The organism is Pseudomonas sp. XP1 (genome assembly GCF_053557675.1).
The window spans coordinates 1-48,616 of record NZ_JBNRIJ010000018.1 but is presented as its reverse complement, the minus strand read 5'-3'; the positions used below and the strand labels follow the sequence as shown (position 1 = coordinate 48,616).

Sequence of the window (48,616 nt, the reverse complement as noted above, 5' to 3'; positions counted from 1 at the left end):
ACCCCCGCCAAGAAGGCCACGCGGTTTCGGCTCAGATCGCCGTAGCCCCACCATCCACCGTCAGGCAATGCCCTGTGGTAAACGCCGCGCCATCACTGCACAGGTACAGCACGGCACTGGCAATTTCCTCGACCTTGCCAATGCGCCCCACCGGATGCATGGCAGCGGCAAACTCGGCCTTGCGTGGGTCGGCCTCATAGGCGCGGCGGAACATGTCGGTGTCAATCACCGCCGGGCACACCGCATTCACCCGGATACCCTTCTTGGCGTACTCGATGGCCGCCGACTTGGTCAGGCCGATCACCGCGTGCTTGGAGGCGCTGTAGATGCTCATCTTCGGCGCCGCGCCCAAACCGGCCACCGAAGCGGTATTGACGATGGCCCCACCGCCCTGGGCCATCAGCAACGGCAGCTGGTACTTCATGCATAGCCACACCCCCTTCACGTTGACGCCCATGATGGCATCGAACTCCGCCTCGCTGCCCTCGGCCAGGCGGCCCTGCTCTATCTCGATACCTGCGTTGTTGTAGGCATAGTCCAGCCGCCCATAGGCAGCGATCAGGCGCTCGTGCAGTTGGCGCACCTCGGCTTCACGGGTAACGTCACAGGCAATGAACAGCGCCTCCCCGCCCGACGCGTGGATCAGGGCCACAGTGGCCTCGCCACCGACAGGGTCAAGGTCGGCCACCACCACCTTCAGGCCCTCCCGGGCGAAAGCCAGGGCAGTTGCCCGGCCGATGCCGGCGGCGCCGCCGGTGACCAGGGCTACCTGGCCGGAAAAGGTCATGCTCATCGCGTGCTCCAAAGCGTGCTTGGTGGGGTTCAGAGCATAGCCAGCCACCACCCGCACGGGCAGCATCATCACCCCACCGGTTGGGCTACCATGCTTGTCAGTGATGTTACGGACCTGCCTACATCAACAGGGTAGATTTGACGCCTCCCCCTTCAATGCCTACGAGGACCCGCCATGACCAACACCAACCGCCGCTTCCTGCTCGCCAAACGCCCGGTCGGCGCCGTGCGCCGTGACGACTTCAGCTTCGAGACCGTGCCCGCCGAACAACCCGGCGAAGGTCAGGTGCTGGTGCGCAACCTGTACCTGTCGCTGGACCCGGCCATGCGCGGCTGGATGAACGAAGGCAAGTCCTACATCCCGCCCGTGGCCCTGGGCCAGGTGATGCGCGCGCTGGGCGTTGGCGAAGTGGTTGCCTCAAACCACCCCAATTACAAGCCGGGCGACCATGTAAGCGGCGCCCTTGGCGTGCAGGACTATTTCACTGGCGAACCCCAGGGCCTGCACAAGATCGACCCCAGCCTGGCGCCCCTGCCCCGCTATCTGTCGGCACTGGGCATGACCGGCATGACCGCCTACTTCGCGCTGCTGGACGTCGGCCAGCCCAAGGCCGGTGACACCGTGGTCATTTCCGGCGCGGCCGGCGCGGTGGGCAGCATTGTCGGGCAAATTGCCAAGATCAAAGGCTGCCGAGTGGTCGGCATTGCAGGTGGTGCCGAGAAGTGCCAGTACCTGAAGGACGAACTGGGCTTTGACGGGGTGATCGACTACAAGGCCGAAGACGTGCTGGCCGGCCTGAAGCGCGAATGCCCCAAAGGCGTGGATGTGTACTTCGACAACGTCGGCGGCGACATCCTCGACGCCGTGCTGACCCGCATCAACTTCAAGGCACGCATCGTGATTTGCGGCGCCATCAGCCAGTACAACAACAAGGAAGCGGTGAAAGGCCCGGCCAACTACCTGTCGCTGCTGGTAAACCGCGCGCGCATGGAAGGCTTTGTGGTGATGGATTACACCAAGGACTACGGCAAGGCCGCGCTGGAGATTGCCGGGTGGCTGGCCAGTGGGCAGGTGAAGAGCAAGGAGGATGTGGTCGAAGGGCTGGAGACTTTCCCCGAGACCTTGCTGAAGCTGTTCAGTGGGGAGAACTTTGGCAAGTTGGTACTCAAGGTTTGAGATTGAGGTAGCCAACACTGGCGTCATCGCCGAAAGCTCCCACAGGTACAGCGCCCCCCCTTGAGCCCGACGCTGTACCTTGGGAGCCGGCTTGCCGGCGATCACCGTCAAAGGCGGTGCCATGTAACAAGCCAAATAAAAAAGGCCAGCACTCTCGTGCCGGCCTTTTTTCACAACGCGGGGTACCTACCCACGAATCTCCGCCACAACCGCAGCCAACGCCTGCGCCGGGTCGGCAGCCTGGCTGATCGGGCGGCCGATCACCAGGTAGTCCGAACCTGCATCCAGTGCCTGGCGCGGGGTGAGGATACGGCGCTGGTCATCCTGCGCACTGCCTGCCGGGCGAATGCCCGGGGTCACCAGCTGCAGCGACGGGTGCGCCGCCTTCAGCGCCGGGGCCTCCAGCGCCGAGCACACCAAACCGTCCATGCCAGCCTTCTCGGCCAGCGCCGCCAGGCGCAGCACCTGCTCTTGCGGGTCGACATCCAGGCCGATACCGGCCAGGTCTTCACGCTCCATGCTGGTCAGCACGGTCACACCAATCAGCAACGGTTGCGGGCCGCTGCGCTTGGCCAGCTCTTCACGGCAGGCCGCCATCATGCGCAGGCCACCGGAGCAATGCACGTTCACCATCCATACGCCCATCTCGGCCGCAGCCTTCACCGCCATGGCGGTGGTGTTGGGGATGTCGTGGAACTTGAGGTCCAGGAACACTTCGAAGCCCTTGTCGCACAGAGTTTCGACAATGCCCGAAGCGCTGCTGGTGAACAGCTCCTTGCCAACCTTCACCCGGCACAGCGCAGGGTCAAGCTGGTCAGCCAGCTTCAGGGCGGCCTCACGGGTAGGGAAATCCAGGGCGACGATCAGGGGCGTCTGGCAGGCGGACATGGGCAGGGTCTCTTGGCAAGTCGAAAACGGCGCGCATTGTAAACGAAGTGGCGCAGGCTTTGGGGCCCGCGGGTCACGGATTTGGCCCGACAATGGCTGGCTCCTATAATTGAACCAACGGAACGGGCAATTGCTCAACATTTGTACAAGCGCTGCCCATCACCAGCAAAGGAGAACGACAATGCCCTGGTATGCCTGGCTGATACTCATCATAGCCCTCGGCTCGATCGTCGGCGGGCTGATGCTGCTGCGCGACACCGCAAAAAAACTGCCACTGACCGAAGAACAGCTGCGCAAGGTGCATGAGCGCAATGCCGAAGCGGATGCCAAGGATGCGCAGGACCGCTAGCGCGCCTGCCGGCGCTGGAACGGTCTGACCGGCTGATACGGTCCATGTGGGAGCGGCCTTGCGTCGCGAAAGGGCCGCAAAGCGGCCCCCGGGTTTCAGTGGCACTGCACAAATTGCTGGGGCTGCCTTGCAGCCCTTTCGCGACGCAAGGCCGCTCCCACAGGGAACGCGTCAACCAGCCAATTGAAGCGTCTACTTCATGAAGGTCAGGGCCAGGACACAAACCCCAGCCCTTCCCCCGTTACTCCACCATCACCTTGTCCCGGTTACGCTCCAGCAACGCATTACCAATACCCTTGATCTCCAGCAGCTCATCCACCGAAGCAAACGGCCCATTGGCCTCCCGGTAGGCCACTATGGCCTCAGCCTTGGCCTTCCCTATCCCGTTCAGCTCCTTCTGCAAAGTAAGCGCATCAGCCGTGTTCAGGTCCAGCCGCTGCGGCTGCTGGGCCTGCTGCTGGGTTACCACCGGCACCGGCTCGGCCACCGCCGTGGTGCTGGCCGGGGCAGCGCTAAGGGAAAAGGACAGGCTGGCGAACAGCGGCAGCAGCAGGTACGACAGAACGTTGTTACGCATGGTGAACACTCCTGGGTTGGTCATTTTCCAGCAGCCGGTTTCCTTCGGCTGCGCAATCAACCCTAGCGGCTCTGCCATTTTGCAAAAAGGCTCTTGACCCGGTTAATCGTTACCGAATCCAACATTAAAAAAAGCAACTTCGCCCACCCAAAAAGCAATGGCATTACGCCATATTTCAGGATAAGTTCATGAAACAAAGGCGATAGCAAATCGCCGCTAGGTAAATTCCCGTTTAACCTAGGTTTCATTCAGACCAAAAGCTGTTGTTTTTCCCACAAGCCTTGCCGGACAAGGCCCCAGCCCATTCGTCGTATGTCTCGGTTGTATTGACTTTATTGGCATGATGCCTGAATAACATCAAACAATCGTTTTTTTTGATGCAACTTTCAAAAATAGGATCCAATCCCCCGATAGATAGGGGCAAATTCGGACGATCAGCGGAAAAAAACGTGCCACACGGGATGTCATCTTGATGACGAAATGATAAATTTGCGGGCATTGGACAACCGCTACGCTTGAAGGATCCGAGCCACATGAATTTTTCTTCACCACCTTCAAAGCCCCCCGTTCGCGCTTGCGTGTGTGGAGCCCCCTAGGCCACTCCCCCCGGCCGATTTGCGCAATACCTGTGATCTGCACCCCGTAAACACCAGATCCAATCGCCTTTACTCAATACACAGAAGACCGTCGCCGTGTCCCTCAAGACCCTCACCGTATTTGGCACACGCCCAGAGGCCATCAAAATGGCCCCCCTGGCCCTCAACCTTGCCCAAGACGACCGTTTCGAGTCGCGTGTTTGCGTAACTGGCCAGCACCGCCAGATGCTCGACCAGGTACTGGAGCTGTTCGAGATCACGCCCGACTATGACTTGAACATCATGAAGCCCGGCCAGGACCTGACCGATGTGACCACAGCCATCCTGCAGGGTCTCAAGCCTGTGCTGGCCGAGTTCAAGCCCGACGTGGTACTGGTGCACGGCGACACCGCAACAACCCTGGCCACCAGCCTGGCCGCGTACTACCAGCAGATTCCGATTGCCCACGTGGAAGCCGGCCTGCGCACTGGCAACCTGTATTCGCCATGGCCGGAAGAAGGCAACCGCCGCCTGACCGGCGCGCTGGCCGCCCTGCACTTCGCGCCCACCTCCACCTCTCAGGACAACCTGCTGCGTGAAGGTACAGACGCCGCGACCATCTACACCACCGGCAACACCGTAATCGACGCGCTGCTGGAAGTGGTCCGCAAGCTGGAAAGCCCCGAGCTGAAAACCCAGTTCGAAAACCAGTTCAGCTTCCTGAACCCTGAGCGCCGCATGGTGCTGGTCACCGGCCACCGCCGCGAAAACTTTGGTGGCGGTTTCGAGCGCATCTGCCAGGCGCTGGTGCAAACCGCGCGTCAATTCCCTGACGTGGACATCGTCTATCCGGTACACCTCAACCCGAACGTGCGCGAACCGGTCAATCGTCTGCTGGCCGACGTCAACAACATTCACCTGATCGAGCCGCTGGATTACCTGCCGTTCGTTTACCTGATGACCCGCTCCTACCTGATCCTGACCGACTCCGGCGGCATCCAGGAAGAAGCCCCCGCGCTGGGCAAGCCGGTACTGGTCATGCGTGACACCACCGAGCGCCCGGAAGCCGTGGCCGCCGGTACCGTCAAGCTGGTGGGCACCGACGTGGAATCGATCACCGAAAACCTGGCGAAACTTCTGACCGACGATGCGACCTATCGCGAGATGAGCTTTGCCCACAACCCCTACGGCGATGGAAAAGCGTGCGCGCGAATCCTCGACGCACTTTCCAACTTCTCCCGTTCCAAGGAAGTAGCATGAGCTTCAACAAGATTTCCGTCGTAGGCCTGGGCTATATCGGGCTGCCAACCGCCGCCGTTTTCGCCGCTCGCAAGAAGCACGTGATCGGCATCGATGTAAACCAGCACGCAGTCGATACCATCAATCGTGGTGAAATCCACATCGTCGAGCCTGAGCTGGACATGGTGGTACACGCTGCCGTGACCGAGGGCTTCCTGCGCGCCTCCACCGTTCCGGAAGCTGCCGATGCCTTCCTGATCGCCGTGCCAACCCCGTTCATGGATGACCACCAGCCGGACCTGAGCTACATCGAGTCCGCCAGCAAGGCCATCGCGCCCGTGCTGAAAAAGGGTGACCTGGTCATCCTGGAATCCACCTCCCCTGTCGGCGCTACCGAGCAGATGGCCTTCTGGCTGGCCCAGGCCCGCCCGGACCTGACCTTCCCGCAAACCCACGGTGAAGACTCCGATATCCGCGTTGCCCACTGCCCTGAGCGCGTGCTGCCAGGCCACGTGTTGCGCGAGCTGGTGGAAAACGACCGCATCATCGGCGGCATGACCAGGAAGTGCTCTGAAGCGGCCGTACGCCTGTACCGGACCTTCGTTGAAGGCGAGTGCATCGTCACCAACGCCCGCACCGCAGAAATGTGCAAGCTGACCGAAAACAGCTTCCGCGACGTGAACATTGCCTTCGCCAACGAACTGTCGATCATCTGCGACAAGCTGGACATCGACGTGTGGGAGCTGATTCGCCTGGCCAACCACCACCCGCGCGTCAACATTCTGCAGCCAGGCCCAGGCGTGGGCGGCCACTGCATTGCCGTCGACCCATGGTTCATCGTCAGCCAGACCCCAGAGCAGGCGCGCCTGATCCGCACCGCCCGCGTGGTCAACGACAGCAAGCCTGAGTGGGTGATCGACAAGGTCAAGATGGCCCTGGCCAACTTCCTGATCAAGAACCCGGGCAAGTCGGCACAGCAAGTAAAAATCGCCTGCTACGGCCTGGCCTTCAAGGCCGACATCGACGACCTGCGCGAAAGCCCTGCCCTGAGCATTGCCGAGCGCCTGGGCAACGAGCTGGAAGCCACCTTGCAACTGGTCGAGCCGAACATCGAAGCCCTGCCACAGCGCCTGGCGCGCCACGAGCACGTGGACTTCGACTTTGCCCAGGACAGCGCCGACATCCACGTACTGCTAGTGAAGCACCGCGAATTCCGCGGCACCTTCAACGTGCGCGACGCGGCATTCGTGATCGACGCCGCCGGCGTTACCCAGGCTTGATGGAGCAAACCGCATGAACAACCCCACGCTTGAGAAACCTACCGTGAACACAGAGCTGCCTTCACCTCTGGCCGATATTCATGACCGTGTGATGGAAGCCTATTACGGCAAGCTGGGGGAGCAGTTCATGCGGGAAACGCAGTCCCGCATCCATTGGATCTGCGCCCAGGTCAAAGGGCGCCGGATCCTGGATGTCGGCTGCTCGCAGGGCATCGTGCCCCTGCTGCTGGCACGTGAAGGCTGCCAGGTCACCGGTGTGGATACCAGCCCGCAGGCCATCTCAGAGGCCAAGGGCTACCTGTCTGCGGAACCGGCCCACATCCAGCAGAACGTCACGTATATAAATTCAGACTTCCTCGCGCTGGACACGCTCGAGGTTGAGCCGGAAACCATTGTCATCAGCGAAGTGCTCGAACACCTGGTGCGACCGGAGCTGTTCGTCGAAAAGGCCCACGACCTGCTCAAGCAGGGTGGCCGCCTGGTGATTACCGTACCGTTCGGGGTCAATGACTTCATTGACCACAAGCACACGTTCTACCTGATGGAACCGTTCCGGTTGCTGGCCGAGCACTTGCAGATTGTCGAAGTCAAGGTGCTCGGCAAGTGGCTGGGCATCGTAGCGGTGAAAAGCGAAACGCATAAACCAGGTGTAATCGACTCGCTGACAGTTGATCGGGTTCGTGATCTGGAAAAAGCATTCGAAGCCATCGAGCGCACGTTGCGTGGAAATCTCGGGGCCATCAGCAAGCGTCTGGATGAAGCGAACAAGAAGTACCGCAGCGCTACTGAGCAGATCGCCCAGCTCAAACCGGAAGCCCAAAAGGCTGATGCGCTTGCCAAACAGTTGCAAAACCGTGAAGCAGACATTGCCACATTGCAAAAAACCAACCAGGAATGCCTCGACACCAAGGCTCAGATTGCTCATGAGCTTGATGAGGTCAAGCAGCGGCTGGTGGAAGCCAACAAAAAGTATCGTTTAGCTACCGAACAATATGGCCTGCTGGAACAGAAATTCGTGGCGGTTGAGGAGGCTCACACAAAAAGCCTCGCAGACGCGGAACAGCGATACGAGAAGCTCCAGAATCAGCACGCCGAAACACAAAGGCAATTGACGGAGGCTTCCGAGGAACTGCGGGGGGCCGCAGAGAAGCAACTGGCGCAGGAAAAGCAGTTCAAGGCTGCAAACGATCAGTTGGCTCAGGCGCGGGAAGTCATTGATAGCCATATCGCCACCATCACCGACTTGCGCGCTCATCAAGCTGCATTGGAAGCTCAACTGCAGTTGATGAACGACGCGCAAGCGCAGAGCCTGCGTGAGCATAGCGCCCAGGCAAGCTCAATCAATGCCTTGGTTGAACAACGTTCCCAGTTGGAAGAGCAGTTGCAGTTAATGAACGACGCTCAAGCACAAAGCCAGCGTGAGCATAGCGCTCAGGCAAGCTCAATCAATGCCTTGATTGAACAACGTTCCCAGTTGGAAGACCAGTTGCATAAGCTGACACTCGCCAAAACTGAATCTGAAGAAGCGCGAGCGGCTCTGGCAGAGACCGTTGAGTCGCTTGGCCAGGCCAAAGACATGCTTGAAGAGCAGCTGTTGCTTGAAAGCACCAGCCGCCAGGCAGCCGAGGCCAGCCTCGCTGCCACCAACGAACAATGGCAGAGTCTGCGCCAACAACTTGAATCTGAGATCAACTCGTCCAAGGCAGGCCTTGGCGCGGCAAACATGAAGTATCGCGCCCTGACAGGCGAACAAATCCCGCAGTTGAAGGCCAGCATCAATCAATTGCTGGAACGCAGCGCCGCTCAGCAACGTAAGATCGACGAACTCAATGAAAACCTCGGTCGCGCTAACGCCCAGCGCAATCTGGCAGAGCAGCGCCTGGTGAAAACCCGCGCAAGCATGACCTATCAGCTTGGCTACCAGATCAAGAACAGCGCCACCTCACTGGGCGGCCTGGTCAAGCTGCCCGTACGCCTGCTGCGCCTATACCGCAAAGCCAGCCAGCAACGCCAGCAAAACGAGCAGAAGCTGCTGGCCAACGAACCACGCAAGGCACTGCTGCCGCCGGCACCTGTGGTACAGGACGAGAACTACTTGAAACTGCCGGCGGCCCTGCCGACCAGCGAGCACAGCCGCACTACTCTGTTGCGCCAGGCTGATCAGCCTGTCAGTCGCCTGAAAGTGGCGTGCGTGATGGATGAGTTCACTTTCGGCTCCTACCGCTATGAATGCGACCTGATGCCGCTAACGCCAGCCAACTGGAAAGCAGAAATCGAAGGGTTTGGTCCAGAACTGCTGTTCATCGAGTCCGCCTGGCGCGGCAAGGATGACCTGTGGGGCAGCAAAGTTGGCCATAACGGCCAGGAACTGCAGGACATTCTGGCCTGGTGCCGTCAGAACAAGGTACCGACCGTGTTCTGGAACAAGGAAGACCCGGTTCACTTCGAAACCTTCCTGACCACTGCCAAGCAGTTCGACCACGTATTCACCACCGATATCGACTGCATTCACCGCTATAAAGGTGCGCTCGGTCACGACCGCGTCTACCTGTTGCCGTTCGCCTGCCAGCCAGCGCTGCATAACCCGATCGAGTTGTACGAGCGCAAAGACGCCTTCTGCTTCGCTGGCGCCTACTACGCGCGTTACCCGGAGCGTACCCGCGACCTGGGTAATTTCGTCTGCGAGTTGCCGAAGTTCCGTCCGCTGGAAATCTTCGATCGCAACTTCGGCAAGAACGACGTCAACTACCAGTTCCCCGCGGAATACCAACCGTACATCGTCGGTACCCTTCCCTTCGAGAAAATCGACACGGCTTACAAGGGCTATCGCTACGCGATCAACCTGAACTCGATCAAACAATCTCAATCGATGTTTGCCCGTCGCGTCTTCGAATTGCTCGGCTGCAACACCCTCACCGTGAGCAACTTCTCTCGCGGCGTACGCCTGCTGTTCGGCGACCTGGTTGTTACCACCGACAACGGCGAAGAAATGCTCCGCCGCCTGCAACTGCTGGCGGAAGACCCGCTGAACGCAGACAAACTGCGGCTGGCTGCCCTGCGCAAAGTCATGCAGGAGCATACCTACACTCAGCGACTGGATTACGTGATGAGCAAGGTCACCGGTACCGCAAAGGCCCAGCGCCTGCCGGAGATTGTGGTCATCGGCGAAGCGCAAGACCGCGAGCAGTTCGATTTGTTGCGTGCCAACCTGGATCGCCAGACTTATAGCCAAGTACGAATGATCGTCATCAGCGATACCTACCAGAGCAGTATCGTCGGCGATGATCCACGCATACAGGTGCTTAAACCGGCTAATCTGAAGAAGACCTCGCTTGGAGAACTGGTTGGCAATACACCTTGGGTCGCAGCTTTTGAGCCTAGCGACTATTACGGACCGAACTACCTGCTCGACCTGGCACTGGCAACCCGCTACAGCCGTGCCCAGGTAGTCGGTAAAGCGGCACACTTCACCTGCAAGAGCCAGAATGCCGAACTGCTGTCGAACGAACAAGCCTATCGCCCGACCCACAAGCTAAGTGCCCGCCGATCGTTGGTTGCGACCGAAATCGTTGAGGCCCAGCCGATACTCAGCTGGTTGAAGAACCTGCCATCATTGCAGTACACCCATGCCCAAAGCGTGGCCATCGACCCGTTCAACTACTGCGAGAACGGCGCTGTACACCATGAAGGTATCGGCGCCAAGGTCAACGACCTTGAGCTGAACCTCGGCATAGCCATTGACCAATTGCAGGCACGTGCGCAGTCCATTGCGCCACTGAAAGTCAGCCGTGATGCACCTGAAATCAGTGGTCGCGGCTTGGACGAAATGTTTGGTGTCTCTCGCAACAAGTTCCTTGATCTCTCGGTTGACGGCGATAGCTGGCATATACATTCCAAGCTGGCAGACGGCAAGCACGAATACATCTATGCAAAGCACGAAGCCAGCGTAGAAGAACTAGGTTGCGTAGACGGTAAACTCAAACTGTTCCTCGATTGCACCCCAGGCCTCAATTTGCAACTCGTAGTGCTGTTCCTCGATGCAGACAAGCAGCGGATCAGCCATGTCATGCAGTATGCCAATCGTAATCAGACAGCCGAGTTGCCGCCAGAAACGGTCTATATTCGCTTTGGCCTTCGCGCCTATGCAGCAGGAAGCACAGAGTTGAAAGCCCTGGTGCTTGGCCATCGTAACTTGCAACCCTCTGAAATGATGGGCCGCGGTGAGCATTTGCTGCTGACCAACCACTACCCAGCTTACGCAGACCTATATCGCAATAAGTTTGTGCATAGCCGAATTTCGGCGTATCAGCAAAAAGGCGTCGAGGTAGATGTCTTCCGCCTGCGCGACAATGAGACTGTCAGCTATCAGGAATTCCAGAACATCGACGTGGTTACCGGCTGCCGCTCTACCTTGGCAAAAATGCTGGAGAAGAACCACTATAAGTCGATTCTCGTTCATTTCCTAGACGAGACTATGTGGAATGCGTTGCGCCCGTATTTGAACACAACCCCAATCATCGTCTGGGTCCATGGCTCTGAAATCCAGCCGTGGTGGCGTCGCGAGTATAATTTCAGCACCGACGAACAGCTGCACTTGGGCAAGCTTGCCAGCGACAAACGCATGCGCTTCTGGCGCGACATCCTGCAGCCGATGCACAAGAACCTGAAGCTGGTGTTCGTTTCCCGCTACTTTGCAGAAGAAGTCATGGAAGACCTTGGCTTCCGTCTGCCAGAAGATCAGTACGAAATCATCCACAATCCAATCAATACCGAAAACTTCAATTTTGTTCAGAAAGCACCAGAGCAGCGTAAAAAGGTATTATCTATCCGCCCGTACACTTCGCGGACGTACGCTAACGACTTGACCGTCAAGGCCATTGAGCTTCTGGCAGAAAAACCTTGGTTCAAGGACATGTCGTTCCGACTCATGGGCGATGGACCATTGTTCGAAGAGACTCTAGCACCGCTGCGTTCTTACTCGAACGTGCACATCGAGCGTGGCTTCCTCAACCATGGGGAGATTGCCGCACTGCACAAGGAACACGGGGTATTCCTGTGCCCTAGCCGAATGGACACCCAAGGCGTATCGCGGGACGAAGCCATGGCTTCCGGTCTGGTCCCTGTCACAACCTGTGTGGCAGCAATTCCGGAGTTCGTGGATGAGGAAAGTGGCTTTGTCGTTGAACCGGAAAGCGCCGTACAACTGGCCGAAGCCCTTGAACGCATCTATCTGGATCAAACGCTGTTCTCCACCCTGTCGCGCCAAGCTGCAGAGCGCGTGCGAAGCCAAAGCGATTGGAAGAAGATGGCCACCCTTGAACTAAATATATTCCGAGACGTTTGAAGTAGATATGAGCAAGTCTTTGAAACATTACGTTTTCACCAACTTTGGCATCGGAATCAAGGATGAGCTGTGGTTGTCGTATCGGCTGGAGATTTTCACCAATACGGTCTTCCCGTCCCTCGCCAACCAACGCAACAGAGACTTTGAGTGGACGATCTTCATAGACGAAGCTCTCCCAGTCCTACACCTAGCGCGCCTTGAGGCGGCAATTATTTCGTCGGGCTTAAATGCCAAGACGCTTAAGGTCAGTGATTACTCACTGACCAACAGGGAAGTGACTAAAATCTTGGATCAGACGCGTGATGATATTGTGCTCACATCGCGAATAGATGACGATGACTGCATTCATCAGGATGTGATAGATACCATCCAGCAGCATGCGCGGTCGGAAGAACATTCCGAAGGCATGCTATTGATTTCGCTGCACAATGGACTTGAGTTCCTTCCATCCGATGACTGCTACCGTGCCGTGACCTACGACACATTGGCACTTGCTCTGACACTGGTGGACAAGACTAGCGGCAAAAAGACTCGGAGCATCACTCAGTATGCCCACCATATGGTGGTTGAAACCCTGAAAAAGCAGGAGGTCAATGCAAAGCACATTCTGCTTAAGTCAAAGCAGCCGCTTTACACCTATACTAAGCACCCTTTGAGTGACTCCTACTTTTTCGGTGCCCGAGCACGCATTCTTGGTGACACAAACAAAACTACGGGGCTAGAAGAGTCACAGCTGCGTGCTTTCGGCCTGAGCCAACAACGCCTCGATTTCCTTTCGGCGCTTCTGAAGCAATCACCTATTGGCATGCCGCACAAGTATCTTGAAAAACTTGGTAACGTGCGCAACCAAATTAAGGTAGAGCTGAATAAAGGCACAGAGCAACCAAATACCGCCCTTGATGCTCTAATGGCCAGAAAAGCAAGGCTTGAACGTACCGCAGTACGCCCTAATCCTGCTGGCCCACTCAAGGATAAAATCCGCGTTGCAATTCTCGGATCACCAGCCACGCGAGATTTGTTCGACTTCCAGAAGGGCGCGTTAAGCAATTTTGAAGTTTGCTTCTACATGGCACGAACTTCTGTAATCTCGTGGATGTCTCCTCCGTGCACTGACCCCAGGATCACAATTGATTCCAGTTCTTTTGAGGGGTCCTGCTCCCTATTGGACAAAATGAAATCTCATTGGCAGTTGCTTGAGCAGTCAAGACCTGACATCGTAATTATAGATTTCATTGACGAGCGAATCGGTATAATTCAGCACCAAAACTCGCTCATGTCTGCTAGCGGTCCGCTATTGAAAGCACTTGAACGCAAAGGCATCGCCCATGAAATTAAGCGACCTTGGAGCCCTGAGGTCCAGCAGCTTCGGGAGTGGGCCCTTCCCGCATTCATTGATAGAGTTGCGACTATCTGTCCGAATATTTTTGTTCACAAGGCGACTTGGGCGCAGAATTATAGGTCTGACAATACAGTTGAAAGTTTCAAAGGCGGTGAATTTGAACGTTTGATCGAACTTAATAATTCGGTTATCGATCCCATGCTTGCCAGCCTTGAAGACTCCTCCACCGCCGTTGAGCAAATAGGTGGTTTGGAAGCTGGGCTGGTTGCGGGTGGTGATCATAAGTGGGCATTCTGTCCCTACCACTACGACAGCACCTACTACAAAACTGTTGCCAAACAGCTACTCGCACGAGTCATGATTTGATCCAAAGGAATAACCGGAACATGAAAATCAAAACCGCCGCTCTACTTTCCCTGTTTGCATTCGCCATTTCCGGCTGCGATCAACAAGACATCGACCCTGCAAAAACTGACTCCCAAGCCGCAGAAAGTGCGCAGTCTAAAGCGAAACTTACTCTGACCGACGGTTCGATCTTACAGCTGAACGCCAAGCACATGAAGTCTTATGAAAAGCCGAACACCGCCGGGAAAATGAGCTTGCACGAATACAGCTATTCGACCGCAGACAAACTGGCCGAGAACGATGTATACATGCACTTGCAGAACGCAGGCTTTACTCGCAAGATTATCAGCAGTGACAGCAGCCAATTCAAAGTCCAGTACTACAAGAAAGACCTGCCAGTGATCGGCGGCATTTATACCACTGTCAACAACGACGCAAAGACTATGACCATTGCAACTCTTTACTGGCAAGAAAAATGATCAAACCAGCGTCGAACCACACTATTGAAAATATCATCTCCAGATGAAGCTTCAGCATCATATTAGATCGACGCTAGGCTGGTGTCTGTCGATAGGCATCAAGCTTCTGCGGGTTGTGCCCTTCACGACCATTACTGTGCAGATCACAACCTTGGCGAGCCAGATTTTCCTGCTGCTCGCCTTTTTCCTTCCCTTAAAGGTAATTATCTTACTGGGCTCGGAAAAAATACCGAACTACTTCCCCAGCGCTTTCCAAGTACTGAAGAAAAACCACTTGATCGTATCTCTTAGTGCGGCCGCGGCAGTGTGCTATGTGCTCTATCTGCTCAGTGAGCTGTTGATCGCTTACCGCTGCCGTCAAGGTGCGCGAGCTTTGCTATTACGCAGCGCCAAACTAAATATGTTTGAAAATCAGGAAAAAATTGCGGCCTATGCATACTCGAGATTCACTCGAGCCATGGCTGCGGCGCTTTTCTTTGTCATTAGCACCATGGCCCTCCTGATAATCTATCCAAAGCTACTAGTCGTCGTATTCGGCTACACCGTGCTTGCCACACTATTGTGCATCACGGCATACAATTTCAGCCCGAAAGCTCAGGTCCATTTCCAGCAAAACCACAGCAACATTCTCAATGCGCTTTCAGCCACTGGGTTCCTGCTTAGTTTTTTTTGCTTGGTTGCCGACTTCTTGTACTTCCCACACCAGCGCATATTTCACGCAGTCATTGCGGTACTGGTTATGCGCCAAGCCTTGCAGCGCTTGACCAGCATGGTGCAGGACGTTGTCAGCTTGCGCATGCAGCATCGTCAGATCAACGCCATGTTCTTCCAGTCCCAGCCATTACTCGAACAACGGCAGAACAACCAGCAACTCGAATGCCTGCTTAGTCCTTCCAGTCGTGAAGCCTGGGCAGAAACACTCATGGGCCAAGCGGGTGTCGATACTAGCAATGGGCTGCAAATCAGCTGGCACCAGATTGATGCTGTAGATGTCTATGCATTTCACATCACCGTACTGAATAACGAAAACCCTCAAGAGTACTTAGCCAAGCTGTTCGGCAACAACATTGCCACTCTGGCTGAGCAGGAACGTTTGCTACTCAAGTATCAACCAGATCTGCCATCACTCAAGTGGCTTGGACATTACTTGCTACATGGAGTCGATTGCCACCTTTTCCGCCTAAATGGCCATAAGAAACTGATCCGTCGTCAAATTGGCGATGGCGTCGTAGCAATTAACGAGCAGCTTCTTCGTTGCGAACCAGCCAGAGAATTAATATTGCGTTTCAGCCGTACCCGCCCTTATCTGGAGCAACGCCTGGACAGGAACATCATAGAACCGCTGCGTTTTGTCTGCTCCACCCCTGAAGAGGCAGATAAGGTAGAACGCCTTCTAGACTCTTTTGAGTTGATTGTCGGAAGACTCAACGATCTACCGCGACAGATCGTATCACTGGACATCACTTCAGAGGCACTACTTGTTTCCGCCTCAAATCAGTATCAACTTAGCCACTGGAGTAGTTGGCGGATTGAAGCTGTTGGAAGCAACTGGCCCGTCGGTGAAAAGGAGCGCCTTTGCAAGGCGATCGAAGCTGCTCGCAGCCACCGCGCAAGCCTCGTAAACACGACTACCGATGATATTGTGCTGTCGGCATTCATGTATAGTTTTGAAAAATTCCTGCTAAGGAAGGACTATCCAGCTGCATTAAGGTTGCTGGATGACATTCTTGCTGCAACTGAGGCAGAAAAAACCCAAAAAGTTGGGCAGGAGTCGATTAAATGAAAAAAATCGCTATGATCGTCTGGAATGAGTTTCTTAATGATGCCCGAGTACTCAAGGAAGCCCAGACATTGCAAGGGGCGGGTTATCAAGTCCGAGTATTCGCCTTACACACTCCCGGCATTACACAGCAGCAAGAGCGCTTGGAAGGCGGAATCGAAGTCTTCCGCGTAGCACGTAGCCCGCTGTGGCGTTGGCGTAAAGGAAGAACCGCTTCCGCAAAGTCCTCTCAGACCAGCACAAGTCAGGGCCCCATTGGTAAACTAAGTTTTAAACATCAGATATTGCGCCTCATCGCCCGCGCCTGGACCCACATAGGCCTTCTCGTTCATATGGTCCGCTATGGCGCAAGCGTGGTCCACTCACACGATGTAAACACACTGCCGACAGCTTGGCTGGCTTCTCGGTTGAGCCGTGCACGCCTGGTTTACGACGCCCATGAAATCAGTACCAGTCGTGAAGGTTACGACAGCTTCCGCCGACTGGTGGGCATGGTTGAGAAACGACTTATGCCCACAGCAGATGGCACGATCACGACCACGGATGCTCGCGCAAAGTATTTTGCCCGGGCATATCACATCACACGACCGACAGTGCTCCAGAACCGTCCACGGTTGACGCATTGCAGCCCCACAAACCGAATTCGTGAGGAGCTTGGTCTGACTGAGCATTGGCCAATCATTGTTTATCAAGGTGGCCTGCAACAAGGCCGTGGCCTCGAGAAACTCATTTATACCGCGGCAAATGTACCAGATGCCTATTTCGTGTTCATCGGTGGAGGACGCCTAACTCACAGCCTGATGCGGCTTAGTGAAGAGCTGGAGTTGCAAGAGCGAGTGCGCTTCATACCAACGGTGGCGCTTGCAGAACTACCCAGCTATACGGCCTCTGCGGACATTGGTGTACAACCGATTGAGAACACTTGCCTTAATCACTACACCACCGACTCGAATAAATTGTTTGAGTACTTGAATGCCGGATTACCAGTTGTCGCGACGGATTTCCCGGAGATCCGCCGCATCGTGCGTAGCCATAATGTTGGACTGCTCGTTCCAGCCAATGATGCAACGGCTCTTGCAAAAGCCCTCAGCAAACTGGTTTCCGATGCCAGCTTGCGTAACGTCTATTCGCAGAATGCACGCATTACTTCTAGCACCTTGAACTGGGAGGAGCAGGAGTCGCGTCTGGTTGATTTGTACCAACAGGTCCTTTCTCCGGCATCAAACTCACCGCAGGCAAGATCATGACCACGCGGATCCTCCTGCTGAGCTTCTACTATCCACCAGACCTTTCTGCTGGTTCATTCCGTGCGGAAGCACTTGTCAATGCACTTCGTGCCGAACTGGGAGATCACGTTGAGATTGAAGTTGTTACCACTCAACCGAACCGATACCACTCCTTCAGGGCCACCGCGGTGAATATTGAGCGCTTGCCGCTACTGACAATCAGGCGGATTGACGTTCCTGCGCATCGGAGCGGTATTAGGGATCAAGCGAGAGCATTTGCCAGCTTCGCTTTCAATGCCATAAAGATCACTCGTAAGAAAAAGTATGATCTGGTTTTTGCTACATCATCACGACTGATGACGGCATCTCTAGGTGCCCTGATCTCAAAACGCAACGGATGCGGCCTATATCTCGACATTCGCGACATCTTCGTAGATACCTTACGAGAATTACTCCCACTTCGCTGGGGCCAATTAGCTGCATCAATCTTCTCCCCCATAGAGCGGTGGACAGTCAGCCAAGCAACGAGGGTGAATCTTATCTCTCCAGGTTTCTTGCCTTATTTTACCACCCGCTACCCTGGACGGGAGTTCACGCTTTACACCAATGGTGTAGATGATCTATTCATCGAGCAGTTTCCAACCCCTCAACTGCCTGCTCCCCAAGACCGCTCTGAAAAGTTGCAGGTTGTATATGCCGGCAATATTGGAACTGGGCAAGGGCTACATCAAATCCTTCCCGAATTGGCTAAGCGTTTGGCTGACAAGGTCGATTTTCATCTAATAGGAGCCGGCGGTGCTCTGGAAACCTTGAGAAAGGCTCTTGATCGCGCTGAAGTCAAGAACGTACGAATTTCGCCACCGATGAAGCGCGAGCAATTGCTGCGTATTTATCAGCAAGCTGATGTTTTGTTTCTACATCTCAATAATTTAAAGGCCTTCCGTCGCGTACTGCCCTCCAAACTTTTCGAGTACGCCGCGACAGACAAACCAATCTGGGGCGGCTTGTCGGGCTACGCTGGAAGGTTCGCACAGAAACGAATCAAAAACGCAGCACTATTCCCTCCCTGCAATATCGACAGTGCTATTGATGCATTACACCGTCTGAAGATACAGAAAACGTCACGCCATGATTTTGTGCAACAGTTCTCCCGCCGCGAGATCAAGAAAAAAATGGCTCAAGATGTATTGCAAATTTCCCCTAAGTATCTCGCCCGCTCATCATGCAATGAACCCGAACAGCTCACCTGAGCGCAACCGAGTACTACTAATCAAGCAGCTAAACAAAAAAATCGCCTTTGGTTTTTCCATCCGGAAATTGAAGCAGATAACCATCTAAGCACAACTATAGGATTGAATAAATAATGATAAGGGGACCTCAAAAATGAGTCTGTCCAAGCTGGATGGATTCACGGCATTGCTGCCGTGATCGTGATATTTACCCATGCGTTATTCTGGTACTATCCAGCCATGCATCTAGACCAACGCACCAAAGGTCGCCCGTTAGACGGAATAGAGTGGTCTGATAGCCCATTCTCTTTTTTTACCGTGGCGGTTTCTCCGTCTCAATGTTTTTTTATTTTGAGCGGGCTAGTTCTCACCTATAGCGTTTCAAGGCACACAAATGTCCTGAATGCTATTCGCAAAGCCACTGTCAAACGCTATGTCCGCTTAGGTGTACCCGTCGCCGTATCTGTTCTGATCGGATGTACTCTCATGAAGCTCGGCGCTTATGGAGCTCCGAATGTGACTCCTACCCCGGTACTTTCCACACTCTATCTATTCAACGCTACATGGGGCGGAGCGATCCGAGACGCAATTTTTGGCGCACTAGCTCTGGGAGATAGTCGCTATAACTATGTACTCTGGACCATTCAGATAAAACTAATAGGATCTTTTTCAATCTTCGCCGCCTTCGCACTATTTGGCGGCAATACATCAAACCAACATGTCCTTGTGAGAAATCCTAGGCCAAGAGCAAAGCAAAACGGTATCATCGTAACCTTTGAAAGCTCCAAGGGATTCAGTAAATGCATAGTAAGCAATTAGCCTATCGCCCAGACATCGATGGACTGAGGGCACTGGCCGTCTTGGCTGTAACACTCTTCCACTTCAACAAGCAATGGCTACCCGGCGGTTTTGTCGGTGTAGACGCGTTCTTCGTCATTTCCGGGTTCCTGATCACTGGAATCATCTATGGCAACGGCCCGAGTTTCTCATTCGCTGACTTCTATGGTCGCCGGGTGCGTCGAATCTTACCGGCGGCGATCTTCGTCACAGCTATTACGCTAATCACTGGATCTCTGCTGATGATGCCGGCCGATGTTAAAGATCTATCGGGTTCCTCCATCGCTGCGGCACTTTCAGCCGCGAACATCTACTTCTGGCTATTCCTGGACACCAGCTATTTCGCGCCATCCTCTGAAACCGTGCCCCTACTGCACATGTGGTCTTTGGGTGTTGAAGAGCAGTTTTACCTAGTGTGGCCAGCCCTGATGATCATTGCCATGAAATTGGGTGGTAAGCGCTTGCTTGCGGCCAGCGCTGTGATTATCGCGATCGCCTCGTTCGCGGTAAGCGAATACTACGTAACTCGAGAACCATCATTTGCCTACTACATGCTGCCTTCTCGTGCAGGCGAATTGCTGATCGGCGCATTGCTTTTCCTGTGGCAGGATTCTCGCCGTGTTAGCACTGCTGTGGCGAATGTTGCCAGCTTCGTGGGCCTAGCGCTCATCGCTGTGTCACTAGTCTTGCTCGATGAGAAAGGAGGATTCCCTGGCATTCGCTCTATCATCCCATCGGTTGGTGCGGCCCTTTTGATTCTTGGGGGATCCAATCAGGCTGGCCTGCTTCCTAAAATTCTCGCAAACCCTATTGCTCGGAAAATTGGCTTCCGTTCGTTCTCCCTCTACCTCTGGCACTGGCCGGTGCTGGCTTTCTATCGTTATGCCTACGGAGAGCCCACTCTGGCCGGGGGCATCACCTGTGCTCTGCTAATGTGGGGACTGACCGAACTCACCTACCGTCTGATCGAAACCCCCTTCCGATCGCATTCGCCGCGATGGCTAATCACTAAAGCAACTCCGATCTTTGCAACAAGCCTTGCAGTTATTGCCGTGAGCTATGTTCTGGTCCAAAATAAAGGGCTATGGCCCACAGCTTCTGGCAAAGTGTATCTCGCGCAACTGAATCAGCATGATTTCAACACGAAAGCAGCAAGTAAGTTCCCGTTCAATTGCCAAATGTTCAAGAATAATCCAGAGTTATGGACTCAAGATCGATGCCTGATCGGTGATAAGTCGACGCCGGCAGAGACGCTGCTGTGGGGCGACTCCAATGCAGCCCACTATGTGGGCTACTTAAAGGTTGTAGCAGAAAACTCTCACTTCGCTGTCCGTAATATCTCACACTCCTCCTGCCCGCCGGTCCGCGAGCTAAAAGGCTTGGTACCTCCGGCTCAACAGCAATCGTGCCAAGAATTCAATAACAAAGCGTTTGCCGAGTCAAAAAACTATCGCACTGTGATCATTGGTGCAGCTTGGGATAATTACGCAAAAGCGAATGGGCAGGCACAGTTCGAGAAGACTATTGCCGAATTGGCCAGCAACGGTAACCAAGTGCTCATCGCCTTGAACGTTCCTGTGTTTGAAGAGCTCGATCGCATGTGCAGTGCCAAAGCTATCCGCTTCCCTGGTATGGATTGCGTTTCAAAAGCCATCTTCGCTTCGACATCGGATAGCAAAACAAATGCCTTTCTCGTAGAATTGGCGGACCGATATCCGAATGTCAGCACTTTTGGCGTCAGGGATCAAGTTTGCAAAAGCGGAGTTTGCTCTGCCTATAAGGATGGCGCGCTGCTTTACTATGATCGTGGCCACCTGAGCATGATTGGATCGGAACTCATTGGCCGAGAGGTTATTAAGACTGGAACCTTGCCGCAGCCTATTGCCGCCCTGGCCTCAAAAGCACAACAGCTAGGCAGGAATAGCACTCAATAATTCTAAACATTCTGTTTTTATCACCCCAGAGCTTCCGACCCACCCAAATACTGGCGGCGGGTCGGAAGTAAGAACCTCCGACTTGCTGACAAGCTTCGTTTATCAAGAAAATTTGATTTAGGGATTCTTGATTTTCGCAAAATCTGAAGTTCCAAAAGCCTTCCACCTCAAGGGTAAAGGCCAAAAAACCTATCAATAAACCCTATCCCCCACCAACCTCTTCAAATACTGCCCATACCCATTCTTAGCCAACGGCTCCGCCAGCTTCAACAACTGTTCCGCCCCAATCCACCCCTGCCTGTACGCCACCTCTTCCGGACAAGCCACCTTCAACCCCTGCCGCCGCTCAATGGTCGCGATATACCCACTAGCCTCGAGCAAAGAATCATGCGTCCCGGTATCCAGCCAGGCATACCCGCGCCCCATGATCTCCACCGACAACCGGTTCTGCTCCAGGTACACCCGGTTCAAATCGGTAATCTCCAGTTCACCCCGCGCAGACGGCTTGATGCCTTTGGCAATCTCGACCACGTCCTTGTCGTAGAAGTACAACCCGGTCACGGCATAACTGGACTTCGGCTTGGTCGGCTTTTCCTCCAGGCTGATTGCCTTGCCCTTCTCATCGAACTCGACCACGCCGTAACGCTCGGGGTCGTGCACGTGGTAGGCGAACACACTGGCGCCTTCGTCGCGATCCATGGCGTTGCGCAGCAGTTGCTGGAAGTCGTGGCCGTAATAGATGTTGTCGCCCAGCACCAGCGCCGACAGGTCGTTGCCGATGAATTCCTCACCGATCAGGAAGGCCTGTGCCAGGCCGTCTGGCGAAGCCTGCACGGCGTAGCTGATGTTGATGCCCCACTGGTGGCCGTCGCCCAGCAGTTGCTCGAAACGCGGGGTGTCCTGCGGGGTGGAGATGATCAGGATGTCCTGGATACCCGCCAGCATCAGGGTGGTCAGCGGGTAGTAGATCATCGGCTTGTCGTACACCGGCAGCAGCTGCTTGGAAATAGCCAGGGTCGCGGGGTGCAGACGGGTACCCGACCCGCCCGCCAGAATGATGCCTTTACGCTTCATAGTGGTCATTTCTCGTGTATTTCCGAAAGCATGCGAGCCACACCCAGGCGCCAGTCTGGCAGGGTCAGGGCAAAGGCTTGCTGCAGTTTATGGGTGTCCAGACGCGAATTGGCCGGCCGCTTGGCCGGAGTCGGGTAGTCGTCGGTGGTCAATGGGTTGACCTTTTCGGCGTGGGCTTTCAATGGCACCCCCAGGGCCACTGCCTGCTCCAGCACATAACGAGCGTAGCCGCACCAGGTGGTTTCGCCGGCCGCCGCCAGGTGGTACAGGCCGGCCAGGGCCGGGTCGCGACGGGTGGCGGTGATGGCGTGGGCGGTGATGTCGGCGATCAGTTCGGCACCGGTCGGGGCGCCATGCTGGTCGTCGATAACGCCCAGGCTGTCGCGTTCCGCAGCCAGGCGCAGCATGGTCTTGGCGAAATTGTTGCCGCGAGCGGCATACACCCAGCAGGTGCGGAAGATCAGTTGCTGGCAACCGGCAGCCTGGATGGCCTGTTCGCCGGCCAGCTTGCTTTCGCCATAGGCATTCAGTGGGCCGACGTTGTCGTCTTCGCGCCAGGCTTGAGTGCCCTGCCCCGGGAACACGTAATCGGTAGAGTAATGCACCAGCAGTGCTCCGCAGTCGGCAGCGGCGCGGGCCAGCACGCCGACGGCTTCGGCGTTAACCTTGAAGACTTGCTCGCGGTCGCTCTCCGCCTTGTCAACGGCGGTGTAGGCGGCGGCGTTGACGATTACATCGGGGGCGTAGGCGCGCACGGTTTCAGCCAGGCCCGGCAGGTTGGCCAGGTCGCCGCAGTGTGCCTTGCTGCGGGAATTGAGCGCCAGCACCTGGCCCAGCGGGGCCAGGCTGCGTTGCAGCTCCCAACCTACCTGGCCGTCCTTGCCCAGTAGCAGAATCTTCATGCCGAGCGCCCTGCGTAGTTTTTTTCGACCCAGTCGCGGTAGCTTCCAGACTGTACGTTCTGCACCCACTCCTGGTTGTCGAGGTACCAGGCCACGGTCTTGCGAATACCGGTTTCGAAGGTTTCGGCAGGCTTCCAACCCAGTTCGCGCTCAAGCTTGCGGGCGTCGATGGCATATCGACGGTCATGGCCTGGGCGGTCGGTCACGTAAGTGATCTGCTCGGCGTAGGGCTTGCCGTCGGCGCGGGGGCGCAGTTCGTCCAGCAGAGCGCACACGCGGTTGACGATCTCCAGGTTGGGCTTTTCGTTCCAACCGCCCACGTTGTACACCTCGCCGGTCTTGCCAGCTTCCAGCACGCGGCGGATGGCGCTGCAGTGGTCCTTGACGTACAGCCAGTCGCGAATCTGCTGGCCGTCGCCGTATACCGGCAGCGGTTTGCCGGCCAGGGCGTTGACGATCATCAGCGGGATGAGCTTTTCCGGGAAGTGATAAGGGCCGTAGTTGTTCGAGCAATTGGTGGTTAGCACCGGCAGGCCGTAGGTGTGGTGGTACGAGCGCACCAGGTGGTCGCTGGCGGCCTTGCTGGCCGAGTACGGGCTGTTGGGCTGGTACTGGTGCGTTTCGGTGAAGGCAGGTTCGTCGGCGGCCAGCGAACCGTAAACTTCATCGGTGGACACATGCAGGAAACGGAACGCATGGCGCGCCTGGTCATCCAGGCCGCCCCAGTAGGCGCGTACTGCTTCCAGCAGGCGGAAGGTGCCGACGATGTTGGTTTCGATGAAGTCTTCCGGGCCGTGGATCGAACGGTCGACGTGGGACTCGGCGGCAAAGTTGACGATGGCGCGTGGCTGGTGGGTTTTCAGCAGCTGGTCCACCAGCGCGGAATCACCAATGTCGCCATGCACGAAAATATGCCGCGCGTCACCCTGCAGGCTGCTCAGTGTCTGCAGGTTGCCTGCATAGGTGAGTTTGTCGAGGTTGACCATGGGCTCATCATTGCTGGCCAGCCAGTCCAGCACGAAGTTCGCGCCAATGAAACCCGCACCACCAGTTACCAGAATAGTCATCGTTCAGTTCTTCCCAATTCCCGCGTTCAAACTTCACAGCGTTTGAAGTTCATGTAGGCGTTCCTGTATCGGCACCGCCGTTCATTTTGTAAGTACAGCGTTCAGGGCTCCATGCGTCGGCGCTGGTACAACCAATCCACAATGTCGCCGCCGGGCACGTAGCCGCTTACGGTGTCACGCAGCAGCTGTCGCACGGTGGCAAAGTCATCTTCCGCAGTCGCCGCGCGCAGGGCGTCAAGGCGCTGCTTCAGCACATCCCAGGGCAGGTAGTCCTCGTTTGCGCTCATGATCATGGGGTGACGGGTGGCAATCACGTTGTCGCCGATCAGTAGCTCTTCGTACAACTTCTCGCCCGGGCGCAGGCCGGTGAAGTTGATGGCAATGTCACCCAGCGGATTGCGCTCGGAGCGGATGCTGAAGCCGGACAGGTGAATCATCTTTTCCGCCAGCTCCACGATCTTCACTGGTTCGCCCATGTCCAGCACGAACACGTCACCGCCTTGCCCCATGGAACCGGCCTGGATCACCAGTTGCGCGGCCTCGGGGATGGTCATGAAGTAACGGGTGATTTTCGGGTGGGTCACGGTCAACGGCCCACCCGCCTTGATCTGCTTGTGGAACAGCGGAATGACCGAGCCCGACGAACCCAGCACGTTGCCGAAACGCACCATGGTGAAGCGGGTCTTGTTCACCTGCGAGACGTTGCCGGTGTCGCCCATCAGTACTGGCGCCAGCTCGCGGCTAAGGGCCTGCAGCACCATTTCGGCCAGGCGCTTGGTACTGCCCATCACGTTGGTGGGGCGCACGGCCTTGTCGGTGGAAATCAGCACAAAGTTGGCAACGCCGGCCTGCAGCGCGGCCTGAGCGGTGTACAGGGTGCCGAACACGTTGTTCGACAGGCCTTCGGCAATGTTGTGCTCGACGATCGGTACGTGCTTGTAGGCCGCGGCGTGGTACACGGTGTCCACTTGCCAGGCGCGCATCACATCGAGCATCTTGGCCTGGTCGCGGACCGAGCCGAGGATGGGGATCAGCTGCACGGCCAGGCCTTCGCGAATGATGCGCTGCTCCAGTTCGCCGGCAATGGTGTACAGGTTGAATTCGCTGTGATCGAACAACAGCAGGGTGCGCGGTGTCTGCCCGAGGATCTGGCGGCACAGCTCGGAGCCGATCGAGCCGCCGGCCCCGGTCACCATGACCGTCTGGTCGATGATGCAGTGCTGTAGCAGGTCGCCTTGGGCAGGCACCGCGTCGCGGCCAAGCAGGTCGGCAATGTCCACCTCCTGGATGTCGTCCACCTTGACCCGGCCGCTGGCCAGGTCCATGAAGCCGGGCACACTGCGCACGTGCAGTGGGTAACCTTCCAGCAGGTTGAGGATTTCGCGACGACGGCTGCGGCTGACCGAGGGCAGCGCCAGCAGGATTTCTTCGGCGCCGGTATCGTCGATCATGCGTTGCAGCTGTTCCGGCTGGTACACCTGAAGGCCGGCGATCACACGGTCGGTGATGCTGACATCGTCGTCGATGAACGCTACCGGGCGCATGGCCTTGCCCATGCGCAGCGCTGCCACCAGCTGGTTACCGGCCGAGCCGGCGCCGTAGACGGCCACCCGTGGCAGGCCGTCGTCGCGGTTGGCGAAGGGCACGTGCTGTACGGCTGTGGCAAACCAGTCGCCGAGGAAGTACTGGCGCATGGCCAGGCGCAGGCCGCCGACCATGATCAGGCTCAGCCACCAGTAGTTGAAGGTGATCGAGCGCGGTACCACGTTCTGGTGGTTGCTGGCCCAGTAGATGATGAAACCGAGGATCAGCGCCGACAGGGTGACCGCCTTGATGATGGCGATCAGTGCGTCATTGCCGAAATAGCGCATCACCGCCCGGTAAAGACCAAAGCGGATGAACAACGGGATCGAGATGATCGGCGCCGTTATGAACAGCCAGGTGTGATCACGGACAGGGTTGGCCAGGTCATCGATGCCCAGGCGCACGACAAACGCCAGCCACAGCGCGAACCAGACCAGAATTACATCGGTCGCTACCTGGATCAGCCGTTTGTGGCGTCGAGGTAGTCCAAGCAGTCTTGAGCGCAGCTTATCCATAGAACCTCTGAGAGTGTTGCAAAGTGACATGTCTAGCGTCTTCTTTCTATCACTCTAGCTAGTGTTCGAGTTCACCGGCGCGCCAGCGCACGGCCAGAAACGCCAATGGCAGGTAGGCGATGATCACGCCCAACACGCCGTCCAGGCCCAGCAACAGCACACACAGGGCCACCGGCAGGAGCCAGAACAGGTTGAGCCCGGCCACTGCAAGCGTCACCGGCAAGTGCTTGCCGTAGTGGCGCGAGGCGAACTGGTAGGCATGGCTGCGGTGCGCTTCGTAGACCTTGTCGCCGCGCAGCAGGCGGCGGATCAGGGTGAAGGTAGCGTCGACCACGAACACGCCCAACAGGATCAGCCAGCACCAGAAAAGCTGCGGCGCGGCCCAGGCCGCCTGCAGCGACAAGCCTGCCAGCACGATACCAAGGAAGCCACTGCCGGCGTCACCCATGAAGATCCTGGCCGGCGGGAAGTTCCAGAACAGGAAGCCCAGCGTGGCCGCGGCCAGCAACAGTGGCAGCGCCATCAACTGTGGCATACCGGCCAGGGCCGAGAGCAGCACCATGCCCAGGCAGGCGGTCACCGCTTCGACGCTGGCGATGCCGTCGATACCATCCATGAAGTTATACAGGTTGAGCATCCACACGCTGTAGAACGCGGCCAGGATGTAGCCGAACCACTGCAGGTCCAGGGTAAAGCCGAACACTTGCAGCGGCGCCAGGCCACCCAGCCAGTACAGCATCCAGGCGGCCGCGGCGAAGTGGCCAAGCAGGCGCCAGCGGGCAGCGATGTGGCCGTGGTCGTCCATGAAGCCGATTACCGCGATCAGTGCCCCTGCCCCGCCGATGGCAACCAGTGCCGGCAGCGGCACTGCGCCCACCAGGCCCAGTAGCGGCAGGCAGCCAAGAAAGCTCAGCACAATAGCCACACCGCCACCCCGTGGGGTGGGCACGGTGTGCGAACTGCGCGCGTTGGGCACGTCGATGATCTGCTTGTTCAGGGCGTAGCGCCGCAGCACTGCGGTCAAAAGCAGGGATACCCCTGCGACCAGGGGGATAAGCCACCATGCCATCATTTGTCTTGCTCTTTCAGAAAGTTTAGTGCCGTGGCCCGCAGTGCCTGGTCGACATCCAGCGGGGGCTGCCAGCCCAGCAATTCACGTGTTTTGCCAATGTCTACCTGCAGCGAGCCGCACAGGCGCTGGGCCAGCCCGGCCTTGCCGGCCAAGGTGGCCGCGCCTTTCAACCAGGCGGCGGGCACGGGCAACAACCTGGCTGGCTTGCCCAGCGCCTTGCCCAGCAGTTGCAGCAGTTCGGTGGTGGACAGGTCGTGGCCGTCGCTGGCCAGAAAAGTCTGGTTGGCGGCGGCCGGGTGGTCGATGCAGGTCACCAGCAGGTCCACCAGGTTGTCCAGCGCCACCAGGCTGCGTTTGTTGTGGATGGCGCCAAACGGCAGCGGCACGCCTTTGCTCAGCCAGTTCATCATGCTGCGGAAGTTGGCTTTCACGCCTGGACCATACACCAGCACCGGGCGCACGATCACCACCTCCAGCCCGGTTTCAGCCGCCAGTTGGCGCAGGCCGTCTTCGGCTTCGCGCTTGGAGATGCCGTACGGGTCCGACGGCGCGGGGGGGTCGTCGGCGGTGAACGGCTGGCGGCCGTTGGTGGTTTCGCCGTTCACCTTCACCGAACTTACAAAAATGAAGCGCCGCACACCGGCCTGGGCGGCGGCTCGGGCCAGGCTCAGGGTACCCTCCACGTTTACCCGGCGGAACTCGGCCAGCGGATCGGCGGCGGTTTCCTGCATTACGTGCACACGGGAAGCCAGGTGGATTATGGTGTCGACCTGCTCGAAATGCCCGGACGCAACATCCACCGCTGCCAGTTCGCTGAATGGCCGGTAGTCGACGCCCGCCAGCCGCTGGCCGGGCGCCTGCCGTACCAGCGCGCGCGGCGCCCAGCGAGTGTCTGCAGCAAGCCGCTGCAGCAACACCTTGCCGACAAAACCGCTACCGCCAGTGGCCAGGATACCTGGCCGTTGCCCGTTACCTTGCTCGGCCATCAGCCTCTCCCCGCCCGGCCCAGCAGGCGGGTGAACACGCTACGGTACTGCTCTGCCACCACCGACCATCGGTATCGGCGGTTGGCAATTTCATGCAGGCGCGCCGATAGCTGCGCACGGGCGTCCTCATCGGCAAACAGTGCTTGGGCGTGGTTGCGCAGCGAGCTGCTATCGGCAAAGTACAGCGCCTGATCTTCGGTGGTGGCGCGGTTGAACGACACATCGAAGGCCACCACCGGCAGGCCGAGCCACATGGCTTCGACAAGCGACGGGTTGGTGCCGCCGGCGCTGTGGCCATGCAGGTACACCGTGGCATTGCTGCGCAGCGGGCTCAGTTGCTCCACGTCGTAGATCGGATCCAGCAGGTGAATGTTGCTCACCCCTTCGTATTGCTTGCGCAGTTGCACGCCGTATTCGCTGTGGTTCCAGTTGCCGATGATTGCCAGCGGCATGCCAGAGCCGGCGAAGGCTTCGAGAATGACATGAATGTTGTTCTCCGGCTCGATGCGGCACACCGTAAAGGCATAGGACGCATTCAGGAAAGAGTAAGCCTGGCGGGCTTGCTCGCCTGGCTCACCGGCCCGGGCCTGGTCGCCACCGTAGGCAATCAGTTCGCTGGGTTTGTTGTATTCGGAGGTCACGTATTCCTGCAACACCTTGTTGTCTGTGATGACCGCGTGGGCAAAACGCACGGCCACCGCTTCGGACAACTTCAGGAACCAGCGGGCGAAGTTGGACCACTTGGCACGCTTCCATTCATAGCCGTCGATGTTTACAACGATCGGCTTGCGGGTCAGCAGGCGCATGAATGGCAGGGCAATGCAGCCGGAAACACCCAGAATCAGCATCAGGTCATGTTTGCGGTAGGCGTGCAGCATGCTCAGCACATCGTACGGAATGCTTTGCACGCCATTGGCCTTGAGGTTCAGGTAGACCAGGCGGGCACGTTCGAAAAACTTCGGGCGCTGGGGGTAATGGGGCGCACTGCAATATACGGTGAGTTCGCAGTCACCCGGCAGGTTGCGCACCAATTGTTCGGTCAGTGTTTCCCAACCACCGTATTGAGCGGGCAAACCTACCGTACCAATCACTGCAATCTTATAGGTCATCAAACACCATCACGATATTTTTCTGGAAGTTGGCAGTGGAAAACTCACTCGCTTTCCTGCGTGCGCGCTCGGACAATGCCTGGCACACCTGTGGGTCCTGCGACAGGCGCGTAACGGTACGCACCAGTTGTTCATGGTTCCTCGAATCGATCTGGTAGCCTTCTACCCCATCGCTGACCAGTTCGACCGGGCCGCCTACCGGGGGCACGATGGTCGGGATGCCGAAAGCCATCGCCTCGAGAATGGTCAGGCCAAAGGTTTCGACCCAGCCGTCCACGTGGGACAGGTTCAGCACCAGGCTGGCTTTGCGGTAGAACTTCGCCACCTCGGAACTGGCCGGGCTGAGCATGAGGTTTTGCGGCAGTGCCTTGCCGGCGAAGTAGGCGTCCACTTCCTGCGGGCTGGCATTGAGCACCAAGGTGAACTTCAGCACAGAGTCCGCAGCCAGTGCCGTGGCCAGAGCGACGAACTCGTCCACCCCCTTGTAGCCCTTCAACGACGCCAGCATCAGTACGTTGAAGCGGCCGTCGTGCAAGTGCTGGTACGGCGTGGCCATCGCCTGTTGCTGGAAGCCCTCGGCCAGGCCATTGTAAACGGTCACCGCTGGCACGCCGGCCACGCCCTCTTGTACCTGCAGGTACTTCGACACGTAGACCACCTTGCTGGCACAGCCGGCAATCACCCGGCGCAGGAACGCCTTGAGCAGCGCAGGCCGGATGGAGGTTTCGTGCACGTGGTAGACCACCTTGGCACCGCGCAAACGGGCGGCCAGGGCGGCACCAAAGGGCAGCATGGTGTTAACCAGCACGATCGACCCCGGCCGCACCTGGTGCAACAGGCTGAAGAACAGCGCCACCTGCGAGCCTGCATACGCCAGCAAGGTGAGCCAGCGGTTGTCGAAGCGCTTGTAGGCAAACCTGCAGGTGCGTACCTGCAGCTCATCGAGTACACCGTGGCCGCTGCGGCCCACATGCAAGGTGCATTCGGCACCATGTCGCTGTAGCGCGGTGATGGTCTGGTTCAACACCCGGGGGCTGCCGCTGTAGTCATTCAGCAGATGGACAAAGTGCAACGTTTTCATGCCACCCCTTCTTCCGCTACGCGCGCCTTGATGAACTTGGCCGGCACACCGCCATAGATCGAATTCTTGCGGTACACGCCCGCGGCCACCACCGCCCCTGCGGCGAACACGCAGCCGTCTTCGATCACAGCGCCATCGAGTACGGTCACCTTGGCACCGATCCAGCAGTTGCGGCCTACCTTGATGCCTTGGCGGGTCACACCCTGCAGGCGGATGGGTTGCAGCGGGTCTTCGAAGTTGTGGTTTTCCGAATGGAAGCTGACGAAGTTGCCGATGATGGTGTCGCTGCCAATTTCGATGCCACCGGCGCAGCCCAGGAAGCAGCCAGCACCCAGGCCGACGTTGTCGCCAATCACCAGGCCCTTGCCGATGTTGGCCAGGCTGCCGGTGCATTCGATGATGATGTGCTTGTTCAGCGACACGGCGGTGCCGAAGCGGATGCCGTCATTTGACAAGGCATCGACGAAACAACCCTGGTCGATGACAAGCCCCGGGCCGTACTCGATCTTGCCCACTTCCTTCAGGGTTACCCCCGAGCCAATGAACGCCAGGCGCCGCCGGCGCAGGCGGATCACGCCGCGGCAGGCCATAAGCAGCTTGGTCACGAACAGCCCCAGCAGGTAGCCCGACGAAATGCGCCGATCGACAACCAATGGACGCTTTTTAACCAGCAGCACCAGTTTTTCGAGCAAGGCATGCATCATTTCACGGCCCTCACCTGGGTAAACAAGGCCTTGACGAAGGCCGGACGGCGGTAGGCCACCGCTTTGCGAATGGCCGCATAGACCAGGTACAGGTCAAGCAGGCCGCGCTCCAGCAGGCTGTGGGAATGGAAGCTGATTCGCAGCCCGTGGATCATTTCCTCGAAACGGAACAAGGCACGCTCGGGGGTATCGGCACTGTGCTCGGACAAGTCGTGGGCAATCTCCACATCCAGCACGCACGCCTTTGGGAAATACCCCTCGTAGCGGATGAAAAAGTCGGTATCGGTGGCATAGAAGCGCAGCCGTTCGTCATAGAAAGGCTTCATGCGCTGGAAGCACTCACGAGTGAAGATCAGGCCACTGTTGATGCCCAGCAGGTTTTTCGAGTCAACCAACCCAGCGGCCACGTTGGGTGTGAGGCGGCCCATGAACAGCCAGCGCTTGCCGGGGCTGACCAGTTGCCCATGGCTGACCAGCCTGGGCATGAATACGCCCACCTGTTCGCCACCTGGCGCGCGGCATACCTGGCCGATTTGCGCAAGGCAACTAGACAGGCGGATGTTCGAGTAGTTGGTGTCGTCGTCCGAGATCATGAACAGGTCGACGCCGGCGGCAAACGCCTGTTCGGCCACCTGGTTGTAGACCACCGACAGCCGCTGGTTGTCCGCCTCGTACCAACGTACGCCCGGGCACGGCTGTGCCACGCCGGGGGAGTTGTTCCAGACGTACAGCCGCAGGTCGATACCCTCGTCACGCAGCAACGCCTGCTGCGCGAGCAACGACTGCAGGGCAATCGAGTCCTGGCTAGCTTTCCGATACAGAACGATCAGGACTGCCAAGCTCAACTTTTGTTCTTCTGTTTTCACCAATGATCACCATCACCACGATCGCGAAAATATAGAGGACAACACTGTTCGTATAGGACTGGAAGAAGAACGAGCTCAGGAAGAACGGGTAGCTGGCAATCACGAAGTTGCCCAGGCCGTTTTTCCAGGAGCTGGCGCGAGGCCTGTCCCGGACGATGATCGTCACCAGCTTGTGATACCAAAGGATCAACCCCGCCATGATCAGCAGGCCGACCAGACCGCAGGTGGCCAGCAGGTTGAGCCAGAAAGAATCGAACCAATGCGGCTGGCCCGGGCCCACCGCGCCAAAGCCATAGCCCATGGGGTGCGCGCCAAGCACCTCAAACATGTGCAGCCACTGCCGCTCACGGTCCAGTGCCGACAAGTCCTCGGTGTAGCCCATCGACAGGTAGGCGAAAATCGCCACGGTCAGACCCACGAACTGCAGATAGCCCAGCAGCGAGATCAGCCAGGCCGTGCGCAGCACCCGGGCTACCACCAGCATCGAGCAGATACACACCAGGCCGATCATGGCCGTACGTACCGAACCGATCACAATCAGCCCGCACAGCAGCAGGAAGGCAACACTCAGCAGCAGCCGCCGGGTCAATGACCAGTTGCGCCCGCTGAGCAACACGGCCAGGGTCATGGCGGCGGTATTGAGGATAACTGCAGAAAATTCCAGCGTGCCGGTAAAGAAGCCCGAAACCCGCGGCAGCCCGTCACGCATCGAGTTGTAGGGTTGCAACTCATAGCCTTTGGCGGTAAGCAGCGGCCAGTACCAGAACTGCTCGGCCGAGGCGATGGTCAGGTACTGGTACAACGCATACACGCCGGTGAGTACGCTCATTGCCAGCACCGACCAGTACACATGGCGCAGCTTCTTTTCGGCAGGCACCGCTTGGGACCAGATAGCCACCGCCATGCCGACGAACACCGGCACGGCCAGTGCGCGGAACATGCGCACCGACGACGCGCTAAGGTCGCCGAACAGCAAATACAGGAAGACGAAGAACAGCACGACGAGCAACCACCGTGCGACTTCGAGGCTGACCATGCCACGTGCCGAGACACTGGCCAGCATCCGCAGCAGCAGCCACATGATCATCAGCAGGCTGATAATTTCTCGCCAACCGGCAAACACACTGCCCAGCCCCAACGTCAACACGACGAAGTCGCTGAAGAACAGCAGGCAGAACAGCACGCCGATAAAGATCTTGATCACACTCACCCTCGCGCTCTGGTCAGCCTGGCCAGCCGGAACAGCGTTACCTTGATCAAGAGCTTGATTCTCGGCACCCAGGCGTAGGCAAACAGCGTTCGCAACGCCAGGTTCGTGTCTATGCGGCACAGGGCGTCGAAGACATCCGCAGGGATCATGCTAGTGACCTTACCTGTCGGTTTCATGAAATCGAGGTTGCCCGTCCACGGCAACATGGCTGCCAGTTCGTTCTCGCTGAATTCGCCCCGCTCGATGCAAGCCAGGTAACGCGCTTTCACCGACTCCAGCGAGTTGACCCGCTGCACCGCTTCCACCACCGAGGCACTGGGCCGGGGTTGTTCGATGCTGGCCAGCAGCTGGTCGATGCTAGCCACCTTCAGGCCGTCTGCCGGGGAATAGCCCTGAATCGGCGCCACCAGCCCCACGCAACGCCGGCCCTTGAGCAATTGCTCGGCGAACGCCGTGCCACCGGGTATAGGGTAGCTGTCCAGGTAGAAGTCGGCTTTTTCCGCAAAGGCCAGGTAGTCCTTGTACGGCAGGTGACGGCGGATGAAGAAGCGCTTGGGGTAGCGCAGCTTCACTGTCCACCACCAGGTGTTGGTCAGGGGGTTGGCACCGATGATCCAGCACTCGGCATTGGGGAAACGCTGAAGAATCGCCGTGATCGACGGACGCATGTCCAGGCCGCCGTGGGGCTTGTACTTGGCCGCCGAGGCAGCGCTGAACACCTTGATCCGCTCGTGGGTTGGCACGGCATCCGGCACTTTGGCGCCGCTGGTCTCGATCGGGATCGCCAGGAAGCTCTTCTGGCAGGTGAGGTGCTTTTTCTTGTCCAGATGGTGCCCGTAGGCGCTGATCTCGAAATACACGTCGGCCACCGACGCGCCAAAGCTGAACACGTGGTCGGCATGGTTGACGAAATACACTGTCAGCGCGGCGCCACGTTGTTGCTTCAGCAGGCCGCAGGCGACGGTGGTGATGATGTCGTCCGGGTGAATGTGCAACACCACCTTGTCGTACTGGGCCAGGGTGTCGACGATGGACTGCAGGCGGGCGCACGGGTCATCGCCGCGCGCCACCTCGATATGGGCGAAATAGCCTGCCAGGCGTTCGAGCACCTGGGGCTTGGCGCTGCGCGCGACCAGCAGGTCCACAGGCCCCTCGTGCATGTGCGCCAGGCGCTCCATCAGCCGGGTATGCCCGCCTTGCATATAGGGTTCGCTGACCACATGCAGGCAGCCGCGCGATACGTTGCTGGCAGCCGGCAGCGTGACCTGGCTGGCGCACCGGGCCACCAGGTGGCGCTCCAGCGCGGCAGCCTCGTAGATGTCCAGGTCCACGGCCCAGAGCAGCGCGCCATAGACTTGCGCCTGGGTCAAAGCCGGTCCCGGCGCTGCCGTCAGTATCCGAGCCTGCAGCTGCTCCACCACTTGCTTCATTGCTCAGCTCCGTGCCGAATCAGCGACAATCGACGGCAAACGCCGGAAAACCGTGAAGTACATGACAATCGCGTACAACAGGTAATTGACTGCATAGGCCAGCGTGACCTTCTCGTAACCCCAAAGCTGCGTGAGGTACACCGTCAAGCCGTACAGCGACAGGGTGGCGAGGATTTCCGTCACCAGGTACAGCCGCGTCAGGGCCTTGCCCAGCATCAGGTAGGCCATCAGCCAACTGGCGATCTTCAGGCTGTCGCCGACCATCTGCCAGGCGAACAGCTCGCGCATTGGCAGGAACGATTCAGAGAACAGTACCTGGATGATGAAGTCGCGCAGCAGGTAGATCACCAGCCCGGCGAGAATGGTCATGGGCAGGATCAGCTTGTAGCCCTGCAGGATCTCCCGGCGCAGCTCGCCGGCATCTGCCAGTTCGGACAGCCGCGGCAGGTAGTAAACCGCCAGGGTGGTGGTGATCAGCATCAGGTACGCCGAACTCAGGCGCCACATGGCCTCCCAGTAGCCGGCTTGCTCCCAGCCGAAGGTGCTGCCCAGGTAGTCCCGCAGGAACACATGGCAAACCGGCAGGGAGCAGGCCGTGACCACAGCCATCAGCGCGAACTTCGACAGCCGGCCCAGGGCCTGCCGGTCCAGGCCACCAAAAAAGTCCGCCAGGTGGAACCAGGGCGTGCGCATGCAGATCAGCAAGGTGGCCACAAAGCTCAACGACTGGTACACGGCCAAGGCTACCAGCGCACCGTACAGCCCTAGCTGGATAGTCAGCGCGCAGGTTACGACCAGCGAAATCAAGCTGCCCAGGATGTTGGCCAGCACATAACGGGGCACATCCTTCTTGCCATTGAGTACCCCCAACAACAATGAGTTGAAGGCAAAGAACACCAGGGTGGTGGCAAACCACAGCAGCACCGAAGCCAGCGATTCATCATTGAAGAACCAACTGGCCAAAGGTTTACGCAGCACGATGATCAGCACCGCAAGCAGCAGCGAAACCAGTACCGACAATGTGCCGGCGGTTTTCCACACCTTGCGTTGCTCTTCGGGCTGTTCGGCAAACTCCGCCGTGTACTTGGTCACACCCGTGCTGACGGCACCGCTGGCCAGGGTAGTGAACATGGTCACTGCATTCTGCAGCTGGCCGATGGCCGCATACCCGGCCGGCCCTACGTACAGGGCCAGAACCTTGTTGAGGCCAAGCAAGGTGGCCATCTTTACTGCAACGGCTATGGCATTGAGCAGGCTAGTTCTGATCAGGGTCATACCTGGCACTCAAGGACGCGAAAAGCTGTTGCAGGCGTCAATGACGTGCTGGATTGAGGACTCGGTCAAGGTCGGATCCATGGGCAGGCTCAGCACCTGCTCATGCAGCCGCTCGGTCAGCGGCAACGACAGGTCGGCCAGTTGCGGATAGGCCTGCTGCCGGTGCGGTGGAATCGGATAATGCACCAGGGTCTGTACACCTTGCTGGGCCAGATGCTGCTGCAACTGTTCACGGCATTCGCTGCGCACCACGAACAGGTGCCAGGCATGCTGGCCGGCAACGCCCGGCTCAGGTAACTGGATGGCCGGGTTGTCGATGCCGGCCAGGTACCGCTGCGCAACCTGCTGGCGCAAGCGTGTTTCTTCGTCCAGGTACGGCAGCTTCACGCTCAGCAGCGCAGCCTGCAATTCGTCCAGGCGGCTGTTCACGCCCTGATACATATTCATGTACTTCACGTGCGAGCCATAGTTACGCAGCGATTTCAGTGTCTCGGCCAGCGCATCGTCATTTGTGGTGACCGCACCGGCGTCACCCAGCGCCCCCAGGTTCTTGCCCGGGTAGAAGCTGAAGCCCGAAGCATCACCCCAGGCACCCGCGCGGCGCCCATCCAGTTCGGCAGCGTGGGACTGGGCAGAGTCCTCCAGCACCAGCAGGCCATGCTGCCTGGCGAATGCGTTGATAGCCGGCATGTCGGCCAGGCGCCCGTAAAGGTGCACCGGCATGATCACCCGGGTACGCGGGGTCAGCGCTTGCGCGAGGTTGTGTGCACCCAGGTTGAAGCTGGCCTCGTCGGGCTCTACCAGCACCGGCACCAGCTTGTTCTCGGTAATCGCGAGGATGGTGGCGATATAGGTGTTGGCAGGCACCAGCACCTCGTCGCCCTCGGCGATACGGCCGAGTTGTTTCCAGGCACGCAAGGTCAGTATCAGCGCATCCAGGCCATTGGCCACGCCAATGCAGTGCTTCACCCCGCAGTAGCTGGCGAACTGGGCTTCGAACTGCTTGAGCTTCTCGCCCATGATGTACCAGCCCGAGTCGATGACCTCGGTGCAGGCATCAATCAATGCCTGACGGTATTGCGCATTCACACCCTGTAGATCGAGAAACTTAACCATTGCGGTCTATCACCCTGATAATTTTTGCTGGATTCCCTACGACAACGGCATAAGGCGGGACGTCTTTGGTCACCACCGCCCCTGCTCCCACCATGGCGTACTCGCCTACGACAACACCTGGCAGCAAGGTGGCATTGGCGCCAATGCTGGCTCCGCGCTCCAGGGTAATGCCGTTGAACTGTTCCGGATAAACCTTGGAACGTGGCATCGCATCGTTGGTAAAGGTGGCATTGGGGCCGATGAATACGTCATCGGCTATGCGGGTGCCATCCCAGAGGTAAACGCCGGACTTGACCGTGACGTTATCGCCCAGCACTACATCGCCTTCAATCAGGGTATGCGCGCAGATGTTGCAATTACGCCCGATCTGCGCACCTTTCATGATCACGACAAATTGCCAGACCCGGGTGCCTTCACCTATGGCATCGCTTTTCACATCGGCCAGTTGATGAATGCTAGGCATCGCGTTTCAGCTCCTTGAACGTGGTGTAGTCACGAATGTAGTCGGCCTCGTCGTAGTGCGCATCGGCCAGCACCAGCAGCACGCAATCCGGGCTGAAATCATGCATTTCATGCCAGACCATGGGCGGAATCAGGATGCCTTTGTTGAACGCGTCCAGCCAATGGTCGGTGCGGGTGGTACCGTCATCCATCACCATCCGGCAGCGCCCGGACACGCAGATGGCCAACTGGTTGAGCTCCTTGTGGGCGTGGAAGCCGCGGGAAACCCCGGGCAGCGTCTCGGTCAGGTAGTACACTCGCTGGATGGCAAAGGGCACATTGTCCAGGGCTTGCAGAGCCACCAACTGGCCGCGGTGATCGCCCAGCACCTTGAAAAGCTCGACCTGGGCCAGGGTGCCTTCATCGGCGGAACTCAAGTGATGCCGGAACGATGGGGCCTGGTTGTCCTTTTCGCTGACGATGAGGCCATCGCGCATCGGCCAGTCGATCGCCAGGTCGGGGTCATCCCAGTGGATACTGCCTTCTGCTTCCTTGTTGTACACATCCGTGGTTTTGTACAGGAAGTGTGTCTCGTCCTCGAGTGCGACAAAACCGTGCGCAAAACCTTCGGGGATCCACAACATGCGGTTGTTGCGCTCGCTCAACTCCACCCCTACCCATTGCCCGAAGGTCGGAGAGCCCGGACGGATATCGACGGCCACGTCGTAGACCGCACCACGCACCACACGCACCAGCTTGCCCTGGGCGTTTGGAGAGCGCTGGAAATGCAGCCCACGCAAGACGCCGCGGTGGGACATGGAGTGGTTATCCTGAACGAACGCACGGGGCTTGCTCAGGCCAAGCTCGAGCAATGCACCATGAAAACGGGTTTCATTGAAGGTTTCCGTGAACCACCCGCGATCATCCTCGTACACGGCGGGTTCCACTATGACTACATCGGGAATGTTCGTTTGAACAAGCTTCATCGGCAAACCTTTGGCATGAATTTTTGTTGGGGCCAGCCAGGCTGGCCCCCTTTATTACGGCAGTTTCACCGTTTGCACGGCAAATGTCTCGCGCTAAATGTAGCGTGCGCGCTGATGTTCATGTTCCGGGTCAGGCCCGGCGTCTTTGCAGATTTTGCAAGGTATATCTGAGCGTTGCAATCAGGCAACCCAGGCCTAGTCCGACAATCACACCTAGCGCAATTATCAAGTTGCGCTTGGGTTTAACTGGTACGTCTGGTTGCTCTATCGTGCCGTCAAGCTGATAGACACTAACATCGCGCTTTGCTGCCACGAGCCCTTCGTAAAACTGCTGTCTTGTTTGTAGATCGCGGAGTTCGATAATGAACGGATCTTCACTTTTACGTTGTTGCAAATTACTGATTTCCGCAGCCAGCGCCTTGCTCCCGCGCATGTAAGTCAACTCGCCATCCATTTTCGAGGACAACGCCTTGGAAACTTCACCGTCTATCAGCGGTGGATTTTCCAGGCCAATGGCAGTTGCAATGCGCAGCGCCTCTTGCAAGCGAGTAATCTTGTCTTCACGTTGCCGCTCACCGTTTTTCCGCAGGTTGTCGAGCTCCAGTTGCAGCGCACTGGCGCGGACCTCTGCCTCCTTGGTCGCATCGTGCAACAGTTCGGCCTTGGCGGCCGCGCCAGCCTTGTCGATATAGGCGGCAGCCCACTCGGACGCCACGGCAGGGTCACGACCTCGGAAGGCCACATAGGCCCGCGCCGGCTCACCGGCCAGTTGCACCACGTCAAAGGAGCCATTGAACGCAGCATACAATGCGCCTTGCGCGCCCTGCCCCGGCGGCATGGAGGGCAAGTACACTTCCTTGAAAAACTGCCGGCGCAGGGTCTCACCGTTCAAATGTTCGACGAAGATGTCAAAGACCTTCCGCGAAGTGAAAGGCTCGAGCCCAGTCTGACTGGTGCGCCCATAGTTCAGATCGGCAATATCGCTGGACGAAGGTGCTGCCAGAAAAACTTTCGCCTCATAAACCGGCTTGGCCAACAGCGCATAAGCCAGTGCAACCGCAGTGACAGCAATCGTCACCAGAAAGATGAACAGCTTTTGCCGCCATACCCCCTCCAGAAACTCCAACAAATCTACTTCTTCACTATTGCTACTGCGGTGCTCGACGTCATTGCGCATTTCTTGGTTTTTTCCTTGGGTCTGACTGTGCACGGTTTCTGGCATACCAAAACAACACGAGCGACTGCATGGAAACTAGCGACACGCGCTCCATCTCCAGTGTAGCGGCAATATGCCAATACCTAGCCAGTCCAGCGTCGGGGGTTAGCCGCAGTAGATAAACCCTGGCGGGATTAGTTCCCGCGTGGTGTCGGCCAGCATGCATTGTCAGACCAAGGGTTCAGGGTATCGAGACCTCCAGGCAGGCACCCGCCTGTTCAGCCTGCTGGCGCAACGCCCCTTGCAGGGACTTTTTGGCGCCCATTTCGCCATGTACCAGCACTACCTTCGCGGGCCGCACCTGGCCACTCAAGGCAAACCGCACCAGCCCCTGCTGGTCCGCATGCCCGGAATATCCCGGCAACGTCATGACTTTGGCCCGCACCTCATACATCTGCCCATCCAGATCAATCTGCACAAACCCTTCCGCCCCCTCACTCGCCTGTATCACCGCGCCCGGCGTACCCTTGGCCTGGTAACCGACAAACATCACCTCATGCCTCGGATCCCCCAGCATGGCCTTCAGGTAATTGACGATGCGCCCACCCGAGCACATGCCATTGCCGGCAATCACGATCGCCGGCCGCCCGGTGCTCTTCAGGTAATTGACCACCTGCTGGTGGCGAGCGTGGGTGTCCACGCTGACAAGCTGGCTGAAACCCAACGGGTCGCGCCCTTCGGCAAGGCGCGCCCGGGCCTCGGCATTCCAGTAGTCGTGCAGTTCCCGATATACGCTGGTGATGCGCTGAGCCAGGGGCGAGTCGAGAATGATGGGCAACTGCGACCAGTCAAGCGGGTCGTCATCGGGGGCCGGTCCGCCCTTGTTCAGCAAGGCCTTGCGATGAAGAATGCCTTCGAGCTCGTACAGCAACTCCTGGGTACGGCCGAGGCTGAAGGCCGGAATGAGCAGCGTGCCCTGGTCGGCCAGGGCGCGGTCGATGGCCGCTTCCAACCGCTGCTGACGGTCGCCCGCAGGCGGGTGCAGACGGTCGCCGTAGGTGCTTTCCAGTACCAGTACATCGGCTCGCTCCGGGGGTTGTACTGGGCGCAGCAAGGGGTTGCCACAGGCGCCGAGGTCGCCGGAGAACACGTAGCGGGTGCCGGCCTGCGCGTGCTGCACATCGCATTCGACATAGGCCGAACCCAGCAGATGCCCGGCGCGCTGCAGGCGAATGCGACAGTTGAGCCCTGTTTGCTCGACCAGGGTGTGCCACTGTTCGAACGGCAGAGGCACGATCAGGTCGCGGATGAACGCCAGGTACCTTGCCACCTGGGCGGGCTCGCTGCTGATGCTTAGCTTGTAGGCGTCTTCCAGCACCAGTGGCAGCAGCCGGGCGGACGGCTCGCTGCACAGGATGGGACCACGGTAGCCGGCAGCCAGCAGTGCCGGAATGCGACCTACGTGGTCGAGATGCACATGGGTGATGACCAGGGCCTGGATGCCCTGCACGTCGAAACCGAGTGGCGCCGATGGTGCGCCTGGCGCGGCATCGGCGCCCTGCTCCAGGCCGCAATCGATCAGCAGGCTGGTGAACGGGTCGAGGTGCAGTTGATGGCAGGAGCCCGTGACGCCGCGGGTGCCACCATGATGGGAAAGAACGGGATATTCCATGCTGCGCACACTCGCCTGGGCCGAAGATGAAGTGCGTTATTACTCCATGACGGCCGGCGCTGGCATAGGTGACAATTTCCCAAACGGTTGTAGGAAATGCCCTTAGTTACCGCTCAATGCTGCCTGACGGGCAGAAGCCTTGATCTTGCGCTTGCTGCGCTGCACGCCGTAGGCACCCAGCAGCGGACCGACTGCCAGGCCAATGACCAGGGCGGCCAGAACCAGCACGGCGACCGGCATGGCCGGGGCAGCCCAACCGAACAGGACCAACGAGACGGTTTGCTGGTTCTCCAGCACGAAGAACAGCACCACAGCCGCCAACAGCAGCACGAACACCGCCGCCAGGGCGCGCTTGAGGTTACGCATCAGATTGCTCCTTGTGGAATCAGGTGTGGGCCTCATGCTCTTCTTCATTGACCCGGTCGCGCAACTCTTTGCCGGGCTTGAAATGCGGCACGAACTTGCCTTCGAGGCTGACCGACTGGCCGGTCTTCGGGTTACGGCCTACGCGAGGGGCGCGATAGTGCAGCGAGAAGCTGCCAAAACCGCGGATCTCGATGCGATCGCCGGTGGCAAGGCATTGTGACATCTGTTCAAGCATGGTCTTGATGGCCAGCTCCACGTCCTTGGACGAGAGCAGCCCCTGATGGGTGACAATACGTTCGATCAGCTCCGACTTCGTCATATTTTTCCCTTCGTTATCAAGCAGCTAGATCATTGCTTAACCAGTTTGTAGCACGCTGGGAGGGATTTGAACAGGGTGGTTCTTGACTTAATAAAAAAATTCAAGATTGAAGTTTTACAGGAATGGTCTAGCCGGTGGCGCCTGGCAGGCCCGGCCTCATCGCCGGCAAGCCAGCTCCCACAGGGATCATGCAGGCTTTTGGAAATCGGGCTTGGGTCGCTGGCCCTGTAGAGATGCTGCCTGCCTCGAAGCCAGGTACCGGCCTGTGAGAGGGGGCGGATACGCCAGTTGCTGGAAGCCAGACGCCTATGCCAATTGCTGCCGGGAACCCGCTCGGGAAAAGCGTTTGCGCATCGCCAAGGCAGGCTTCTCTACCAGCCCCCACGACACATACCCCGCCAGCCAGGACGCTGGCACGGCCGCCAACATCAGCCAGTAAGGCCCGGCCCATGGCATCGCCCACGCCAACAATTGCTGGATCGGAAATGCATACAGGTAGATGCCATACGAGTAATCCTCCACAAATGAGGGAAGCTTCAACTGCGGGCAATAAGCTACGTACAACGTGCAGTACATCGTCAGAACGGCAAATGCAAAAACCTCAAGGCGCCCACCCTTGGCCAAGATGAACAAAGCAACGCAGGCAAGCAACAGCCACCTGGTATACGGAATCACCGCCCGACACGAATAGAACGCCGCCCCTGCCAGGAAGCACACCACCAGCTTGAACGGGTACTCCGCAAAGGCTGGATGCAGGGTATGCAACCCCAGTGCGATCACCAACGCGGCAAGCGCCAACCCCATCATCGGCCACCGGCAAACCTTGGCCACCAGCACCAATAGCCACAGCACCACGTACATGCGCATTTCCAAGGGGATGGTCCACAGGCTGCCATTGACCGAAGCCCCATAGTACCGCGGGGTAAAGCTCACCCCTGGCAAGAGAAACTGGGCATCCTTGAAAACCAGCAATGGGCTATAGACATACCTGTAAACCTGGCGCTGGGAAAGATACTCATCAAGCGGCAGCGAGGTAATGACAGGCCCTAGCACAAAGGCCATGAGCAGCAGGCATACGAGCAAGCCAGGCAAGATCCGCAATGCGCGGGCCAGGTAGAAATCCCGGGCACTATTCTTTTCTCCACTGGCCGCGATCAGAAAACCGCTGACCATGAAGAATACTTCCACGCCCAGGCTATGAACGGGCACCGGCATGCCCAGCAGCAGGCCAGGGTCGGTGCAACTCAGGCACTCCAGATAGGAGAGCGCAAAGGAATGCCCCACCACTACGGCAGTTGCTGCCAGCAGCCTGATAATCAGGAAATTGTTATCGCGCCCGCGACCTTCCATGACGTCGCCAAAACTCAACATCGCACAACCCCCCGACACGGCCTTCTTTCAGCATAAAAAAAAGGCGACCCGAAGGTCGCCTTTTTTTACCGATCAAACAGAACTCAGTTCTGCTTGGCCATTGCTTCGCGCAGCAGCGCAGCCATGGTGGTGTCGGCAGCCGCTTCCGGAGCGTTTTTCAGGCTCTGGATGGCTTCGCGCTCTTCAGCATCGTCCTTCGACTTGATGGACAGGCTGATAACGCGGGACTTGCGGTCAACGCTGATGATCTTGGCTTCGATCTCTTCGCCTTCCTTCAGGACGTTACGCGCGTCTTCAACGCGGTCACGGCTGATTTCGGAAGCTTTCAGAGTAGCTTCGATATCGTCGGCCAGAGTGACGATGGCGCCTTTGGCGTCAACTTCTTTCACGATGCCCTTGACGATAGCGCCCTTGTCATTGACGGCAACGAAGTTGGAGAACGGATCGTCTTCCAGCTGCTTGATGCCCAGGGAGATGCGCTCGCGCTCTGGGTCGACCGACAGGATGACGGTTTCCAGCTCGTCGCCCTTCTTGAAACGACGTACGGCTTCTTCGCCGGTTTCGTTCCAGGAGATGTCGGACAGGTGAACCAGACCGTCGATGCCGCCGTCCAGGCCGATGAAGATACCGAAGTCGGTGATCGACTTGATGGTACCGGTGATCTTGTCACCCTTGTTGAACTGGCCGGAGAAGTCTTCCCATGGGTTGGACTTGCACTGCTTGATGCCCAGGGAGATACGACGACGCTCTTCGTCGATGTCCAGAACCATGACTTCCACTTCGTCGCCAACCTGAACGACTTTCGACGGGTGGATGTTCTTGTTGGTCCAGTCCATTTCGGAAACGTGTACCAGACCTTCAACGCCTTCTTCCAGCTCAGCGAAGCAGCCGTAGTCGGTCAGGTTGGTAACGCGAGCCTGTACGCGAGTACCTTCTGGGTAACGGGCAGTGATAGCTACCCACGGATCTTCGCCCATCTGCTTCAGACCCAGCGAAACGCGGTTGCGCTCACGGTCGAACTTCAGAACGCGTACGTCGACTTCGTCGCCAACGTTAACGATTTCCGATGGGTGCTTGATGCGCTTCCAAGCCATGTCGGTGATGTGCAGCAGGCCGTCGATACCGCCCAGGTCCACGAAGGCGCCGTAGTCGGTGAGGTTCTTGACGATACCCTTGACCTGTTGGCCTTCCTGCAGGGTTTCCAGCAGGGCTTCGCGCTCGGCGCTGTTCTCGGCTTCCAGCACGCTGCGACGGGAAACGACAACGTTGTTGCGCTTCTGGTCCAGCTTGATGACCTTGAATTCCAGCTCTTTGCCTTCCAGGTGGGTGGTGTCGCGCACAGGGCGGACATCAACCAGGGAGCCCGGCAGGAACGCACGGATGCCGTTAACGTCGACAGTGAAGCCGCCCTTAACCTTACCGTTGATAACGCCCTTGACCACTTCTTCGGCGGCGAAAGCTGCTTCCAGAACAATCCAGCACTCGGCGCGCTTGGCTTTTTCACGGGACAGTTTGGTTTCGCCAAAGCCGTCTTCGACCGCGTCCAGCGCAACGTGAACTTCGTCACCGACCTTGATGGTCAGCTCGCCAGCTTCGTTGTAGAACTGCTCGAGCGGGATGACGCCCTCGGACTTCAGGCCAGCGTGTACGGTAACCCAGTCGCCGTCGATGTCGACAACGATACCGGTGATGATGGCACCCGGCTGAAGATTGAGGGTTTTCAGGCTTTCTTCAAAGAGTTCTGCAAAGCTTTCGCTCATTTTAATTCCTGTAGATTCGGGCGAAACAGACGCCCATAGCCACATTCCAGACAATGTGGGTTTGTTTTAAGTAAAGGAAAGCCGGCAGGACGTTGACTGGTGCCCCTGCCTGCTTTCCTGGCTATCAGAGAAGGTCGCGCAGTGCGATCTCGCTCCTGATACGTTGCAACACCTGCTCGATGGACAACTCGGTAGAGTCCAACTGAATGGCATCGACCGCTGGCTTCAGCGGGGCCACTGCACGTTGGGTGTCGCGTTCATCACGCGCACGAATCTCATCCAGCAGACTCGACAGACTAACATCTTCACCCTTGCCCTTCAACTGCAGGTAGCGGCGACGCGCCCGCTCCTCCGCGCTGGCGGTGAGGAAGACTTTCAGCGGCGCGTCCGGGAACACCACGGTGCCCATGTCGCGGCCGTCGGCAATCAGGCCCGGCGCCTCGCGAAATGCGCGCTGGCGCACCAGCAGCGCTTCACGCACTGCCGGCAGCGAAGCAACCATCGAGGCACCGGCACCTACGGTTTCGGTGCGGATGACGTTGCTGACGTCTTCACCCTCGAGGATGATCTGTTGCAGCTTACCGGGCTCGGCGGCGATGAACTGCACATCCAGATGGGCGGCAAGCTTGGTCAGCAGCTCTTCGTTGGTCAGGTCGACGCCGTGGTTGTTGGCGTTGAACGCCAGCAGACGGTACAGCGCGCCAGAGTCCAGCAACCTCCAGCCCAGCTCGCGGGCCAGCAGCCCGGCGACCGTGCCCTTGCCCGAACCGCTTGGGCCGTCGATGGTGATGACCGGCGCCAGGGCACTCACGACTTGCCCTCTTCCGCCACGCGGATGCCCACTTCGGCGCACAGCGCCAGGAAGTTGGGGAACGAGGTGGCGACGTTGGCGCAATCGTGGATGCGGATCGGTGCGCTGGCGCGCAGCGAGGCAACGCTGAAGGCCATGGCGATACGGTGGTCACCGTGGCCATGCACTTCGCCGCCGCCCAACTGGCCGCCGTCGATGATGATGCCGTCCGGGGTCGGCTCGCACTTGATGCCCAGGGTGATCAGGCCGTCGGCCATGACCTGGATACGGTCGGATTCCTTCACCCGCAGCTCTTCGGCACCACGCAGCACGGTACGCCCTTCGGCGCAGGCAGCGGCGACGAACAGTACCGGGAATTCGTCGATGGCCAGTGGCACCAGTTCTTCAGGGATGTCGATCCCCTTCAGCTTGGCACCGCGCACACGCAGGTCGGCCACCGGCTCGCCCCCGACTTCACGCTGGTTTTCCAGGGTGATGTCACCGCCCATCAGGCGCAGGATGTCGATCACGCCGGTACGGGTCGGGTTGATGCCAACGTGCTCCAGCACCAGTTCGGAGCCTTCGGCGATGGACGCCGCCACCAGGAAGAACGCCGCCGAGGAAATGTCGGCCGGTACTTCGATACGGGTGGCAGTGAGCTTGCCGCCGGACTGCAGCGAGGCCACCGGGCCGTTGCTGTCGACGCTGTAGCCGAAGCCGCGCAGCATGCGCTCGGTGTGGTCACGGGTTGGTGCAGGCTCGGTGACGGTGGTCTTGCCTTCGGCGTACAGGCCGGCCAGCAGCAGGCAGGATTTTACCTGGGCACTGGCCATCGGCAGCGTGTAGGTCAGCGCCTTGAGCTTGTGGCCACCGCGGATGGTCAGCGGCGGGCGGCCTTCAGGGCCGGTCTCGACCACGGCACCCATCTCGCGCAGCGGGTTGGCCACACGGTTCATCGGGCGCTTGGACAGCGAAGCGTCGCCGGTCATGGTCACGTCGAATGGCTGGCCGGCCAGCAGGCCCGACAGCAGACGCATCGAGGTACCCGAGTTGCCCACATACAGCGGCCCGGGTGGCGGCTTGAGGCCGTGCAGGCCGACGCCGTGAATGGTCACGCGACCGTGGTTGGGGCCTTCGATGACCACGCCCATGTCACGGAATGCCTGCAGGGTCGCCAGCGCGTCCTCACCTTCGAGGAAGCCTTCGACCTCGGTGGTGCCTTCGGCCAGCGAGCCGAGCATGATCGAGCGGTGGGAAATCGACTTGTCGCCCGGTACGCGGATTCGCCCGGACAGGCGGCCACCCGGTTGGGCCAGGAAAATCAGATCGTTGGCGTTCATAGCGTCCACATAGGCCCGGCGGGCCAGGATTTTACTGAAATGCTCGCGGGCAACGCGTGCGCGGGTGAATACACCCAGCAGCTGGTGCCCGTCCCCTTCAGCGATCGCGTCGCGCAAGGCGTCGAGATCGCTGCGATATGTATCAAGCGTGCGCAGGACAGCATCGCGGTTGGCGAGAAAGATGTCGTGCCACATGGTCGGGTCGCTGCCGGCGATTCTCGTGAAATCGCGGAAGCCTCCCGCAGCGTACCGGAAGATCTCGAGGTTTTCATTGCGCTTGGCCAGTGAATCGACCAGGCCGAAGGCCAGCAGGTGCGGCAGGTGGCTGGTGGCGGCAAGCACTTCGTCGTGGCGTTCGACCGACATGTGCTCCACATCGGCGCCCAGCTCGCGCCACAGGCGGTCGACCAGGGCCAGGGCGGCCGGGTCGGTTTCGGCCAGCGGCGTGAGGATGACCTTGTGCCGACGGAACAGGGTGGCATTGGAGGCCTCTACCCCGCTCTGCTCGGAGCCGGCGATGGGGTGGCCGGGGACGAAGCGTGGCAGGCGCTCTCCAAAGACGGCGCGCGCCTCACGCACGACATTGCCCTTGGCGCTGCCGACGTCGGTGATGACGGCATCGCCAAGGTCGAGCATGGCCAGGCGGGCCAGGACTTTTTCCATGGCCAGGATAGGCACGGCCAACTGGATGACATCGGCACCGACACAGGCGGCGGCAAGGTCTTGCTCGCAGCGATCGACCACGCCCAGGGCCACGGCCTGCTTGCGCGAAGGGGCATCCAGATCGACACCGACCACTTCGCGGCACAGGCTGCTTTCACGCAGGCCCTTGGCGAACGAGCCACCGATCAGGCCAAGGCCGACCACGACCAGGCGGTTGATGATTGGCGCGGGTTTGGTTGTTACTGCTTTTACCACTGGTGCGAACCCTGTTCAGAAATCTAGACAGCCTGCTGGACCCATTGGGGCTGCTTTGCAGCCCTTCGCGGGCACGCCCGCTCCCACAGAGTTCGACATCACGCTGTCACTGTGGG

Annotated in this window: 38 protein-coding genes and 1 pseudogene; 11 read left to right on the top strand and 28 right to left on the bottom strand. The window is 58.4% G+C overall.

The window, feature by feature from the left end; genetic code table 11:
- Positions 1-31: 31 nt before the first annotated feature.
- Entirely contained in the window at positions 32-793 is a 762-nt protein-coding gene (locus ACK1U9_RS16555) for an SDR family oxidoreductase (RefSeq protein WP_108480562.1), read from the bottom strand.
- Positions 794-967: 174 nt separating this feature from the next.
- Here ACK1U9_RS16555 and ACK1U9_RS16550 point away from each other — a divergent pair, with 174 nt between their 5' ends.
- Positions 968-1,969, top strand: coding sequence for an NADP-dependent oxidoreductase (locus ACK1U9_RS16550; protein ID WP_046615513.1), 1,002 nt, complete (start codon positions 968-970; stop codon positions 1,967-1,969).
- 186 nt (positions 1,970-2,155) lie between these two features.
- On the opposite strand, the gene pyrF is transcribed toward ACK1U9_RS16550, so the two are convergent.
- Positions 2,156-2,857 (bottom strand): orotidine-5'-phosphate decarboxylase, encoded by a 702-nt coding sequence (gene pyrF / locus ACK1U9_RS16545; protein WP_010952851.1) that lies wholly within the window; start codon positions 2,855-2,857, stop codon positions 2,156-2,158.
- Between the two features lie 181 nt (positions 2,858-3,038).
- Here pyrF and ACK1U9_RS16540 point away from each other — a divergent pair, with 181 nt between their 5' ends.
- Positions 3,039-3,206, top strand: a complete 168-nt coding sequence (locus ACK1U9_RS16540; RefSeq protein WP_010952850.1) for a DUF2897 family protein — start codon at positions 3,039-3,041, stop codon at positions 3,204-3,206.
- 241 nt (positions 3,207-3,447) lie between these two features.
- On the opposite strand, the gene ACK1U9_RS16535 is transcribed toward ACK1U9_RS16540, so the two are convergent.
- Positions 3,448-3,783 (bottom strand): ComEA family DNA-binding protein, encoded by a 336-nt coding sequence (locus ACK1U9_RS16535; RefSeq protein ID WP_024086485.1) that lies wholly within the window; start codon positions 3,781-3,783, stop codon positions 3,448-3,450.
- A gap of 692 nt (positions 3,784-4,475) precedes the next feature.
- Here ACK1U9_RS16535 and wecB point away from each other — a divergent pair.
- From wecB to ACK1U9_RS16490, 9 genes are all read left to right on the top strand, one after another.
- On the top strand, positions 4,476-5,618 hold the full coding sequence (gene wecB, locus ACK1U9_RS16530) for a non-hydrolyzing UDP-N-acetylglucosamine 2-epimerase (RefSeq protein ID WP_085601049.1): 1,143 nt from the start codon (positions 4,476-4,478) through the stop codon (positions 5,616-5,618).
- Complete coding sequence (gene wecC, locus ACK1U9_RS16525; protein ID WP_153671208.1) at positions 5,615-6,877, top strand: UDP-N-acetyl-D-mannosamine dehydrogenase; 1,263 nt, start codon at positions 5,615-5,617, stop codon at positions 6,875-6,877. The genes wecB and wecC overlap by 4 nt, the downstream gene beginning before the upstream one ends.
- Positions 6,878-6,890: 13 nt before the next feature.
- Positions 6,891-12,221 (top strand): glycosyltransferase family protein, encoded by a 5,331-nt coding sequence (locus ACK1U9_RS16520; protein WP_449110034.1) that lies wholly within the window; start codon positions 6,891-6,893, stop codon positions 12,219-12,221.
- Between the two features lie 7 nt (positions 12,222-12,228).
- Positions 12,229-13,926 (top strand): DUF6270 domain-containing protein, encoded by a 1,698-nt coding sequence (locus ACK1U9_RS16515; protein ID WP_342248246.1) that lies wholly within the window; start codon positions 12,229-12,231, stop codon positions 13,924-13,926.
- 20 nt (positions 13,927-13,946) lie between these two features.
- Complete coding sequence (locus ACK1U9_RS16510; RefSeq protein ID WP_342248245.1) at positions 13,947-14,384, top strand: hypothetical protein; 438 nt, start codon at positions 13,947-13,949, stop codon at positions 14,382-14,384.
- A gap of 136 nt (positions 14,385-14,520) precedes the next feature.
- Positions 14,521-16,167, top strand: coding sequence for a hypothetical protein (locus ACK1U9_RS16505; protein ID WP_449110033.1), 1,647 nt, complete (start codon positions 14,521-14,523; stop codon positions 16,165-16,167).
- Positions 16,164-17,411, top strand: coding sequence for a glycosyltransferase family 4 protein (locus tag ACK1U9_RS16500; RefSeq protein ID WP_449110032.1), 1,248 nt, complete (start codon positions 16,164-16,166; stop codon positions 17,409-17,411). Before ACK1U9_RS16505 ends, ACK1U9_RS16500 begins: the two co-directional genes overlap by 4 nt.
- Complete coding sequence (locus ACK1U9_RS16495) at positions 17,408-18,640, top strand: glycosyltransferase family 4 protein (RefSeq protein ID WP_342248242.1); 1,233 nt, start codon at positions 17,408-17,410, stop codon at positions 18,638-18,640. Before ACK1U9_RS16500 ends, ACK1U9_RS16495 begins: the two co-directional genes overlap by 4 nt.
- 779 nt (positions 18,641-19,419) lie before the next feature.
- On the top strand, positions 19,420-21,390 hold the full coding sequence (locus ACK1U9_RS16490; protein WP_342248241.1) for an acyltransferase family protein: 1,971 nt from the start codon (positions 19,420-19,422) through the stop codon (positions 21,388-21,390).
- 192 nt (positions 21,391-21,582) lie between these two features.
- On the opposite strand, the gene rfbA is transcribed toward ACK1U9_RS16490, so the two are convergent.
- The 25 genes and pseudogenes from rfbA to ACK1U9_RS16365 all read right to left on the bottom strand — a co-directional run bounded on the left by rfbA (position 21,583) and on the right by ACK1U9_RS16365 (position 48,467).
- Complete coding sequence (gene rfbA / locus ACK1U9_RS16485) at positions 21,583-22,464, bottom strand: glucose-1-phosphate thymidylyltransferase RfbA (protein ID WP_046615523.1); 882 nt, start codon at positions 22,462-22,464, stop codon at positions 21,583-21,585.
- 5 nt (positions 22,465-22,469) lie between these two features.
- Positions 22,470-23,366, bottom strand: coding sequence for a dTDP-4-dehydrorhamnose reductase (gene rfbD / locus ACK1U9_RS16480; RefSeq protein ID WP_449110031.1), 897 nt, complete (start codon positions 23,364-23,366; stop codon positions 22,470-22,472).
- Positions 23,363-24,433 carry a dTDP-glucose 4,6-dehydratase gene (gene rfbB, locus ACK1U9_RS16475; protein ID WP_449110030.1) on the bottom strand — a complete coding sequence of 357 codons (1,071 nt, stop codon included), beginning with the start codon at positions 24,431-24,433 and terminating at the stop codon, positions 23,363-23,365. The genes rfbD and rfbB overlap by 4 nt, the downstream gene beginning before the upstream one ends.
- Before the next feature lie 101 nt (positions 24,434-24,534).
- Positions 24,535-26,532: a polysaccharide biosynthesis protein gene (locus tag ACK1U9_RS16470; RefSeq protein WP_196182693.1), complete on the bottom strand. Its 1,998-nt coding sequence runs from the start codon at positions 26,530-26,532 to the stop codon at positions 24,535-24,537.
- Positions 26,533-26,590: 58 nt separating this feature from the next.
- The gene (locus tag ACK1U9_RS16465; RefSeq protein ID WP_322493217.1) at positions 26,591-27,604 is read right to left on the bottom strand and encodes an MraY family glycosyltransferase; all 1,014 of its coding nucleotides are present in this window, start codon (positions 27,602-27,604) and stop codon (positions 26,591-26,593) included.
- The gene (locus ACK1U9_RS16460) at positions 27,601-28,590 is read right to left on the bottom strand and encodes a UDP-glucose 4-epimerase family protein (RefSeq protein ID WP_085601037.1); all 990 of its coding nucleotides are present in this window, start codon (positions 28,588-28,590) and stop codon (positions 27,601-27,603) included. The genes ACK1U9_RS16465 and ACK1U9_RS16460 overlap by 4 nt, the downstream gene beginning before the upstream one ends.
- Positions 28,590-29,699 carry a DUF1972 domain-containing protein gene (locus ACK1U9_RS16455; protein ID WP_108480540.1) on the bottom strand — a complete coding sequence of 370 codons (1,110 nt, stop codon included), beginning with the start codon at positions 29,697-29,699 and terminating at the stop codon, positions 28,590-28,592. Before ACK1U9_RS16455 ends, ACK1U9_RS16460 begins: the two co-directional genes overlap by 1 nt.
- Positions 29,689-30,780, bottom strand: a complete 1,092-nt coding sequence (locus ACK1U9_RS16450) for a glycosyltransferase family 4 protein (protein WP_108480539.1) — start codon at positions 30,778-30,780, stop codon at positions 29,689-29,691. The genes ACK1U9_RS16455 and ACK1U9_RS16450 overlap by 11 nt, the downstream gene beginning before the upstream one ends.
- Positions 30,777-31,484, bottom strand: coding sequence for an acyltransferase (locus tag ACK1U9_RS16445; RefSeq protein ID WP_046615532.1), 708 nt, complete (start codon positions 31,482-31,484; stop codon positions 30,777-30,779). Before ACK1U9_RS16445 ends, ACK1U9_RS16450 begins: the two co-directional genes overlap by 4 nt.
- Positions 31,481-32,329, bottom strand: a complete 849-nt coding sequence (locus ACK1U9_RS16440; RefSeq protein WP_449110029.1) for a hypothetical protein — start codon at positions 32,327-32,329, stop codon at positions 31,481-31,483. The genes ACK1U9_RS16445 and ACK1U9_RS16440 overlap by 4 nt, the downstream gene beginning before the upstream one ends.
- Complete coding sequence (locus tag ACK1U9_RS16435; protein ID WP_449110028.1) at positions 32,289-33,554, bottom strand: hypothetical protein; 1,266 nt, start codon at positions 33,552-33,554, stop codon at positions 32,289-32,291. The genes ACK1U9_RS16440 and ACK1U9_RS16435 overlap by 41 nt, the downstream gene beginning before the upstream one ends.
- Positions 33,555-33,556: 2 nt before the next feature.
- Positions 33,557-34,990 carry a hypothetical protein gene (locus ACK1U9_RS16430; RefSeq protein ID WP_046615535.1) on the bottom strand — a complete coding sequence of 478 codons (1,434 nt, stop codon included), beginning with the start codon at positions 34,988-34,990 and terminating at the stop codon, positions 33,557-33,559.
- A 3-nt stretch (positions 34,991-34,993) separates the two neighbouring features.
- Entirely contained in the window at positions 34,994-36,265 is a 1,272-nt protein-coding gene (locus ACK1U9_RS16425; protein ID WP_449110027.1) for an O-antigen translocase, read from the bottom strand.
- Between the two features lie 9 nt (positions 36,266-36,274).
- Positions 36,275-37,381 (bottom strand): DegT/DnrJ/EryC1/StrS family aminotransferase, encoded by a 1,107-nt coding sequence (locus ACK1U9_RS16420; RefSeq protein ID WP_284385404.1) that lies wholly within the window; start codon positions 37,379-37,381, stop codon positions 36,275-36,277.
- Positions 37,374-37,844, bottom strand: a complete 471-nt coding sequence (locus ACK1U9_RS16415) for an acyltransferase (protein ID WP_046615538.1) — start codon at positions 37,842-37,844, stop codon at positions 37,374-37,376. Before ACK1U9_RS16415 ends, ACK1U9_RS16420 begins: the two co-directional genes overlap by 8 nt.
- Positions 37,837-38,211 carry a sugar 3,4-ketoisomerase gene (locus tag ACK1U9_RS16410; protein ID WP_235431418.1) on the bottom strand — a complete coding sequence of 125 codons (375 nt, stop codon included), beginning with the start codon at positions 38,209-38,211 and terminating at the stop codon, positions 37,837-37,839. The genes ACK1U9_RS16415 and ACK1U9_RS16410 overlap by 8 nt, the downstream gene beginning before the upstream one ends.
- 57 nt (positions 38,212-38,268) lie before the next feature.
- Positions 38,269-38,808, bottom strand: a pseudogene (gene rfbC / locus ACK1U9_RS16405) (dTDP-4-dehydrorhamnose 3,5-epimerase); the annotation flags it as partial.
- 130 nt (positions 38,809-38,938) lie between these two features.
- On the bottom strand, positions 38,939-39,985 hold the full coding sequence (locus ACK1U9_RS16400; protein ID WP_046615540.1) for an LPS O-antigen chain length determinant protein WzzB: 1,047 nt from the start codon (positions 39,983-39,985) through the stop codon (positions 38,939-38,941).
- A gap of 220 nt (positions 39,986-40,205) precedes the next feature.
- Positions 40,206-41,636: an MBL fold metallo-hydrolase RNA specificity domain-containing protein gene (locus ACK1U9_RS16395; protein ID WP_085601030.1), complete on the bottom strand. Its 1,431-nt coding sequence runs from the start codon at positions 41,634-41,636 to the stop codon at positions 40,206-40,208.
- Positions 41,637-41,738: 102 nt separating this feature from the next.
- Entirely contained in the window at positions 41,739-42,002 is a 264-nt protein-coding gene (locus ACK1U9_RS16390; RefSeq protein ID WP_046615541.1) for a lipopolysaccharide assembly protein LapA domain-containing protein, read from the bottom strand.
- Positions 42,003-42,021: 19 nt separating this feature from the next.
- The gene (gene ihfB, locus ACK1U9_RS16385; RefSeq protein WP_013971456.1) at positions 42,022-42,321 is read right to left on the bottom strand and encodes an integration host factor subunit beta; all 300 of its coding nucleotides are present in this window, start codon (positions 42,319-42,321) and stop codon (positions 42,022-42,024) included.
- 306 nt (positions 42,322-42,627) lie between these two features.
- Positions 42,628-43,692: an acyltransferase family protein gene (locus ACK1U9_RS16380; protein WP_196182689.1), complete on the bottom strand. Its 1,065-nt coding sequence runs from the start codon at positions 43,690-43,692 to the stop codon at positions 42,628-42,630.
- A gap of 83 nt (positions 43,693-43,775) precedes the next feature.
- Positions 43,776-45,452, bottom strand: coding sequence for a 30S ribosomal protein S1 (gene rpsA, locus ACK1U9_RS16375; protein ID WP_003252673.1), 1,677 nt, complete (start codon positions 45,450-45,452; stop codon positions 43,776-43,778).
- A 124-nt stretch (positions 45,453-45,576) separates the two neighbouring features.
- Positions 45,577-46,263, bottom strand: coding sequence for a (d)CMP kinase (cmk, locus tag ACK1U9_RS16370; protein WP_046615542.1), 687 nt, complete (start codon positions 46,261-46,263; stop codon positions 45,577-45,579).
- The gene (locus ACK1U9_RS16365) at positions 46,260-48,467 is read right to left on the bottom strand and encodes a bifunctional prephenate dehydrogenase/3-phosphoshikimate 1-carboxyvinyltransferase (RefSeq protein WP_322493480.1); all 2,208 of its coding nucleotides are present in this window, start codon (positions 48,465-48,467) and stop codon (positions 46,260-46,262) included. The genes cmk and ACK1U9_RS16365 overlap by 4 nt, the downstream gene beginning before the upstream one ends.
- Positions 48,468-48,616 lie beyond the last annotated feature (149 nt).

Coding starts and splice junctions, on each gene's coding strand:
- ACK1U9_RS16420 (WP_284385404.1), bottom strand. CDS start 37,381: ATGGTTAAGTTTCTCGATCTACAGGGTGTGAATGCGCAATACCGTCAG.
- ACK1U9_RS16535 (WP_024086485.1), bottom strand. CDS start 3,783: ATGCGTAACAACGTTCTGTCGTACCTGCTGCTGCCGCTGTTCGCCAGC.
- ACK1U9_RS16430 (WP_046615535.1), bottom strand. CDS start 34,990: ATGAAGCAAGTGGTGGAGCAGCTGCAGGCTCGGATACTGACGGCAGCG.
- ACK1U9_RS16450 (WP_108480539.1), bottom strand. CDS start 30,780: ATGAAAACGTTGCACTTTGTCCATCTGCTGAATGACTACAGCGGCAGC.
- ACK1U9_RS16490 (WP_342248241.1), top strand. CDS start 19,420: ATGCATAGTAAGCAATTAGCCTATCGCCCAGACATCGATGGACTGAGG.
- ACK1U9_RS16415 (WP_046615538.1), bottom strand. CDS start 37,844: ATGCCTAGCATTCATCAACTGGCCGATGTGAAAAGCGATGCCATAGGT.
- ACK1U9_RS16540 (WP_010952850.1), top strand. CDS start 3,039: ATGCCCTGGTATGCCTGGCTGATACTCATCATAGCCCTCGGCTCGATC.
- ACK1U9_RS16445 (WP_046615532.1), bottom strand. CDS start 31,484: ATGATGCATGCCTTGCTCGAAAAACTGGTGCTGCTGGTTAAAAAGCGT.
- wecC (WP_153671208.1), top strand. CDS start 5,615: ATGAGCTTCAACAAGATTTCCGTCGTAGGCCTGGGCTATATCGGGCTG.
- ACK1U9_RS16465 (WP_322493217.1), bottom strand. CDS start 27,604: ATGATGGCATGGTGGCTTATCCCCCTGGTCGCAGGGGTATCCCTGCTT.
- rfbD (WP_449110031.1), bottom strand. CDS start 23,366: ATGAAGATTCTGCTACTGGGCAAGGACGGCCAGGTAGGTTGGGAGCTG.
- ACK1U9_RS16510 (WP_342248245.1), top strand. CDS start 13,947: ATGAAAATCAAAACCGCCGCTCTACTTTCCCTGTTTGCATTCGCCATT.
- ACK1U9_RS16470 (WP_196182693.1), bottom strand. CDS start 26,532: ATGGATAAGCTGCGCTCAAGACTGCTTGGACTACCTCGACGCCACAAA.
- ACK1U9_RS16555 (WP_108480562.1), bottom strand. CDS start 793: ATGAGCATGACCTTTTCCGGCCAGGTAGCCCTGGTCACCGGCGGCGCC.
- ACK1U9_RS16460 (WP_085601037.1), bottom strand. CDS start 28,590: ATGGCCGAGCAAGGTAACGGGCAACGGCCAGGTATCCTGGCCACTGGC.
- ACK1U9_RS16550 (WP_046615513.1), top strand. CDS start 968: ATGACCAACACCAACCGCCGCTTCCTGCTCGCCAAACGCCCGGTCGGC.
- ACK1U9_RS16500 (WP_449110032.1), top strand. CDS start 16,164: ATGAAAAAAATCGCTATGATCGTCTGGAATGAGTTTCTTAATGATGCC.
- pyrF (WP_010952851.1), bottom strand. CDS start 2,857: ATGTCCGCCTGCCAGACGCCCCTGATCGTCGCCCTGGATTTCCCTACC.
- ACK1U9_RS16390 (WP_046615541.1), bottom strand. CDS start 42,002: ATGCGTAACCTCAAGCGCGCCCTGGCGGCGGTGTTCGTGCTGCTGTTG.
- ACK1U9_RS16455 (WP_108480540.1), bottom strand. CDS start 29,699: ATGACCTATAAGATTGCAGTGATTGGTACGGTAGGTTTGCCCGCTCAA.
- ACK1U9_RS16380 (WP_196182689.1), bottom strand. CDS start 43,692: ATGTTGAGTTTTGGCGACGTCATGGAAGGTCGCGGGCGCGATAACAAT.
- ihfB (WP_013971456.1), bottom strand. CDS start 42,321: ATGACGAAGTCGGAGCTGATCGAACGTATTGTCACCCATCAGGGGCTG.
- ACK1U9_RS16400 (WP_046615540.1), bottom strand. CDS start 39,985: ATGCGCAATGACGTCGAGCACCGCAGTAGCAATAGTGAAGAAGTAGAT.
- rpsA (WP_003252673.1), bottom strand. CDS start 45,452: ATGAGCGAAAGCTTTGCAGAACTCTTTGAAGAAAGCCTGAAAACCCTC.
- ACK1U9_RS16520 (WP_449110034.1), top strand. CDS start 6,891: ATGAACAACCCCACGCTTGAGAAACCTACCGTGAACACAGAGCTGCCT.
- ACK1U9_RS16425 (WP_449110027.1), bottom strand. CDS start 36,265: ATGACCCTGATCAGAACTAGCCTGCTCAATGCCATAGCCGTTGCAGTA.
- ACK1U9_RS16495 (WP_342248242.1), top strand. CDS start 17,408: ATGACCACGCGGATCCTCCTGCTGAGCTTCTACTATCCACCAGACCTT.
- ACK1U9_RS16515 (WP_342248246.1), top strand. CDS start 12,229: ATGAGCAAGTCTTTGAAACATTACGTTTTCACCAACTTTGGCATCGGA.
- rfbA (WP_046615523.1), bottom strand. CDS start 22,464: ATGAAGCGTAAAGGCATCATTCTGGCGGGCGGGTCGGGTACCCGTCTG.
- ACK1U9_RS16395 (WP_085601030.1), bottom strand. CDS start 41,636: ATGGAATATCCCGTTCTTTCCCATCATGGTGGCACCCGCGGCGTCACG.
- rfbB (WP_449110030.1), bottom strand. CDS start 24,433: ATGACTATTCTGGTAACTGGTGGTGCGGGTTTCATTGGCGCGAACTTC.